At 71.0% G+C, this 56,009-nt stretch carries 58 protein-coding genes, 1 tRNA gene and 1 riboswitch (1 of these 60 running past the window's edge); of the genes, 45 read left to right on the top strand and 14 right to left on the bottom strand.

Annotated elements, in window-relative coordinates; all coding sequences use genetic code 11:
- From ACFYPA_RS03015 to ACFYPA_RS02940, 16 genes are all read left to right on the top strand, one after another.
- A protein-coding gene (locus ACFYPA_RS03015; RefSeq protein ID WP_389129053.1) for an iron-containing alcohol dehydrogenase family protein crosses the window boundary here: on the top strand, positions 1-494 show its end. Its footprint begins 568 nt before the window's first position; the window shows 494 of its 1,062 coding nt (coding positions 569-1,062); its start codon lies beyond the left edge, outside the window; it ends in the stop codon at positions 492-494.
- Positions 472-1,251 carry a CDP-alcohol phosphatidyltransferase family protein gene (locus ACFYPA_RS03010; RefSeq protein ID WP_326740249.1) on the top strand — a complete coding sequence of 260 codons (780 nt, stop codon included), beginning with the start codon at positions 472-474 and terminating at the stop codon, positions 1,249-1,251. Before ACFYPA_RS03015 ends, ACFYPA_RS03010 begins: the two co-directional genes overlap by 23 nt.
- Positions 1,252-1,259: 8 nt before the next feature.
- Entirely contained in the window at positions 1,260-2,132 is an 873-nt protein-coding gene (locus ACFYPA_RS03005) for a glycosyltransferase family 2 protein (RefSeq protein WP_359082275.1), read from the top strand.
- A 108-nt stretch (positions 2,133-2,240) separates the two neighbouring features.
- The gene (locus tag ACFYPA_RS03000; RefSeq protein WP_359082148.1) at positions 2,241-3,170 is read left to right on the top strand and encodes an ABC transporter permease; all 930 of its coding nucleotides are present in this window, start codon (positions 2,241-2,243) and stop codon (positions 3,168-3,170) included.
- Positions 3,163-3,948, top strand: coding sequence for an ABC transporter ATP-binding protein (locus ACFYPA_RS02995; protein ID WP_359082147.1), 786 nt, complete (start codon positions 3,163-3,165; stop codon positions 3,946-3,948). Before ACFYPA_RS03000 ends, ACFYPA_RS02995 begins: the two co-directional genes overlap by 8 nt.
- A gap of 446 nt (positions 3,949-4,394) precedes the next feature.
- The gene (gene hpnC / locus ACFYPA_RS02990; RefSeq protein WP_359082146.1) at positions 4,395-5,315 is read left to right on the top strand and encodes a squalene synthase HpnC; all 921 of its coding nucleotides are present in this window, start codon (positions 4,395-4,397) and stop codon (positions 5,313-5,315) included.
- 29 nt (positions 5,316-5,344) lie between these two features.
- Positions 5,345-6,265, top strand: a complete 921-nt coding sequence (gene hpnD / locus ACFYPA_RS02985) for a presqualene diphosphate synthase HpnD (RefSeq protein WP_359082145.1) — start codon at positions 5,345-5,347, stop codon at positions 6,263-6,265.
- 119 nt (positions 6,266-6,384) lie between these two features.
- Complete coding sequence (gene hpnE / locus ACFYPA_RS02980; protein ID WP_359082144.1) at positions 6,385-7,773, top strand: hydroxysqualene dehydroxylase HpnE; 1,389 nt, start codon at positions 6,385-6,387, stop codon at positions 7,771-7,773.
- On the top strand, positions 7,770-8,873 hold the full coding sequence (locus ACFYPA_RS02975) for a polyprenyl synthetase family protein (RefSeq protein WP_359082143.1): 1,104 nt from the start codon (positions 7,770-7,772) through the stop codon (positions 8,871-8,873). The genes hpnE and ACFYPA_RS02975 overlap by 4 nt, the downstream gene beginning before the upstream one ends.
- 107 nt (positions 8,874-8,980) lie before the next feature.
- Positions 8,981-10,984 carry a squalene--hopene cyclase gene (gene shc / locus ACFYPA_RS02970; protein WP_359311538.1) on the top strand — a complete coding sequence of 668 codons (2,004 nt, stop codon included), beginning with the start codon at positions 8,981-8,983 and terminating at the stop codon, positions 10,982-10,984.
- Positions 10,984-11,643 (top strand): 1-hydroxy-2-methyl-2-butenyl 4-diphosphate reductase, encoded by a 660-nt coding sequence (locus tag ACFYPA_RS02965; protein ID WP_359311542.1) that lies wholly within the window; start codon positions 10,984-10,986, stop codon positions 11,641-11,643. The genes shc and ACFYPA_RS02965 overlap by 1 nt, the downstream gene beginning before the upstream one ends.
- Positions 11,644-11,648: 5 nt before the next feature.
- A complete protein-coding gene (hpnH, locus tag ACFYPA_RS02960) occupies positions 11,649-12,668 on the top strand; it encodes an adenosyl-hopene transferase HpnH (protein WP_359082140.1) in 1,020 nt (339 codons plus the stop codon).
- Between the two features lie 191 nt (positions 12,669-12,859).
- The gene (gene dxs / locus ACFYPA_RS02955) at positions 12,860-14,791 is read left to right on the top strand and encodes a 1-deoxy-D-xylulose-5-phosphate synthase (RefSeq protein WP_359311545.1); all 1,932 of its coding nucleotides are present in this window, start codon (positions 12,860-12,862) and stop codon (positions 14,789-14,791) included.
- On the top strand, positions 14,788-16,185 hold the full coding sequence (locus ACFYPA_RS02950; protein ID WP_359082138.1) for an aspartate aminotransferase family protein: 1,398 nt from the start codon (positions 14,788-14,790) through the stop codon (positions 16,183-16,185). The genes dxs and ACFYPA_RS02950 overlap by 4 nt, the downstream gene beginning before the upstream one ends.
- 72 nt (positions 16,186-16,257) lie before the next feature.
- Positions 16,258-16,866: an XRE family transcriptional regulator gene (locus ACFYPA_RS02945; protein WP_359082137.1), complete on the top strand. Its 609-nt coding sequence runs from the start codon at positions 16,258-16,260 to the stop codon at positions 16,864-16,866.
- A 48-nt stretch (positions 16,867-16,914) separates the two neighbouring features.
- Entirely contained in the window at positions 16,915-17,091 is a 177-nt protein-coding gene (locus ACFYPA_RS02940; protein WP_359082136.1) for a DUF6126 family protein, read from the top strand.
- Between the two features lie 75 nt (positions 17,092-17,166).
- On the opposite strand, the gene ACFYPA_RS02935 is transcribed toward ACFYPA_RS02940, so the two are convergent.
- Positions 17,167-17,973, bottom strand: coding sequence for a tyrosine-protein phosphatase (locus ACFYPA_RS02935; RefSeq protein ID WP_359082135.1), 807 nt, complete (start codon positions 17,971-17,973; stop codon positions 17,167-17,169).
- Between the two features lie 511 nt (positions 17,974-18,484).
- Positions 18,485-18,639, top strand: a riboswitch (cyclic di-AMP (ydaO/yuaA leader).
- Positions 18,640-18,642: 3 nt separating this feature from the next.
- Between ACFYPA_RS02935 and ACFYPA_RS02930 the strand changes: the two genes are divergently transcribed.
- On the top strand, positions 18,643-19,593 hold the full coding sequence (locus ACFYPA_RS02930) for a peptidoglycan DD-metalloendopeptidase family protein (protein ID WP_359082134.1): 951 nt from the start codon (positions 18,643-18,645) through the stop codon (positions 19,591-19,593).
- Positions 19,594-19,785: 192 nt separating this feature from the next.
- A complete protein-coding gene (locus ACFYPA_RS02925; RefSeq protein ID WP_359311548.1) occupies positions 19,786-20,622 on the top strand; it encodes an SGNH/GDSL hydrolase family protein in 837 nt (278 codons plus the stop codon).
- Between the two features lie 14 nt (positions 20,623-20,636).
- Here ACFYPA_RS02925 and ACFYPA_RS02920 read toward each other — a convergent pair whose 3' ends face one another.
- The 5 genes from ACFYPA_RS02920 to ACFYPA_RS02900 are packed head-to-tail and all read right to left on the bottom strand — an operon-like array spanning position 20,637 to position 25,850.
- The gene (locus ACFYPA_RS02920) at positions 20,637-21,515 is read right to left on the bottom strand and encodes an STM4011 family radical SAM protein (RefSeq protein WP_359082132.1); all 879 of its coding nucleotides are present in this window, start codon (positions 21,513-21,515) and stop codon (positions 20,637-20,639) included.
- A gap of 7 nt (positions 21,516-21,522) precedes the next feature.
- Positions 21,523-22,887 (bottom strand): STM4012 family radical SAM protein, encoded by a 1,365-nt coding sequence (locus ACFYPA_RS02915; protein WP_389129040.1) that lies wholly within the window; start codon positions 22,885-22,887, stop codon positions 21,523-21,525.
- Positions 22,884-23,699, bottom strand: a complete 816-nt coding sequence (locus ACFYPA_RS02910; protein WP_389129302.1) for an STM4013/SEN3800 family hydrolase — start codon at positions 23,697-23,699, stop codon at positions 22,884-22,886. Before ACFYPA_RS02910 ends, ACFYPA_RS02915 begins: the two co-directional genes overlap by 4 nt.
- Positions 23,700-23,736: 37 nt before the next feature.
- Positions 23,737-24,879: an STM4014 family protein gene (locus ACFYPA_RS02905; RefSeq protein WP_389129299.1), complete on the bottom strand. Its 1,143-nt coding sequence runs from the start codon at positions 24,877-24,879 to the stop codon at positions 23,737-23,739.
- 17 nt (positions 24,880-24,896) lie between these two features.
- Positions 24,897-25,850, bottom strand: coding sequence for an STM4015 family protein (locus ACFYPA_RS02900; RefSeq protein WP_359349840.1), 954 nt, complete (start codon positions 25,848-25,850; stop codon positions 24,897-24,899).
- 175 nt (positions 25,851-26,025) lie between these two features.
- Here ACFYPA_RS02900 and ACFYPA_RS02895 point away from each other — a divergent pair, with 175 nt between their 5' ends.
- Both ACFYPA_RS02895 and ACFYPA_RS02890 read left to right on the top strand, forming a co-directional pair.
- Positions 26,026-26,352, top strand: coding sequence for a hypothetical protein (locus tag ACFYPA_RS02895; RefSeq protein WP_359082128.1), 327 nt, complete (start codon positions 26,026-26,028; stop codon positions 26,350-26,352).
- Positions 26,353-26,432: 80 nt separating this feature from the next.
- A complete protein-coding gene (locus tag ACFYPA_RS02890; protein ID WP_359082127.1) occupies positions 26,433-27,434 on the top strand; it encodes a DUF6745 domain-containing protein in 1,002 nt (333 codons plus the stop codon).
- A gap of 161 nt (positions 27,435-27,595) precedes the next feature.
- Here the strand turns inward: ACFYPA_RS02890 and ACFYPA_RS02885 are convergent, their stop codons facing one another.
- The gene (locus ACFYPA_RS02885; protein ID WP_359082126.1) at positions 27,596-28,207 is read right to left on the bottom strand and encodes a TetR/AcrR family transcriptional regulator; all 612 of its coding nucleotides are present in this window, start codon (positions 28,205-28,207) and stop codon (positions 27,596-27,598) included.
- An 89-nt stretch (positions 28,208-28,296) separates the two neighbouring features.
- On the bottom strand, positions 28,297-29,505 hold the full coding sequence (locus ACFYPA_RS02880; RefSeq protein ID WP_359082125.1) for a Glu/Leu/Phe/Val dehydrogenase dimerization domain-containing protein: 1,209 nt from the start codon (positions 29,503-29,505) through the stop codon (positions 28,297-28,299).
- Positions 29,506-29,838: 333 nt separating this feature from the next.
- On the opposite strand from ACFYPA_RS02880, the gene ACFYPA_RS02875 reads away from it, so the two are divergent.
- From ACFYPA_RS02875 to ACFYPA_RS02835, 9 genes are all read left to right on the top strand, one after another.
- Entirely contained in the window at positions 29,839-30,279 is a 441-nt protein-coding gene (locus tag ACFYPA_RS02875; RefSeq protein WP_359082124.1) for a PPOX class F420-dependent oxidoreductase, read from the top strand.
- 99 nt (positions 30,280-30,378) lie between these two features.
- The gene (locus tag ACFYPA_RS02870) at positions 30,379-31,644 is read left to right on the top strand and encodes an MBL fold metallo-hydrolase (protein ID WP_359082123.1); all 1,266 of its coding nucleotides are present in this window, start codon (positions 30,379-30,381) and stop codon (positions 31,642-31,644) included.
- Between the two features lie 183 nt (positions 31,645-31,827).
- Positions 31,828-32,847 (top strand): winged helix-turn-helix domain-containing protein, encoded by a 1,020-nt coding sequence (locus tag ACFYPA_RS02865; protein ID WP_359311569.1) that lies wholly within the window; start codon positions 31,828-31,830, stop codon positions 32,845-32,847.
- A 196-nt stretch (positions 32,848-33,043) separates the two neighbouring features.
- The gene (locus ACFYPA_RS02860; protein WP_359082121.1) at positions 33,044-33,757 is read left to right on the top strand and encodes a C39 family peptidase; all 714 of its coding nucleotides are present in this window, start codon (positions 33,044-33,046) and stop codon (positions 33,755-33,757) included.
- Positions 33,758-34,223: 466 nt separating this feature from the next.
- On the top strand, positions 34,224-36,191 hold the full coding sequence (locus ACFYPA_RS02855) for an ATP-binding protein (protein WP_359082120.1): 1,968 nt from the start codon (positions 34,224-34,226) through the stop codon (positions 36,189-36,191).
- Positions 36,192-36,198: 7 nt separating this feature from the next.
- The gene (locus ACFYPA_RS02850) at positions 36,199-36,633 is read left to right on the top strand and encodes a roadblock/LC7 domain-containing protein (protein ID WP_359082119.1); all 435 of its coding nucleotides are present in this window, start codon (positions 36,199-36,201) and stop codon (positions 36,631-36,633) included.
- A 2-nt stretch (positions 36,634-36,635) separates the two neighbouring features.
- Positions 36,636-37,007, top strand: a complete 372-nt coding sequence (locus tag ACFYPA_RS02845) for a DUF742 domain-containing protein (RefSeq protein ID WP_359082118.1) — start codon at positions 36,636-36,638, stop codon at positions 37,005-37,007.
- Between the two features lie 220 nt (positions 37,008-37,227).
- Positions 37,228-37,797, top strand: coding sequence for an ATP/GTP-binding protein (locus ACFYPA_RS02840; protein WP_359082273.1), 570 nt, complete (start codon positions 37,228-37,230; stop codon positions 37,795-37,797).
- The gene (locus ACFYPA_RS02835; RefSeq protein WP_359082117.1) at positions 37,794-38,384 is read left to right on the top strand and encodes a GAF domain-containing protein; all 591 of its coding nucleotides are present in this window, start codon (positions 37,794-37,796) and stop codon (positions 38,382-38,384) included. The genes ACFYPA_RS02840 and ACFYPA_RS02835 overlap by 4 nt, the downstream gene beginning before the upstream one ends.
- A gap of 72 nt (positions 38,385-38,456) precedes the next feature.
- On the opposite strand, the gene ACFYPA_RS02830 is transcribed toward ACFYPA_RS02835, so the two are convergent.
- On the bottom strand, positions 38,457-39,182 hold the full coding sequence (locus ACFYPA_RS02830; protein ID WP_359082116.1) for a TetR/AcrR family transcriptional regulator: 726 nt from the start codon (positions 39,180-39,182) through the stop codon (positions 38,457-38,459).
- Between the two features lie 144 nt (positions 39,183-39,326).
- Here ACFYPA_RS02830 and ACFYPA_RS02825 point away from each other — a divergent pair, with 144 nt between their 5' ends.
- Positions 39,327-40,274, top strand: a complete 948-nt coding sequence (locus ACFYPA_RS02825; protein WP_389129031.1) for an NAD-dependent epimerase/dehydratase family protein — start codon at positions 39,327-39,329, stop codon at positions 40,272-40,274.
- A 22-nt stretch (positions 40,275-40,296) separates the two neighbouring features.
- On the opposite strand, the gene ACFYPA_RS02820 is transcribed toward ACFYPA_RS02825, so the two are convergent.
- The gene (locus ACFYPA_RS02820; RefSeq protein ID WP_389129029.1) at positions 40,297-41,199 is read right to left on the bottom strand and encodes a transketolase family protein; all 903 of its coding nucleotides are present in this window, start codon (positions 41,197-41,199) and stop codon (positions 40,297-40,299) included.
- 54 nt (positions 41,200-41,253) lie between these two features.
- On the bottom strand, positions 41,254-41,955 hold the full coding sequence (locus ACFYPA_RS02815; RefSeq protein ID WP_389129027.1) for a transketolase: 702 nt from the start codon (positions 41,953-41,955) through the stop codon (positions 41,254-41,256).
- Positions 41,956-42,083: 128 nt separating this feature from the next.
- Between ACFYPA_RS02815 and ACFYPA_RS02810 the strand changes: the two genes are divergently transcribed.
- The 12 genes from ACFYPA_RS02810 (at position 42,084) to ACFYPA_RS02755 (ending at position 49,645) form a co-directional block, all read left to right on the top strand.
- A tRNA-Pro gene (locus ACFYPA_RS02810) sits at positions 42,084-42,157 on the top strand.
- A gap of 193 nt (positions 42,158-42,350) precedes the next feature.
- Positions 42,351-42,671: a gas vesicle protein gene (locus ACFYPA_RS02805; protein WP_359082112.1), complete on the top strand. Its 321-nt coding sequence runs from the start codon at positions 42,351-42,353 to the stop codon at positions 42,669-42,671.
- Positions 42,672-42,703: 32 nt separating this feature from the next.
- Complete coding sequence (locus tag ACFYPA_RS02800; protein WP_359082111.1) at positions 42,704-43,156, top strand: gas vesicle structural protein GvpA; 453 nt, start codon at positions 42,704-42,706, stop codon at positions 43,154-43,156.
- 2 nt (positions 43,157-43,158) lie between these two features.
- Positions 43,159-43,908: a GvpL/GvpF family gas vesicle protein gene (locus ACFYPA_RS02795; protein ID WP_359082272.1), complete on the top strand. Its 750-nt coding sequence runs from the start codon at positions 43,159-43,161 to the stop codon at positions 43,906-43,908.
- A 1-nt stretch (position 43,909) separates the two neighbouring features.
- A complete protein-coding gene (locus tag ACFYPA_RS02790) occupies positions 43,910-44,164 on the top strand; it encodes a gas vesicle protein GvpG (RefSeq protein WP_359082110.1) in 255 nt (84 codons plus the stop codon).
- Positions 44,165-44,171: 7 nt separating this feature from the next.
- Complete coding sequence (locus ACFYPA_RS02785; RefSeq protein WP_389129023.1) at positions 44,172-45,137, top strand: histone protein; 966 nt, start codon at positions 44,172-44,174, stop codon at positions 45,135-45,137.
- A gap of 6 nt (positions 45,138-45,143) precedes the next feature.
- A complete protein-coding gene (locus ACFYPA_RS02780) occupies positions 45,144-46,259 on the top strand; it encodes an SRPBCC family protein (protein ID WP_389129020.1) in 1,116 nt (371 codons plus the stop codon).
- Entirely contained in the window at positions 46,256-46,597 is a 342-nt protein-coding gene (gene gvpJ, locus ACFYPA_RS02775; RefSeq protein ID WP_389129017.1) for a gas vesicle protein GvpJ, read from the top strand. Before ACFYPA_RS02780 ends, gvpJ begins: the two co-directional genes overlap by 4 nt.
- Positions 46,598-46,623: 26 nt before the next feature.
- Positions 46,624-47,439 carry a GvpL/GvpF family gas vesicle protein gene (locus ACFYPA_RS02770; RefSeq protein ID WP_359349866.1) on the top strand — a complete coding sequence of 272 codons (816 nt, stop codon included), beginning with the start codon at positions 46,624-46,626 and terminating at the stop codon, positions 47,437-47,439.
- Between the two features lie 3 nt (positions 47,440-47,442).
- A complete protein-coding gene (locus ACFYPA_RS02765) occupies positions 47,443-47,670 on the top strand; it encodes a gas vesicle protein (protein WP_359082105.1) in 228 nt (75 codons plus the stop codon).
- The gene (locus ACFYPA_RS02760) at positions 47,667-47,945 is read left to right on the top strand and encodes a gas vesicle protein K (RefSeq protein ID WP_359082104.1); all 279 of its coding nucleotides are present in this window, start codon (positions 47,667-47,669) and stop codon (positions 47,943-47,945) included. Before ACFYPA_RS02765 ends, ACFYPA_RS02760 begins: the two co-directional genes overlap by 4 nt.
- A 251-nt stretch (positions 47,946-48,196) precedes the next feature.
- On the top strand, positions 48,197-49,645 hold the full coding sequence (locus ACFYPA_RS02755; RefSeq protein ID WP_359082103.1) for a glyceraldehyde-3-phosphate dehydrogenase: 1,449 nt from the start codon (positions 48,197-48,199) through the stop codon (positions 49,643-49,645).
- 64 nt (positions 49,646-49,709) lie between these two features.
- Here the strand turns inward: ACFYPA_RS02755 and fusA are convergent, their stop codons facing one another.
- The 3 genes from fusA to ACFYPA_RS02740 all read right to left on the bottom strand — a co-directional run bounded on the left by fusA (position 49,710) and on the right by ACFYPA_RS02740 (position 53,491).
- Positions 49,710-51,788 (bottom strand): elongation factor G, encoded by a 2,079-nt coding sequence (fusA, locus tag ACFYPA_RS02750; RefSeq protein ID WP_389129013.1) that lies wholly within the window; start codon positions 51,786-51,788, stop codon positions 49,710-49,712.
- Positions 51,789-52,201: 413 nt separating this feature from the next.
- The gene (locus ACFYPA_RS02745) at positions 52,202-52,507 is read right to left on the bottom strand and encodes a hypothetical protein (protein WP_359082101.1); all 306 of its coding nucleotides are present in this window, start codon (positions 52,505-52,507) and stop codon (positions 52,202-52,204) included.
- Between the two features lie 99 nt (positions 52,508-52,606).
- Positions 52,607-53,491, bottom strand: coding sequence for a DUF2510 domain-containing protein (locus ACFYPA_RS02740; RefSeq protein ID WP_359082100.1), 885 nt, complete (start codon positions 53,489-53,491; stop codon positions 52,607-52,609).
- Positions 53,492-53,777: 286 nt separating this feature from the next.
- Between ACFYPA_RS02740 and ACFYPA_RS02735 the strand changes: the two genes are divergently transcribed.
- From ACFYPA_RS02735 to ACFYPA_RS02725, 3 genes are all read left to right on the top strand, one after another.
- On the top strand, positions 53,778-54,518 hold the full coding sequence (locus tag ACFYPA_RS02735) for a class I SAM-dependent methyltransferase (RefSeq protein ID WP_389129010.1): 741 nt from the start codon (positions 53,778-53,780) through the stop codon (positions 54,516-54,518).
- 50 nt (positions 54,519-54,568) lie between these two features.
- Positions 54,569-54,946 carry a DUF4440 domain-containing protein gene (locus tag ACFYPA_RS02730; RefSeq protein WP_389129007.1) on the top strand — a complete coding sequence of 126 codons (378 nt, stop codon included), beginning with the start codon at positions 54,569-54,571 and terminating at the stop codon, positions 54,944-54,946.
- 175 nt (positions 54,947-55,121) lie between these two features.
- Positions 55,122-55,874 carry a GntR family transcriptional regulator gene (locus ACFYPA_RS02725; RefSeq protein WP_359311606.1) on the top strand — a complete coding sequence of 251 codons (753 nt, stop codon included), beginning with the start codon at positions 55,122-55,124 and terminating at the stop codon, positions 55,872-55,874.
- Positions 55,875-56,009 lie beyond the last annotated feature (135 nt).

Raw genomic sequence — 56,009 nt, 5'->3', positions numbered from 1 at the left:
AGCAGATCGACGGACTGGCCGCCGCCATGGCCCGTACCGCGGGCGAATCCGTCCTGCGGCACCCCGGCACGGTCGCCGACGACGAGTTCCTCACCGTCCTGGCCGAGTCGCTGGTGCTCTCCGGCATCGCCATCTCGATCAGCGGGGACACCCGCCCGTCGTCCGGTGCCTGCCACGAGATCAGCCATGCCTTCGACCTCCTCTTCCCCAAGCGCGCCGCCAGCCACGGCGAGCAGGTCGGCCTCGGTGCCGCCTTCGCCATGCACCTGCGCGGCGCCCACGAGGAGTCCGGCCTCTTCGCCGACGTACTCCGGCGGCACGGTCTGCCGGTCGTGCCCGAGGAGATCGGCTTCACCGTCGACGAGTTCGTCCAGGCCGTCGACTACGCCCCGCAGACCCGCCCGGGACGTTTCACGGTCCTGGAGCACCTCAACCTGTCCACCGACCAGATCAGGGACGCGTACGCCGACTATGCCAAGACCATCAGTAGCTGAACTCCGCCCTGTCGTTCACCCCCCGGGCGTCAAGGACCGGCGCAGCGGCGAGCACTGGGCGGGCCGGATATACATGCGCGAGGTCTCGCTGCGTGTGGACCGGTACCTGGTGAACACCAAGGTCACGCCCAACCAGCTGACCTACCTGATGACCATCGCCGGTGTACTCGCCGCACCGGCCCTGCTCGTCCCGGGCATCCCCGGCGCCCTGCTCGGCGTCCTCATGGTCCAGCTCTACCTGCTGCTGGACTGCGTCGACGGCGAGCTCGCCCGCTGGAAGAAGCAGTTCTCCCTGGGCGGGGTCTATCTGGACCGGGTCGGCGCCTACCTCTGCGACGCCGCCGTGCTGGTCGGCTTCGGCCTGCGCGCCGCCGACCTGTGGGGCACCGGGCGCATCGACTGGCTGTGGGCCTTCCTGGGCACGCTCGCCGCGCTGGGCGCCATCCTGATCAAGGCCGAGACCGACCTGGTCGGGGTCGCGCGCCACCAGGGCGGGCTGCCGCCGGTCAAGGAGGCCGCCTCCGAGCCGCGCTCCTCCGGCATGGCGTTCGCCCGCCGGGCCGCCGGCGCGCTCAAGTTCCACCGGCTGATCCTGTGCGTCGAGGCGTCGCTGGTCATCCTGGTCGCGGCCGTCCTGGACGCCGTCCGTGACGACCTCTTCTTCAGCCGCCTCGCGGTCGCGGTGCTGGCCGGCATCGCCCTGCTGCAGACCCTCCTCCACCTCGTGTCGGTCCTGGCATCGAGCAGGCTGAAGTGAGCTCCCCCATGAAACTCGGCGCGGTCATCATCACGATGGGCAACCGCCCGGCCGAGCTGCGCGCCCTGCTCGATTCGGTCGCCGCGCAGGACGGCGACCGGATCGAGGTGGTCGTCGTCGGCAACGGATCCCCCGTTCCCGAGGTCCCCGCAGGCGTGCGGACCGTCGAACTGCCCGAGAACCTGGGCATTCCCGGCGGCCGCAACGTGGGCATCGAGGCCTTCGGCCCCTCCGGCGCCGACGTCGACGCGCTGCTCTTCCTCGACGACGACGGCCACCTCCCGCTCACCGACACCGCCGAGCTGTGCCGGCAGGCGTTCGAGGCCGATCCGAGACTCGGCATCATCAGCTTCCGGATCGCCGACCCGGACACCGGCGAGACCCAGCGCCGGCACGTTCCGCGGCTGCGCGCCGCCGACCCGATGCGCTCCTCGCGGGTCACGACCTTCCTCGGGGGCGCCAACGCCGTACGCACCCGGGTCATCGCCGAGGTCGGCCCGCTGCCCGGCGACTTCTTCTACGCGCACGAGGAGACCGACCTCGCGTGGCGGGCGCTGGACGCCGGCTGGATGATCGACTACCGCGCGGACATGGTCCTCAACCACCCGACGACCGCCCCGTCGCGGCACGCCGTCTACCACCGCATGGTGGCCCGTAACCGGGTCTGGCTGGCCCGGCGCAATCTGCCGGCGCCCCTGGTTCCCGTGTATCTCGGGGTGTGGCTGTTGCTGACCCTGCTCCGCAAGCCCTCGGGCCCGGCGCTGAAGGCGTGGTTCGGCGGCTTCCGCGAGGGCTGGTCGACACCCTGCGGACCGCGCCGTCCGATGAAGTGGCGTACGGTGTGGCGGCTGACCAGACTCGGCCGTCCTCCGGTGATCTGAGACGTTTCGCCTCTGGGAGCATGAGGCGTAAATTTTCTTGTCGGGACCTGTCCGCCCTGAGCCGCGCCCGCGACTGGCTGCGCGTTTTGAATACGAGAGTTTCATCTGGTGAGTGACACAACCCATGACGGTGCTGTTGCGTTGAGCACCCCGCCATCGGCCGACGACGGTCTGAGCCCAGCCGATCTGGCCACGAAGTACGGTCTGACGGTCAGCGGGGCACGGCCCGGACTCTTCGAGTACATGCGCCAGCTCCGCGGACGACGCCACTTCATCCTGGCGTTCTCCCGGGCCAAGCTGACCGCCCAGTACAGCCAGGCCAAGCTGGGGCAGCTGTGGCAGGTGGCCACCCCGCTCCTGAACGCCGCGGTGTACTTCGTCATCTTCGGCCTGATCCTCGGAACGAAGAGGGGGATGTCTTCGGAGGTCTTCATCCCGTTCCTGGTGACCGGCGTGTTCGTCTTCACCTTCACCCAGAGCTCGGTGATGGCGGGGGTCCGCGCGATCTCCGGCAACCTCGGGCTGGTGCGGGCGCTGCACTTCCCGCGTGCCTCGCTGCCCATCTCGTTCTCGCTACAGCAGCTCCAGCAGCTGCTGTACTCGATGATCGTGCTGGTCGCCGTGACCGTGGGATTCGGCAGCTATCCGAAGCTGTCCTGGCTGCTGGTGGTTCCGGCGCTGGCGCTGCAGTTCCTCTTCAACACCGGACTGGCACTGATCATGGCGAGGCTCGGGGCCAAGACGCCCGACCTGGCCCAGCTGATGCCGTTCGTCATACGGACCTGGATGTACGCCTCCGGCGTCATGTTCTCCATCAAGGAGATGCTCGCCGACAAGCCGGCCTGGATCACGGACGTACTGCAGTACAACCCGGCGGCCATCTACATGGACCTGATCCGGTTCGCGATGATCGACGGGTACGGCTCCGAGAACCTGCCGGCGCACGTCTGGGTGGTGGGTCTGGCCTGGGCGCTCGTGGTGGGTGCTGCGGGCTTCGTGTACTTCTGGAAGGCAGAGGAGCGGTACGGCCGTGGCTGAGGACAACACCGCGGGGCGCGTCCCCACCGTGATCGCCGACGATGTGCACATCGTGTACCGCGTCAATGGCGCCGGCGGTGGCAAGGGCAGCGCCACCGCGGCACTGAGCCGGATACTGCGCCGCGGCAAGGGCGAGGAGCGCGGGGTCCGCAAGGTGCACGCCGTACGCGGCGTCTCCTTCACCTCGTACCGGGGCGAGGCCATCGGCCTCATCGGGACGAACGGCTCCGGCAAGTCCACCCTGCTGCGGGCCATCGCCGGACTGCTGCCGACCGAGCAGGGCAAGGTGTACACGGACGGACAGCCCTCGCTGCTCGGGGTGAACGCGGCGCTGATGAGCGACCTGACGGGCGAGCGCAACGTCGTGCTCGGCGGGCTCGCCATGGGGATGAGCCGCGAGGAGATCCGCGAGCGGTACCAGGACATCGTCGACTTCTCCGGCATCAACGAGAAGGGCGACTTCATCACCCTCCCGATGCGGACGTACTCCTCCGGTATGGCCGCCCGGCTGCGCTTCTCCATCGCCGCGGCCAAGAACCACGACGTCCTCATGATCGACGAAGCGCTGGCGACCGGTGACCGCAAGTTCCAGATCCGCTCCGAGGAGCGCATCCGGGAGCTCCGCAAGGAGGCGGGCACCGTCTTCCTGGTCAGTCACAGCAACAAGTCGATCAGGGACACCTGCGACCGGGTGCTGTGGCTGGAAAAGGGCGAACTGCTGATGGACGGACCGACCGACGAGGTCCTCAAGGCGTACGAGCGCGAGACGGGCAAGTAGGGCGTCCTCGACGTCGCGCGCCACAGCGGCCTTTGCCGGAGCATTCCGGCAAAGGCCGCTGTGCTGCTTCCGGATCGCGGACCGTGCCCCGGACGTCCACGGCTCGTCGTACGCCGCCCGGCAAGATCTCCTCCCGCCGGATGACGTCAATTTCCTTGCGCGAGGGGAAAGTTGACAAAGCGAAGCACACAGGTGTCGCGTGCCCCGCACCCCGGCGTATGGATGAGCGTTGTACAACGTAAGCTGTACCGGTGCTGATTCGTTGCAAGTGGGGCGATACCGCCTGGGTGGACGGCTCGTAGTCGTCCTCCGCACTCGGGAGAGCGGGCGGCGTGTCCGGAATGGGATGTTTTGGGTCAGCAGTGTAGAACGGGAGATGTGACGGCTATGACGGACGATCTCCAGCTCCGAGGTACTCACGCCGTCCCCGCGCAGGGCGGTACGCAGTGACCCGTACCCCGCAGGCGCGGCTTGATTCCGCCGTACCCGGAACCCTTGACAAGGCCGCCGACGAGAACTTTCCGGTGGCACCCTTCTTCCTGCCGCGCGCGTGGCGCGACGACCTGATGGCCGTCTACGGATTCGCCCGGCTCGTCGACGACATCGGCGACGGCGACCTCGCCCCCGGTGGCGCCGACGCACGGCACCTCGGTCTCGACCCGGAACAGGGCGAGGACCGGGTCGCGATGCTCGACGCGCTCGAGACGGACCTGCGCCGCATCTTCGCCACCACCGGCGGGACCCCGCACCATCCGCTGCTGCGGGCGCTGCGCCCCACCGTGCGGCGCCGCACGCTCACCCCCGAACCCTTCCTCGGCCTCATCGAGGCCAACCGGCAGGACCAGAAGATCCGCCGCTACGGGACGTACGAGGAGCTCCTCGGCTACTGCGAGCTCTCCGCCAACCCCGTCGGCCGCCTGGTCCTCCAGCTCACCGGAACGGCCAGTCCCGAGCGCGTCCGCCGCTCCGACGCGGTCTGCACCGCGCTGCAGATCGTCGAGCACCTGCAGGACGTCGCCGAGGACCTCGACCGTGACCGGATCTATCTGCCGGCCGACGACATGGCGAGGTTCCATGTCACCGAAGCCGACCTGGCGGCCCCCTCCGGGGGCGCGTCCGTGCGGGCACTGATCGCGTACGAAGCCGAACGCGCCGCGGATCTGCTGAATGAAGGCACCCCCCTGGTGGGTAGCGTCCACGGCAGGCTCAAGCTGCTTCTCGCCGGATTCGTGGGAGGGGGGCGTGCCGCCCTCACCGCGATCGCGGCCGCCGGGTTCGACGTACTGCCCGGACCCCCGAAACCCACCAAGCCCAGCCTGCTGCGCGAGGTGGGAGTTGTTTTGCGAAGAGCGCGTAGAGAGGGGTGAGCCGGACCGTGGAGGGACAGACGACGTACATGTCGGCACCGGTACAGGCCGCATACAGTTACTGCGAGGCGGTCACCGGACAGCAGGCGCGTAATTTCGCGTACGGCATCAGGCTGCTGCCCGTCGACAAGCGGCAGGCCATGTCGGCCCTGTACGCCTTCTCCCGGCGGGTCGACGACATCGGCGACGGCGAACTGGACCCGGAGACCAAGCGCGTCCGCCTGGAGGGCACCCGCGCGGTGCTGGACCGGATCCGCGGAGGAGCGGTCGACGAGGACGACACCGATCCGGTGGCCGTCGCGCTCGCCGACGCCGCCCGCCGGTTCCCGCTGCCGCTCGAAGGGCTCGACGAGCTCATCGACGGCGTGCTGATGGACGTGCGCGGCGCGACCTACGAGACGTGGGACGACCTCAAGACCTACTGCCGGTGCGTCGCGGGCGCCATCGGCCGCCTCAGCCTCGGGGTCTTCGGCACGGAACCCGGCGCCCCGGGCATCGAGCGCGCCGCCGAGTACGCGGACACCCTCGGCCTCGCCCTCCAGCTGACGAACATCCTGCGCGACGTGCGCGAGGACGCGGGCAACGGGCGCACCTACCTGCCCGCCGACGACCTCGCCAAGTTCGGCTGCTCGGCGGGCTTCCACCGGGCCACCCCGCCGCCCGGCTCCGACTTCGCCGGGCTGGTCCACTTCGAGGTCCGGCGCGCCCGGGCCCTGTTCGCCGAGGGCTACCGGCTGCTGCCCATGCTCGACCGGCGCAGCGGGGCCTGCGTGGCGGCCATGGCCGGCATCTACCGCCGGCTCCTCGACCGGATCGAGCGCGACCCCGAGGCGGTGCTGCGCGGCCGGGTCTCGCTCCCGGGCCACGAGAAGGCGTACGTGGCGGTGCGCGGCCTGTCGGGTCTCGACGCGCGCCACATCTCACGCCGCACGACCAGGGGGCGTGTCTGAATGCGCCGCAGGGACATCTCGCGCACCATGTGTCTCATGGATGATCACTCCGTACGACGGGCAACCCCCTGTCGCACGGATGCGTCCCTGACTGAAAAGACCCGGCGAGAGGGGGACGCATGACGGACGACGCCCTGCGTTCCTCGCGCGCGGTCGTGATCGGGGGCGGGCTCGCCGGCATGACGGCGGCCCTGCGCCTGGCCGATGCCGGGCTTGACGTGACCCTGCTCGAAGGGCGGCCCCGGCTCGGCGGCCTGGCCTTCTCCTTCCGGCGCGGGGAACTGACGGTCGACAACGGCCAGCACGTCTACCTGCGTTGCTGCACCGCCTACCGCTGGTTCCTCGACCGGGTCGACGGCGCGCGTCTGGCACCCCTGCAAAACCGTCTTGACGTGCCCGTCCTCGACGTGGGGCGGCTCGCGGGCCCCCGGCTCGGACGGCTGCGCCGCAACGGCCTCCCGGTCCCGTTCCACCTCGCCGCCGGACTCGCCGCCTACCCGCACCTCTCGCTCGCCGAGCGCGCGAGCGTCGGGCGGGCCGCGCTGGCGCTCGGCCGGCTGGACCCGGACGACCCCGCGCTCGACGATGTCGACTTCGGCAGCTGGCTCGCCCGGCACGGACAGTCGCCCCGCACCGTCGAAGCCCTCTGGGACCTCGTCGGCGTGGCCACGCTCAACGCCACCGCGCCGAACTCCTCGCTCGCGCTCGCCGCGAAGGTCTTCAAGACCGGACTCCTCTCCGAACCCGGCGCCGCCGACATCGGCTGGGCCTCCGTGCCGCTCGGGGACGTCCACGACACCCTCAGCCGCAAGGCCCTGGACTCCGCCGGCGTCCGCACCGAACTGCGCACGAAGGCCGGAGCGCTCACCCGTACCGACGACGGACGCTGGGTGGTCGACACCGGCGCCGAACGCATCGAGGCCGACACGGTCGTGCTGGCCGTGCCGCAGCGCGAGGCCCATGACCTGCTGCCCGAGGGTGCGCTCGACGCCCCCGAGCGGCTGCTGGAGATCGGCACCTCGCCCATCCTCAACGTGCACGTGGTCTACGACCGCAAGGTGCTCAGGCAGCCGTTCTTCGCCGCGCTCGGCTCACCGGTCCAGTGGGTCTTCGACCGGACCGAGGCCTCCGGGCTCACCGGCCCCGGCCAGTACCTCGCTGTCTCCCAGTCCGCCGCCGACGAGGAGATCGACCTCCCCGTCGCCGAGCTGCGGGCGCGTTACCTGCCCGAGCTGGAGCGGCTCCTGCCCGCCGCCCGCGGGGCCGGCATCAGGGACTTCTTCGTCACCCGGGAGCGTACGGCGACCTTCGCGCCCGCTCCCGGCGTCGGCCGGCTGCGGCCGGGGACGCGCACCCGTGAGGCCGGCCTCTTCCTGGCCGGCGCATGGACCGCCACCGGCTGGCCCGCCACGATGGAGGGTGCCGTCCGTAGCGGTGCCGGCGCCGCGGACGCCGCGCTCCTGGCGCTCGGCCGCCCCCACGAACATCCGCTGCAGGAGGCGGCATGAGCAGTACCACCGGAACAAGAGGAGAGTCAGTGACCCCGGCGAATCCGGCTTCCGACACCGTGGCGGACACCACGGACGTCACCGCGCTTCTGGAGCGCGGACGGGCCCTTTCCGCGCCGGTGCTCCGGGCCGCCGTTGACCGGCTCGCACCGCCCATGGACACCGTGGCCGCCTATCACTTCGGCTGGATCGATGCCCAGGGCAGGCCCTCCGACGGCGACGGCGGCAAGGCCGTCCGCCCGGCGCTGGCCCTGCTGTCCGCCGAGGCGGCCGGCGCCGCCGCGGAGGCCGGCATCCCCGGCGCCGTGGCGGTCGAACTCGTGCACAACTTCTCGCTGCTGCACGACGACCTGATGGACGGCGACGAGCAGCGGCGCCACCGCGACACGGTGTGGAAGGTGCACGGCCCCGCCCAGGCGATCCTGGTCGGCGACGCGCTGTTCGCCCTGGCCAACGAGATCCTGCTGGAGCTCGGCACCGTCGAGGCGGGCCGCGCGGCCCGGCGGCTGACCACGGCCACCCGCAAGCTCATCGACGGGCAGGCCCAGGACATCTCCTACGAGCACCGCGAGCGGGTCACCGTCGAGGAGTGCCTGGAGATGGAGGGCAACAAGACGGGCGCCCTGCTCGCCTGCGCCTGCTCCATCGGCGCGGTCCTCGGCGGCGCCGACGACCGTACCGCCGACGTCCTGGAGGCGTACGGCTACCACCTCGGCCTCGCCTTCCAGGCGGTCGACGACCTGCTGGGGATCTGGGGCGACCCGGACTCCACCGGCAAGCAGACCTGGAGCGATCTGCGCCAGCGCAAGAAGTCCCTGCCGGTCGTCGCCGCGCTCGCCGCCGGCGGACCGGCCTCGGAGCGCCTGGGCGAACTGCTCGCCGCCGACGCGAAGAGCAGCGACTTCGACAGCTTCTCCGAAGAGGAGTTCGCCGCCCGTGCGGCGCTCATCGAGGAGGCGGGCGGCCGCGAGTGGACCGCCCAGGAGGCCCGTCGTCAGCATGCGGTCGCCATCGAGGCGCTGCATGGTGTGGACATGCCTGAAACCGTGCGGGCGCAGCTCACGGCGCTCGCGGACTTCGTCGTCGTACGAAAGAGATGATGACCATCCCCTCCATATGACTCGCAGTCGCCGGCCGGTGCCCCTCACGGGTGCCGGCCGACGGAGACCCCAGCACAGCAGAGGACCAACTGCACGAAGGGGAAGCCATGACAGCGACGACCGACGGAAGCACCGGGGCTGTGGACCCCCGAGCAGCCTCGGCCAGTAATCCGACAACCGAATCGACGATCGCCGCGGACGACGTACTGGCCGCCGCGCGGCGGGCCGCGGAGCGCTCTGTGGAGCATCTCCTCGGCAGGCAGGACGAGCAGGGCTGGTGGAAGGGCGACCTCGCCACCAACGTCACCATGGACGCCGAGGACCTCCTACTCCGGCAGTTCCTCGGCATCCAGGATCCCGCCACGGTCCGGGCGGCCGGCCGCTTCATCCGCGGCGAACAGCTCGGCGACGGGACCTGGGCCACCTTCCACGGCGGCCCCGGAGACCTCTCGGCCACGATCGAGGCGTACGTGGCACTGCGTCTGGCAGGGGACCGTCCGGACGAACCGCACATGGCCCGCGCCGCGGGCTGGGTCAGGGAGCAGGGCGGGATCGCGGCGAGCCGCGTGTTCACCCGGATCTGGCTGGCGCTCTTCGGCTGGTGGAAATGGGACGACCTGCCGGAGCTCCCGCCCGAGTTGATGTTCTTCCCCAAATGGGTCCCGCTCAACATCTACGACTTCGGCTGCTGGGCCCGCCAGACCATCGTCCCGCTCACCGTCGTCTCCGCGAAGCGGCCCGTACGGCCCGCGCCCTTCGCCCTGGACGAGCTGCACACCGATCCGGACGTACCCAACCCGCCCCGCCGCCCCGCACCGGCCGCCAGCTGGGACGGCGTCTTCCAGCGCCTCGACAAGGCGCTGCACCTCTATCACCGGATCGCCCCGCGCAGACTGCGCCGTCTCGCGATGAACGCGGCCGCCCGCTGGATCATCGAACGCCAGGAGAACGACGGCTGCTGGGGCGGCATCCAGCCGCCCGCCGTGTACTCCGTCATCGCCCTGCACCTGCTCGGCTACGACCTCGACCACCCGGTGATGCGGGCCGGACTCGAGTCGCTCGACCGGTTCGCCATCTGGCGCGAGGACGGCGCCCGCATGATCGAGGCCTGTCAGTCCCCGGTCTGGGACACCTGCCTCGCCACCATCGCACTGGCCGACGCCGGGGTCGGCGCCGACCACCCCGCGCTGGTGAAGGCGGCGGACTGGATGCTCGGCGAGGAGATCGAGCGGCCGGGCGACTGGTCCGTTCGCAGGCCCCAACTGGCCCCTGGCGGCTGGGCGTTCGAGTTCCACAATGACAACTACCCCGACATCGACGACACCGCCGAAGTGGTCCTCGCGCTGCGCCGGGTCCGCCACCCGGACCAGGCACGGGTCGAGGCCGCCATCGAGCGCGGTGTGCGCTGGAACGTCGGCATGCAGTCGCGCAACGGCGCATGGGGCGCCTTCGACGCCGACAACACCAGCGCCTTCCCCAACCGGCTGCCGTTCTGCGACTTCGGCGAGGTCATCGACCCGCCGTCCGCCGATGTCACCGGGCACGTGGTGGAGATGCTGGCCATCGAGGGCCACTCCGGGCACCCCGCGACCCAGCGGGGGATCGAGTGGCTGCTCGCCGAACAGGACGCGGCCGGCGGCTGGTTCGGCCGCTGGGGCGTCAACTACGTCTACGGAACCGGGTCGGTGGTGCCCGCCCTGGTCGCCGCCGGACTGCCCGCCTCGCACCCCTCCATCCGGCGCGCGGTCGGCTGGCTGGAATCCGTCCAGAACGACGACGGCGGATGGGGCGAGGACCTGCGCTCCTACAACGAGGACAAGTGGATCGGCCACGGAGCCTCGACGGCGTCCCAGACCGCCTGGGCCCTGCTCGCACTCCTCGCGGCCGGACGACGGGACACCGTGGCCGTCTCACGCGGCATCGCCTGGCTGGCGCAGACGCAGCAGGCCGACGGCTCCTGGGACGAGCCGTACTTCACCGGGACCGGATTCCCCTGGGACTTCTCCATCAACTACCACCTCTACCGGCAGGTCTTCCCGCTGACCGCACTCGGACGGTACGTGCACGGCGACCCGTTCGCGGGCCGCACGGCGGTCCGCGAGGGGGTCTGATGGGCGATGCCCCGGGGCCGGCCGGCCCCGCCGCCCCGCTGCTCATCGCCTGCGCGCTGGGCATCGAGCACCTGGCCCTGCGCACCGGCAGGGCCAGGGCGGGCACCGCCCCGGGCCCCGTGACCGTACTCCGTACGGGTATGGGGCCGAAGGCGGCCGAAACGGCCGTGGCCAGGGCGCTCGGCGAGGGCCGGGCGCTCGGCGCCGCGGTCATCGCCTCGGGGTTCTGCGCCGGGCTCGCACCCGGCATGCACCCCGGCGACCTGGTGGTGGCCGACGAGACCCGGACAGCCGGGCAGTCGGACGTCTGCACCGGCACGGCACTGCTCGCCGACGCACTCGCCAGGGCCGTACCCGGACGCAATGTCCACACCGGTCCGCTGACCGGCTCCGACCATGTCGTACGCGGACATGAGCGGGCCGAGCTGCGGGCCACCGGAGCCATCGCGGTGGACATGGAGTCCGCCGCGACCCTGCGCACCGCCCTGCGGTCCGGGCCACGCCCGGTTGCCGCCGTACGGGTGGTCGTGGACGCTCCTGAGCATGAGCTCGTCCGCATCGGCACGGTCCGCGGTGGAATATCGGCTTTCCGCGTTCTCCGTGCCGTCCTGCCGGCTTTCTATGAATGGCACCGATCTTTGCTGCTCCCCAGGAGGTGAGCTAGATGGCCATGCCGCTCCGTCAGTCCATCAAGGTTGCGACGTACCTCATTGAACAGAAGCTCCGAAGGCGGGAGAAGTTCCCGCTGATTGTCGAGCTGGAGCCCTTGTTCGCCTGCAACCTCGCCTGCGAGGGCTGCGGGAAGATCCAGCACCCGGCCGGAGTCCTCAAGCAGCGCATGCCGGTGGCCCAGGCCGTCGGCGCCGTGCTCGAATCGGGCGCCCCGATGGTCTCCATCGCCGGCGGCGAGCCGCTGATGCACCCGCAGATCGACGAAATCGTCCGGCAGCTGGTGGCGAAGAAGAAGTACGTCTTCCTCTGCACCAACGCGATGCTGATGCGCAAGAAGCTCGAGAAGTTCACCCCCTCGCCCTACTTCGCGTTCGCCGTCCACATCGACGGTCTGCGCGAGCGTCACGACGAATCGGTCGCCAAGGAAGGGGTGTTCGACGAAGCGGTGGCGGCGATGAAGGAGGCCAAGCGGCGCGGCTTCCGTGTCACGACCAACTCCACCTTCTTCAACACCGACACACCCCAGACCATCATCGAGGTCCTCAACTTCCTCAACGACGACCTCAAGGTCGACGAGATGATGATCTCGCCCGCCTACGCCTACGAGAAGGCACCCGACCAGGAGCACTTCCTGGGCGTCGAGCAGACCCGCGAGCTGTTCAAGAAGACCTTCGCGGGCGGCAACCGTGCCAAGTGGCGACTGAACCACTCGCCGCTCTTCCTGGACTTCCTGGAGGGCAAGGCGGACTTCCCGTGCACGGCGTGGGCCATTCCGAACTACTCCCTGTTCGGCTGGCAGCGGCCCTGTTACCTCATGAGCGACGGGTACGTGCCGACGTACCGGCAGCTCATCGAGGAGACCGACTGGGACAAGTACGGCCGGGGCAAGGACCCGCGCTGCGCCAACTGCATGGCGCACTGCGGCTACGAGCCCACCGCCGTCCTCGCCACCATGGGGTCGCTGAAGGAGTCCTTGCGCGCGGCGCGGGAGACCATCGGCGGGAACCGATGACGTGACGCTCGCGGGAGATCCGGTCGTACCGGCTCTCCCGGGGCGTGTCTCGGCCCGGCGCTCGCGACGCGCCGCCCCTCGCGACGCGCCGCCCCTCGCGGCGTGTCCGGGCCGGGCCGGCGTCGGCCGGTGGGACCGGGGGACCGAGCCGCCGTCGTGAGCCGATAACAGGACCAGAGAGGGGGGCCCGGATGACGCTGCTGCAGTCGATCCGCGGGCCGCACGATCTCAAGGCGCTGAACGAACCACAGCTCGGTGAACTCGCCGAGGACATCAGGAAGTTCCTCGTCCAGGCGGTGGCCAGGACCGGTGGCCATCTCGGCCCCAACCTCGGGGTCGTGGAACTCTCCATCGCCCTGCACCGGGTCTTCGACTCACCCGTGGACCGGATCCTGTGGGACACCGGCCACCAGAGCTACGTGCACAAACTCCTCACCGGGCGGCAGGACTTCTCCAAGCTGCGTGGCAAGGGCGGCCTCTCCGGCTACCCGTCCCGGCAGGAGTCCGAGCACGACGTCATCGAGAACTCGCACGCCTCCACCGTGCTCGGCTGGGCCGACGGCCTCGCGAAGGCCAACGAGCGCCTCGGCCGCCCCGACCACGTCGTGGCGGTCATCGGGGACGGGGCGCTCACCGGCGGCATGGCCTGGGAGGCGCTGAACAACATCGCCTCCGGGGACCGCCCGCTGATCATCGTCGTCAACGACAACGAGCGCTCCTACGCCCCGACCATCGGCGGCCTCGCCGACCACCTCGCCACCCTGCGCACCACCGACGGCTATGAGCGCTTCCTCTCCTGGGGCAAGGGCGTCCTTCGGCAGACACCCGTCATCGGACAGCCGCTGTACGAGTCGCTGCACGGGGCCAAGAAGGGCTTCAAGGACACCTTCGCGCCGCAGGGCATGTTCGAGGACCTCGGCCTGAAGTACGTCGGACCGGTCGACGGCCATGACACCGCTGCCGTCGAGTCCGCCCTCCACCGCGCGAAACGCTTCCACGGCCCCGTGCTCGTGCACTGCATCACCGAGAAGGGGCGCGGCTACCTTCCCGCGCTCCGGGACGAGGCCGACCGCTTCCACACCGTCGGCGCGATGGACCCACTGACCTGCGCCCCGCTCGTCCCCGCGGCCGGCCCGTCCTGGACCTCCGTGTTCGGGGACGAGATCGTGGCGATCGGAGCGGAGCGCCCGGACGTCGTCGCCCTCACGGCGGCGATGCTGCATCCCGTCGGGCTGACGAAGTTCGCCGAGGCGTTCCCCGGCCGGGTCTGGGACGTCGGGATCGCCGAGCAGCACGCGACCGTCTCGGCGGCCGGACTGGCGACCGGGGGGCTGCATCCCGTCGTCGCCGTGTACGCCACCTTCCTCAACCGGGCCTTCGACCAGCTGCTGATGGACGTCGCGCTGCACAGGTGCGGGGCGACGTTCGTGCTCGACCGGGCCGGCGTCACCGGGCCCGACGGGGCCTCCCACAACGGTATGTGGGACATGTCCGTCCTCCAGGTCGTGCCGGGACTCAGGATCGCCGCTCCGCGCGACGCCGAGCGACTGCGCGCCGAACTGCGCGAGGCCCTCGACATCGATGACGCGCCGACGCTGATCCGGTTCCCGAAGGAGTCGGTGGGGGAGTCGCTCCCCGCGATCGGCACCATCGGCGGCATGGACGTCCTGCACCGCGCCGAGGACGCCGACGTGCTGCTGGTCGCGGTCGGCGTCATGGCTCCCGTCTGCCTCCAGGCCGCCGAACTGCTGAAGGGCGCCCACATCCGCTGCACCGTGGTCGACCCCCGCTGGGTCAAGCCGGTCGACGAGCACCTCGCGCCGCTCGCCGCGCAGCACCGCCTCGTCGCCGTCGTGGAGGACAACAGCCGGGCGGGCGGGGTCGGTTCCGCGGTCGGACAAGCACTGCGGGACGCCGGGGTCGACGTACCGCTGCGGACGTTCGGCATTCCCGACCAGTTCCTCGCCCATGGGAAACGGGCCGAGATCCTGGCGGACATCGGACTCACACCGGTCGAGATCGCGGGCCGGATCAGCGCCACGCCGGCCGTCAGGGACGCGGTCGCGGGCAGGGGGCACCACGCCCCGGGCAACGGCAACGGGTACAAGGAGAGCGGGGCATGAACGACGACGGGCCCAAGGGCTTCGACCTGGCACGGCTCCTCGCGGAGCGCGGCGCCGAACGCTACGAGCTGCACACCAAGCACCTCAACCACCAACTCCCGCGCATGCTGCACACCATCGGCTTCGACAAGGTCTACGAGCGGGCCGAGGGCGCGCACTTCTGGGACGCGGAGGGCAACGACTACCTCGACATGCTCGCCGGTTTCGGGGTGATGGGGCTGGGCCGGCACCACCCCGTCGTACGCAAGGCGCTGCACGACGTCCTGGACGCCTCGCTCGCCGACCTCACCCGGTTCGACTGCCAGCCCCTGCCGGGCCTGCTGGCCGAGAAGCTGCTTACGCACAGCCCGCACCTGGACCGGGTCTTCTTCGGCAACAGCGGCACGGAGGCGGTGGAGACCGCCCTCAAGTTCGCCCGGTACGCCACCGGGAAGCCCAGAATCCTGTACTGCGCGCACGCCTTCCACGGGCTGACCACCGGCTCGCTCTCGGTGAACGGGGAGTCCGGCTTCCGGGACGGCTTCGCCCCGCTGCTGCCCGACACCGCCATCGCGCTCGGTGACCTCGACGCCCTGCGCCGTGAGCTGAAGCGCGGCGACGTGGCGGGGCTCGTCGTCGAACCGATCCAGGGCAAGGGAGTGCACGCCTCGCCGCCCGGTTTCCTGCGGGAGGCCCAGGAGCTGCTGCACAAGCACAAGGCCCTGCTCATCGCGGACGAGGTGCAGACCGGCCTGGGCCGGACCGGGGACTTCTACGCGTACCAGCACGAGGAAGGCGTGGAACCCGATCTGGTCTGCGTCGCCAAGGCGCTCTCCGGCGGCTATGTGCCGGTCGGGGCGACCCTCGGCAAGGACTGGATCTTCAAACGGGTCTACTCCTCGATGGACCGGGTTCTCGTCCACTCCGCGAGCTTCGGCTCCAACGCCCAGGCGATGGCTGCCGGACTCGCGGTCCTCGCGGTGATGGAGGACGAGGAGACGGTGGCCCACGCGCGCCGGACCGGCGACCTGCTCCGGGAGCGGCTGGCCGCGCTCGTCGGGGAGTACGAACTGCTGCACGAGGTGCGGGGGCGCGGGCTGATGATCGGCATCGAGTTCGGCCGGCCGAGTTCGCTGAAGCTGCGCAGCCGCTGGACCATGCTGCAGGCGGCCCGCAAGGGGCTCTTCGCGCAGATGGTGGTCGTACCGTTGCTCCAGAAGCACCGGATCCTGACCCAGGTCTCCGGCGACCACCTCGAAGTGATCAAGCTGATTCCGCCACTGGTGATCGACGAGGCGGACGTGGACCGCTTTGTCACCGCGTTCACGGCCGTGATGGACGACGCGCACAGCGGCGGCGGACTGATGTGGGACTTCGGCCGGACCCTGGTGAAGCAGGCCGTCGCCAACCGCTGACCGTCCCGGGAGCAGATTTGCCTCGGAGGCAATAAATTTGCCTCCGAGGAAAGTTCCTGGCCCAATGAGGGTATGAATCCTCCAGAAGGAGGGGTGGCCGACGAGCTGCCCGGGGTCGCGCCACGCCTGCGCGATCTGCGCCGCAGCCGTGGTCTCACCCTGGAGACCGCCGCCCAGCGGGCCGGGCTCTCGCCCGCCCACCTGTCCCGGCTCGAGACGGGACGGCGCCAGCCCTCACTGCCGATGCTGCTCGGACTCGCCAGGATCTACGGTACGACGGTCTCCGAGCTGCTCGGCGAGATCCCCCCGGAACGTGACGCGATCGTCCGCGGCCGCCGGTTCGAGGGTGCCGAGGCCGACGGCTGGATGTACCAGCAGGCCGGCGGTCCGGGGCGGGCGATGCAGGCCCTGCGCGTCCGGGTGCCGCACGGCGCCCAGGGCGACCTGGTGCGCGTCCACCCCGGCGAGGAGTGGCTGTACGTCCTGGCGGGGCACCTCAGGGTGACTCTCGGGGAGACGGTCCACGACCTCGCTCCCGGTGACAGCGCGCACTTCGACTCGCTCACCCCGCACCGGCTCGCGGCCCTGGACCGTGACGGTGCCGAGCTGCTCTTCGTCCACACCCTGCTGCAGAGCCCCGCCGCCGAGCTGTGCCTCGGCAGCGGGATCCACCGTCGCTGAAGCTCCGTCCCCGCCACCGGCCCCGCCGGTCGCCAGAGAGGACCTGTCATGACCGATTCCGAGGACTACGACCCGTTCGGCCCGGGCCGGCCCAAGAACTACGACCCGCAGGAGAAGAAGATGCCCCGCGGGCTCGTCATCAGGCTCTTCGCCTACCTGGTGGCCGGGCACATCATCGCGGGCTTCCTCTATCTGCTGTTCGCCGTCGGGATGCACAACCAGTAGCCGGCGGGTGATGGTCGAGGACGCCTCCCGCGCGATCAGGCCCGGGGGCGGCCCGATCCAGCCAGACGAAAGGCCCTAGTCGAGCAGGCGCTCGCGCAGCCGCTCCCGTGTCTCCGGGGTGATCCTGAGGCCCTCGGAGAGGTAGCGGTCGGTCGTGCCCCAGGTCTCGTCGATGGTGGTGAAGGCGGCCGCCAGGTAGTCGGGGTGGGCGCCGAAGAGCGGATTGAGCAGTTCCATCACCTCGGGCGACATTCCGGCGGCGGAGGTGTCGCTGCGGCGGATCCTGTAGCGGCGGTGCGCGTCGTTCGACTTGAGGTAGTCGGCCTCGATGGCCTCGCGCTCGACGCCGACGGCGAGCAGGGACACCGCGATCGAGAGACCCGCGCGGTCCTTTCCCGCGGCGCAGTGCATCAGCGCCGGCATGCTGTCCTCGGCCAGAGCGTGCAGGACCCGGCTGTGCTCGGCCGTGCGGTCCAGGATGGTCCGGCGATAGGAAGCGATCATGCGGCGGGACCCCTTGCCGTCGGCCAGGATCGACCGCAGCTCGTCCATGTCGCCGTCGCGCACCATCCGCCAGAACTCGGCACCGTCCGCCGGGTCACTGAGTGGGATGCTCACATTGCGCACGCCCGGCAGCTCCACGTCCAGGCCGTCCAGCTTGTGGTCGGCCACGTTGCGGAAGTCGAAGACGGTGTGCAGGCCGAGACCGGTGAGGAACGCGGCGTCCTCGGCGGTGGCGTGCGCCAGGTGGCCACTGCGGTAGAGCCGCCCGTACCGCACGCGGCGCCCGTCCGAGGTGGGCAGGCCGCCCACATCACGGAAATTGCGGACACCTGCCAGCTGGGGCTCCGTCGGCGGGGTCTGCGGCAGCTGCTGCGTCACGGTCACTCCTGGAGGCTCTGCCGGGGGCGCGTGTCGCCCGCGGGTCCACTCTCGTGACGATACGACATTGATTCCTCGGGCAACCATCTTGGTCATGCCCGTACTTCGGGTCCGCACTTCGGGCCCGCGCGCATGCCCGCCCTTCGGGCCCGTCCGACAGGTCGGCGCGCCGGAAGCGTGAGCCGGCCGTCCCGGATGTCTCGTCGCGATGGGGCGATGGGCATGACATGTCCGTATTGGGGCCTTTGGCTGAACATGCCCCGGTTGTGCGGGAGATGATCGACCGCTCGTGAGCGGGATCATATCCGTGACGGTGTGTGGCGGCGGGGCGTGGGGGTATTCCGTGCACGGTGCGGAAAGCCAAGATCAGTAATCCACGGAGTGTGACCGGAATTCCTCGCCGATTTTCCGAAGCGGAATCCCGCACGGAACCCGTGGCTTGTTTCCGCCGTCCCGGCTCGCTTACGTTCGCTGCAATCCGGACGGACCGCCTAATCCTGCCGCCGCCCGGAATTCGCACTCACTCACCGCGTGGCAGGAGCGGGGGAACCAGGTAAGCCGCCGACCGGGAATCCGGCCGGCTCGGGGTGAAGTCGCGCCAGTCGCGACCGGACATCTCCAGTCCGAACCCGACAGCTCACCTCGCAGGCGCCGGAGAGGGAAACCTTCATGCCCATATCGGGTAAGCACCGCCGTCCCAAGTCCAGCACCATCGCCCGTGGCGTCGTCGTCGCGAGTGCCGGTGGAGCCGTCATCGCGCTGCCGCTGCTCGGCGCCACCGGTGCCAACGCCGCGGAGCAGGCCGCTCCCGCCACCTCGCAGTCGGCCGCCGCCACGCACGCCACCCCGGCCAAGCCGGTGGCGCAGAAGCAGGCCGGTTCCAAGACGTACTCCGTGGTCTCCGGCGACTACCTGTCGAAGATCGCTGCCGAGCACAAGCTCAAGGGCGGCTGGGAGAAGCTGTACCAGGACAACCGCAAGGTCGTCGGCGACGACCCGAGCCTGATCTTCCCGGGCATGAAGCTGACCCTCGGCGGCAAGGCCTGGGGCCACGCCTCGACCACCTCCACGGGCTCCACCACCCCGTCGAAGGCCCCGTCCAAGGCCCCGGCCACGACCGGGACGAAGGCGTCCACGACGTCGGACTCGTCGTCGTCCTCCTCCGACGCCTCGTCGTCCGAGGAGACCTCGGCGCCGGCCGCCCAGAGCAGCGACTCCGGTTACGTCCACCCGGTCCCGGGCAACCACACCACCGCCTACCGCGCCTCCGGTTCCAACTGGTCCAGCGGCAGCCACACCGGCATCGACTTCCCCGTGTCCACCGGCACGAGCGTGAAGGCGATCACCTCCGGCACCGTCGTCACCGCCGGCTGGGGCGGCGCGTACGGCAACGAGGTCGTCATCAAGCACGCCGACGGCCACTACTCGCAGTACGGCCACATGTCCTCGCTCTCCGTCTCGGCCGGCCAGACCGTGACCGCGGGCCAGCAGGTCGGCCTGTCCGGCTCCACCGGCAACGCCACCGGCCCGCACCTCCACTTCGAGGTCCGCACGGGTCCGGCGTACGGCTCGGACATCGACCCCATCGCCTACCTGGCGTCGCACGGGATCAACGTCTGATCCGGGCAGCAGGGGCAACACCGGTCCGGTGAACCGGACCTGAGCAATGCATAGAGGGACGGTGCGCGGCGGCGCACCGTCCCTCTGCTTATTCCCCCTTTACCAAAAACTGACTGGGTGGTCTATCTCACCACCCGTCAACCCCGTATTACGGTCGCGTAGGTCACATTCGGCGGTGCAGGATATGCCCTTGTGGCAGACGATTCGAACAACATCCATCAGGGCGTCAACAACCAACGGGGCGCCATCGGGTCGTACGCGGCGATCGGCGACAGTTTCACCGAGGGAGTCGGTGACCCCGGTCCGGACGGAACCTTCGTCGGCTGGGCGGACCGGTTCGCGGTACTCCTCGCGGACCAGCTCCCGGACCTCGGCGCGGCGACAGGCACCGCTCACGGGAACTTCCGGTACGCCAATCTCGCCGTACGAGGACGCCTCCTCGACCAGATCGTCGAGGAGCAGGTACCGCGCGCCAAGGAACTCGCCCCGGACCTGGTGAGCTTCTGCGCCGGCGGCAACGACATCATCCGGCCGGGCTCCGATCCCGACGCCGTGGCCGAGCGCTTCGAGCGCGCCGTGGCCGATCTGACCCGGTCGGTGGGCACCGTCATGGTCACCACCGGCTTCGACACCCGCAACGTTCCCGTGCTGCGGCATCTGCGCGGCAAGATCGCCACCTACACGGCCCATGTGCGGTCCATCGCCGACCGCTACGACTGCCCGGTCCTCGACCTGTGGTCCCTGCGCTCGGTCCAGGACCGGCGGGCCTGGGACAACGACCGGCTGCACCTCTCGCCCGAGGGGCACACCAGGGTCGCGCTGCGCGCCGCCCAGGTCCTCGGCCTCGGCGTGCCCGCGGACCCGGACCAGGAGTGGCCGCCGCAGGTGCAGCGCGGAACCCTCGAAGTGCGGCGCGACGACATCCACTGGGCGCGCGAGTACCTCGTTCCGTGGATCGGCCGGCGGCTGCGCGGCGAGTCCTCGGGCGACCACGTGGGGGCCAAGCGGCCCGACCTGCTGCCGCTCTGACGGATTCGCTGTCCTCAGCCGCGCCGGGCGGCCGAGGGCAGCGGCAGCACCGGTATGCGCTCCAGCACCCCGCCGGCGAAGACGTCGTACAGCGGCAGCGTCTCCAGGTGCACATAGCCGATGTGGCAGTCGCAGACGGCGAGCGGGCAGGCGCGGGGCCCCAGCGCCGCGCGGTAGCTGCCGTCGTAGAGGTTGCCGAGCTCGGCGCGGACGAAGTGGCAGCGGCGTACCGTTCCGTCACCGTCCACGGAGATGACCGACTCACCCGTCCGGCAGGGCAGGCCCGCCGAGCGGTGTGGGTGGCGGCTGTACGGGAACAGCGGGTCGATCTCCGTCCAGCGGCCGGCCTCCTCGTCCGTGTACGTGTGCCCTTCGGCGGCGTTGACCCACAGGTAGACCTCCTTCGGCAGGGCAGCCCGCAGCCGCCGCGCCTCGTCGAGATGACCGGCGAGCCCGACGACCCCCACGCTGTGGCGGATCCCCAGCGACACCAGCTCCCCGCACCGGCCGAGGAACCGCTCGTACGGTGTCTGGCCCGGATGGTACGTGCACCAGAGCGCGATCTTGTCGCGGTCCGCGGCGCCCGCCGAGGCCAGCCACCGCGTACGGCCGCTGAGGTTCGTCTGGATCGCCACCCGCCGGACGTGCGGCAGCCGGGCCAGCTCGACCACCGCCCGGCGGTACCAGGAGCGGACCAGCCCCTCGCCCCACGGGGTGAACAGCACCGAGATCCGGTCATCGGTCCGCGCCGCCGCCCACGCCGTGAAGCGCTCCAGCGCGGCACGGTCGGCCAGCAGCTGCTCCCGGCTGTCGCGCCGCTTGGCGAACGGACAGTACGGGCAGTCGTAGTCGCACGACGCGAGCGGCCCGCGGTAGAGGATCGTCAGGTCCATGCGGGGCTCACTTCAGCTCGTACGCGGCCATCGCGGCCCGTACGGCGGGGGAGAAGAGGTCGGGACCCAGGGCGTCCGAGTGGGCGAGCCCCTCGGGCGACAGACGCAGCAGGCCGGCGGCCGTCACGTCCCGGTCGAGCCAGCCCCGGTCGTCGAACCGGGCGAGCTCCTCGGGGAAGTCCTCGCCCGGGTCCGTGCCGAAGCGCTCGCGGTACTCGGACACACGCAGCCCCTCGGCCTGCAGGACGGACTGAAGGAGGTGGCGGCGGCGCGACTCGTCGCCGTCGGTGAACCGGCCCACCTCGGCGTGCGAGAAGTCCTCGGTGGCCGTGTAGCCGTCGATGATCGCGCGCACCTCGCGCATCTCCACCGCGTAGTCGAAGGAGTAGTGCAACCGCGAGGTGTACGAGCGGGCGCCGCAGCCCAGGCCGATCATGCCGTCCGTCTGACAGGCGTGGTCGTCCGGGCCCTCGGGGCGCGGGGCGTCGGCGCGGCGGAACATCCGCATCGATACCTGCTCGTAGCCGTGGGCGAGGAGATGATTGCGGCCGGCCCGGTACAGCCGCAGCCGCTGCTCGTCCCAGGCCGCGTCCACCGCGGCCTCGTCAGCGGCCCCGAGCCTGCCCAGACCGGTCAGCGGACGGACGTAGAGCGGGTAGAGGTACAGCTCCTCCGGCCGCCACTGGAGCGCCGCGTCCAGCGAGGTGCGCCAGCTCCGCTCGGTCTGGCCGTCGATGCCGTAGATCAGGTCGATGTTGAGGACCGGGATGCGGCTGTCCCTGATCGTCCCGAGCGCCGCCTCGACGTCGGCACGCCGCTGCGGACGGACCGCCGCCCGGGCCTCGGCCTCGACGAAGCTCTGCACACCGATGCTGATCCTGGTCGTCCCCCGGTCGGCGAGGACGGCCAGCCGGTCGGCGGTCGCGGTCGACGGCGAGGTCTCGACGGACAGCGGTACGGACCGCAGCTCGGCGCCCATGCGCTTCTCCGCGATGTCGCACAGTCGCTCCAGCTCGCCCGCGGTCAGGAACGTGGGCGTCCCCCCGCCGAACGCCGCCGCGGCGAACCGGACCGGTTCGGCGTCGCCCAGCGCGTCCCGCACGGCGGTCGCCTGCCGGTCCAGCGCGTCGAGATAGCGGGTGGTGAGCTCGTCGGGGGCGCCGATCCGCGTGAAGAGATTGCAGAACCCGCAACGGACCTCGCAGAAGGGTATGTGGAGGTAGAGGGAGAGCGCGTCCCTGTTCTCACCCGCCCACAGATCACGCAGCGCGGGCCGACCGCCGGGGTGTTCGGCGAGCCTGCCGTACGCCGTCTTGTGCGGATAGGCGTAGACGTAGCTCCGGTACGGGCGGATGGTGTGCCGACTGGTCATCGTGCGGAGGCCCCCGGTTGCAGGAAGAAATGCGCGTAAGGAACGGTCCAGACGGACTCGTGGCCGAGCCGGTGACCGGTGTAGCCGTCGTCCCCGTACGCCGTGCCGTGATCGGAGCAGACGATGGCGAACGCGCGGCGGCGGCTGCTCACGGCAGCGAAGAGGCGGCCGATGTGGGCGTCCACGTACTCCAGCGCGGCCGCATGGGTCGCCCGGCTGTCGCCCGCCTCCCGGGTCGCGCCCGGCCGGTGGAACCAGTTCGGCTGGTGCAGCGCCGACACGTTGACGAAGAGGAACAGCCGCTGACCGGCCGGGAGCCCCCGGACGACCTGCTCGGCACGCTCCACCTGCGCCTCGAACGAGGTGGGCGAGGCGACACCGAACTCCGGCTCCCAGTGCGCCTCCTGGAACAGGCCGGGCAGCACCGAGCCCAGCGGGGCCTGCCGGTTGAAGAACCCCACCCCGCCGATGCACACCGTGCGGTATCCCACCTCGGCGAGGCCGGATACCAGGTCGGGCGCATCGAAGACGAAGGTGCGTTCCGCCGTGGTCTCACTGCCGGCGAACCGGGCGGCGAACAGCCGGGGGTGCGGTCCCGGGGAGGCGGGCGTCGGCAGGAAACCCGCGAAGATCGCCTGGTGAGAGGCGTAGGTGAAACTGCCGGGGGCATGCCGCCTCTCCCAGGCCCCGCCCGGCAGATGCCGCGCCAGATTCGGGATGCGCCCGGCGGCGGCGAGCTCCGCCGCGACGTCGTGACGCAGGGTGTCCAAGGTGACGAGGAGGAGATCGTGGCTGCCCACGACCTGGCTCATGTCCGGATCGATGGCGTCGGTGACGCCCGACGGTGATTCAGGGGGTTGTGCGGGCACAGTGGGTCCTTGCTCGGTTCAGTACGGCGGCGATCTGCGCCGCGTAGGTGTCCAGGCCTTCCGCGCCACTGCCCGGCAGACCGGTCAGTCTCGGCAGCAGATCGCCGAAGGCGTTGACCTCGCCGACGGCGAAGCGCCGCCAACCGGTGGCCGGCAGGAGGTCCACGCCCACGCACAGCGTGTCCGGGAAAGCGGCAGCCGCTCTCTCGCACACGGCCAGCGCGTCGCGCCAGCTGCCACCCGCCGCTTCGACGGCGGACCTCACCTCGTCGAGATCGCCGCGCGCACCGCCGAGGTGCAGATTGGTCATGGGGGACCGGCTGGTGCGCACGACGGCATGGGTCGCGCGGCCGTCGACCACCACGACCCGCAGATCCGCGACCCGTCCCCGCTGCGAGGCCTTGGGCAGCCAGCGTTCGATGTGCAGTCCGTCCGGCGCGAGCGCGTCGACGATCGACGCCACCTCCCGCTCCGTCGTCAGGCGGCGTACCCGCAGCGAGTTGTGGAGCCGTCCGGCAGGATCCCGCTCGACCGAGGTGGTCGCCCGGATCCGGCCGGGACCGGCCGTCTCCACGGCCATCACCCCGGAGGCGGAGGACCCGTGCGCGGGCTTCACGAACACCCGCGGCATCCGGTGGTCCGCCATCAGCGCACGCACCTCGGCCCAGTCCCGTACCGGAGCCGTGCCCGGCCCCGACGTCGGCGAGGAGGGCACGGGGACGCCCGCGGCGTCCAGCACGCCGTGACAGAGACGTTTGTCGAAGAGCACCGCGATGTCGCCCGGGCTGTCCAGCAGGTGCGCGCCCGCCGTCGTCGCGACCCGTGCCACGTCCCGTACCGCCGAGGTGAAGCGCGCGTACCAGAGCGCCGAGCCCTCCACCCGCGTCGGATCGTCGACCCCGCGCAGCAGGTGGTCGACCGCGCGATCCTCGCCGGGCGAGTCGATGCGCACGATCTCCCCCGGCAGGAAGTACGCCTCGCCGTTCAGCACATCGAGCCAGGACACCGCGCGGGCCCGCGGCAGTCCGGCGGCACGCACGGCATCCTGGAAGAGGCTGATCCGGCGGCTGCCGGGGTTGCCGACGACCGCCAGACGCGGCGCGCTACTCGCTGACCGCGCCACAGCGTGGCTCGTCGTCCTCACTCCGCCACCGTGACGTACCGGCCCTCGGCCCCGCGGCCGCCCCACGGCTCGCAGCGCTCCGACAGATCCACCCGCACCCCGTGCGGTTCCAGCACCTCCGTGACCCGGCGCTCCATCGGCTCGGTGAGGAAGTGATGGTGCAGGTCGAGGGCGTCGAGGTGGGTGAGCGGCTGCCCCTCCAGCAGGGCCGCGGCTCCCTCGTCGCCGAGGGTGCCGCAGGACAGATCGAGAGTGCGCAGCCGGGCCACGAGCGGCGCCGACGCGACGGCGGACGCGATCTCGTTCTCCACCTCGCTGTTGCGCAGACCGAGGTGACGCAGGGCCGGGAAACGCGTCCCCGACAGGAGCGGTGCCAGATCCGCCACGTCGGCGTCACCCCCGTACGCGGAGACACCCAGCCAGAGATCGAGCCGCTCCAGCGCGGGCAGTTCGCTGTCCAGCACCCCGCGCACCACCTCCACCGGCAGTCCGCCCGTCTCGATGGTGAGCGAACGCAGCTTCTCGTGCCGGGTGGCCGGGAAGACGAGCTCGGAACCGCCGCGCACCCCGAGCTCCACCAGCGCGGGGAAGGCGGTGAGCAGCGCGGTGACATCGCTCTGCTCGATCCAGGAGATCTCCGCCTCCTCTCCCGTCAGATCGCCTACGAACACCGCTTCCAGCGAGGTCAGCCGCTCGGCTGCGGCGATGACGAGACCGATCGGATACGACGACTTCTCCTCGTACGACTCGCCCCACTGCCCGATGATCAGCGCGCGGACACCGGCCGGGTCCACCTCGTCCAGGAACGCGGTGAACTCCTGCTCCCAGGTGCGGTCCTCGTCCTCGTACGGCTCGATCGAGACACGCCAGGCCGCCGCGTCGGCGGCCGGGCGGGGGCTGTCGTTCGTCCCGGACTGGAAATCGATGGCCGGAAGGCCGAGCAACTCGTGCAGGTGGTCCGCATCGGACATGGCCCTGAGCTCCTGATGACGGCGACGGATTGATGTCCGCAAGGTGTATCAAGGCCCACTGACAACGGGCCGGCCGGGCCCGTCCGCCGGCATTCACCGGCTCGTTGTCAGACCCCCGCCGTAGCGTTTTCCACGTGGCCGGCACAGCGGGTGCCGTCGCGGAGGGGAGACGTCTGTGTACCGGCAGGGCGATGTACTGATCATGGCGCTGGAGGAGTCCGCGGTGCCCGCGAACCTCCTGGAGGCACAGGGCGAACTGCGTGACGGGCGCGGCCGGCTGGTCCTCGCGCTCGGTGAGGTCACCGGACACGCGCACGCCGTGCCGGGGCCGGGGCGGCTGATCCGGGAGGCCGGGGTGTTCGGCCCGATGCTGCTCCACCTTCCGGACGGCGGACGGGTGGTGCACGAGGAACATGCGGTGATCTCGCTGCCGAAGGGCTGGTTCCGGGTGGTTCGCCAGCGCGAGTACGCGCCGGGGGCGGTGCGCGTCGTCGCGGACTGAGAGTCCCGCTCGGTTCAGAAGCGCACGGGCATCAGTGACACAGGAACACACGAACACAGGAACAGGGGACGGGGAAACCGATGCAGCACGTGGACTCATGGCGGGCCGTCGCGGCGGCGACCGGCGCGGCGGACCGGGCGGCGGCCGAGGACGGGGTGCGGCTCGCCTACCGCAGCGCGGGACTGGCCGAGCCGGCGGAGTTCGTCTGGGCCGAATCACCGAGGGCCGCCGTCGAGATGCTGGAGAAGCTGAACGACGCGGGGCGGTCGGTCCGCGACGAGGTACGGACCCGGCCCTGGGCGGAGGAACGGCGCCGGACGTACGACGAGTTGGGCCCGGCCGGCTGGTCGGCACTGTGGTCCGCCACCGGCGCCCAGCTCTGGGAGACCACGTCCGCACTCGCCGACCGCATACGGGCGGGGGTCGTGGCCGACCTCGCCGCGAAGCCCGAGGACGAGCCGGGCGTCCGGCTGCTGCTGCTCGACGCAGTCCTGGGCCAGCACGACGCGGCCTGGCTCGCCGCCTTCGACGGCAGGGGCGACCGGCTCGCCGGTCTCGCGGCCGTCGCGAGGAACGCGGGCTGGTGGTGGCCCTACGAGCGCACCGTGGTGCTGAGCGAACGTCCCGATGCGCTGCACCGGGACGAGGCGGGCCGGCTGGACAGCGGCGACGGCCCGGCACTCGCCTACCGCGACGGCTTCGCCCTGTACGCCTGGCGCGGCATGCCCGTCCCCGCCGAATTCCTCGCGGGGCTGGGCGCCCTGACTCCCGGGCGGATCCGTGCCGAGGACAACGCGGAACTGCGCCGCGTGATGCTGGAGTTCTACGGGTACGACCGCTACCTCACCGAGTCCGCGGCCGAACCGGTGCACCGGGACGAGACAGGTGTCCTCTGGCGGATCCCGCTCGACGGCGATGAGGACGTGGTCATGGTGGAGGTGGTCAACTCCACGCCCGAGCCGGACGGTACGTACCGCACGTACTGGCTACGGGTGCCGCCGCGCACCAGGACGGCGAAAGAAGGCGTGGCGTGGACGTTCGGGCTGCAGGGAGAGTCCTACGCCCCTGTGCGTCAGACCTGACCGGCGCCGGGGGAGCAGGCGCCGGTGGGTGCGGTGGTGAGGCGGCTCGCCAGGCGGCTCACGCCATCGGCTCAAGTCGACGCCACGCGCTTGTCGGGGAGTCGGGCAGTCAGGTTGTCAGGCAGCAGGCAGCAGGCAGCAGGCAGCAGGCAGCCCGGCTGTCAGGCCTTCAGGGTCGCGTGGTCGATGCCCAGTTCGCGGGCGAGGGCCTCCTCGGTCCACTCCAGCATCGTGGCCCGGGACAGCGGGCCCGCGTACGACGTCATCTGCACCGCCAGGCCGTCCAGCAGCGCGGTCAGCCGCCAGGCCACGGACATGGGGTCGTCACACTGGAACTCGCCCGCGGCGGCGCCCTCTTCGATGACCTCGGCCAGCTCCGCCTTCCACTGCTGGTCGAGATCGCCCGCGACATTACGCAGTGCCGGGTCGCGGAGGGAGACCGCCCAGCCCTCGATCCACAGCCGCCAGCCCTTGGCCTGGCCCGTCGGCGCGTACCAGCGCACGGCGGCACGCAGTCTGCGGACCGCGCTGGTGCGCCGGCTCAGCAGCTTGCGCAGATGCGCGAGATCCGCCTCGGCGGCGTGCGCGAAGGCTGCGGCGACCAGCTTCTCCTTGGTGGAGAAGTGGTAGAGCACAAGGGCGTTGCTCACACCGAGCACGGACGCGACATCGGCGATCCTCACCGCCGCGGCGCCCCGTACCTCGATCTGCTCGACGGCAGCGCGCAGCAGCTCCTCGCGTCGCTCCGCCACACCCAACCGCACTCTGGCCACGCCGTCACCCTAACCAATGCCCGCTCCGGAACGGTCCGGGGGCGGGGCCGGTGACGGTACGCGGCCCCTGAATTGCTCCGTGCCGACGGTCAGCGGTACCAGCCGAAACGGTCGGCGATCACCGGCAGCCGGTCGGCGACGACGGCGTGCGCCGCAGCACGCGGCGTGCAGTTGTCCCTTACGGCGCGGGCCAGTACCAGTTCGATGAGGGCGCGCATGGAGCGCCGGATGTGTGCGAAGGCCTCGTCCGCGTCGGCGCCGATGTCACCGAACAGGGTCCACCACCACCAGGCGTTGGTGCCGGAGTTGACGACCACGTCGGGCAGTACCGTGATCCCGCGTGCGGTGAGCAGCGCCTCGGCCTCGGGCAGGACGGGCATGTTGGCCGCTTCGATGACCCAACGGGCGGTGATGCGGGCCTGGTTCGTCAGGTCGACGGCGTAGGAGACGGCCGCGGGGACGAGCACGTCCGCGTCCTGGGTCAGCCAGGCGTCGGCGGACAGCTCCTGATCGGCGGAGCGCAGCACGTCGCGGTCCACCGTGCCGTAGGCGTCGCGGGCACCCAGGAGTGCCTCGACGTCGAGACCGGCCGGATTGGCGATGGTGCCCTTGACGTCGGCGACGGCCACCACCCTGAGGCCGGCCCGGGACAGGAACCGGGCGGTCGCCCCGCCCATGGTGCCGAGGCCCTGGAGGGAGACCCGGGCCTCGCTGTGGGCGACCCCTGCCCCGTCCAGCGCGGCGAGCGCGGCCTCGGCGACTCCGCAGCCGCCGGCCAGCTCGTCCAGGCCGATGCCGTCCACGTCGACGGCGAAGGCGTCGGCCAGCCGTCGGCGTGCCCCCGCCTCGTCGTCGAGCAGCGGGTAGACCGCCTGGACGGTGGAGACGAGCCCGGCCTCCGTTGCCGCCCGGTCGATGAGGTCCTGGGTGAGCCCCAGATCCTCGCCGGTCGTCCAGACGCTCTCCACATAGGGACGCACCGCCCTCAGGAAGCGCACCAGGAGGCCGTACGCCGCCGGGTCGCGGGGGTCGCAGTCGATGCCGCCCTTGGCGCCGCCCAGCGGTATGTAGCGCGCCCCGGGCCGGTCCGCGTCGAAGTGGAGCGCTTCCTTCATGGTCATGCCGCGCGCCAGCCCGGCCACCTCCTCCAGAGTGCAGCCCGCCCGCATGCGCAGTCCGCCGCTGGACACCCCGCGGACCAGGCGGTCGACGACGAGGTGCCCCTGGCGGCCCGTGACGTGGTCCGTCCAGGTCAGCGAGATCAGCGGGGCGGGCGGGGACACCGGAGGTGTCGTCATCGGGGGCACTCCTCGGTCGTGGCGGTATGGAAGGGACCGGGCGGTGCCGGGGGAATCCGGGAGCCTGCGCGATTCCGGGCGTTTGCCGGGACTCCGGGGGAGCGGGCCCGCAGCCCCTGGCGCCGGCCGACGGTCATTTACTGAATCGCCAGTCAGTATTGGGAGCCTGGGCCGCGCTGTCAACGAGACCTGCGCCGCCTCGCCGGTCCGTGGCCGGAGCGCGCCGGTGGGGCAGGTGCCGGCCACCCCCGAAGGTGGCTGGATCCGGCCGTACGAGGAACGAGCGCCCCCCGGATGCGGAATCCTGCGGGCGGACCGGACGTTGGATTCGGCATGACGGGATTCGATGCACAGCAGCAGGCGCTGCTACGGCTGGTCGCCGAGGAGGACGGCGGTGTGCTGGTCACGCTCCGGCGCGACGGCAGGCCGCAGCTTTCCAATGTCAATCACTTCTACTACCCCGACGAGCGCATCGTCCGCGTCTCGATCACCGAGGGCCGAGCCAAGACCCGTAACCTGTCGCGGGACCCGCGGGCGAGCTACCACGTGACCAGTCGGGACCGGTGGGCCTGGACGGTGGTGGACGGCACGGCCGAGCTCACCCCGGTGGCGGCCGATCCGGACGACGCCACCGTCGAGGAACTGATCACGCTGTACCGCGACGTCCAGGGCGAGCACCCCGACTGGGACGACTACCGCAAGGCCATGGTCAGGGACCGGCGCATCGTCCTGCGCCTCCACGTCGAGCACGTGTACGGGCAGCAGCGTGGCTGAACGGATCCGTCCGCAGCGCCATCCCGTTGGGTGCTCCGCTCTCGCGCAGCCGTCCCCCCTGTCCATAATGAGACGATACCGACTCCCTCAGGAGATCTTGTGACCGGCGCTGACTCCAAGCTTCCGCTTCGCACCAGGCTGCGTGCGCTGCGTCCCGCGGCCTTCGGGGCCGACTCGGTGGGCGCCCGGATGGAGCGCATCCGCCGTTCCCCCAACTTCGCCGACGGGACCTTTCAGAACCCGGTGGGGGCGAAGATCAGACCCTCGGGGTCGGCCCTGGAGTTCGCGAAGGTCTACTTCCGCAAGGAGGAGCGCGTCCTGAGGACGCCGAGCGGGACCGTGCCCGTGCACGCCACGACCCTCGCCGACCTCGCCGAGCCCCCCGCCTCCGGTCTGCGGCTCACCTGGATGGGGCATTCCAGTGTGCTCGCCGAGATCGACGGACGCCGCGTGCTCTTCGACCCGGTCTGGGGCGAGCGCTGCTCCCCCTTCGCCTTCGCCGGGCCCAAGCGTGTGCACCCCGCGCCGGTGCCGCTCGGTGCCCTCGGCCCGGTCGACGTGGTGGTCATCTCGCACGACCACTACGACCACCTCGACCTGCCGACGATCCGCCTCCTCGCGGGCACCGCCACGGTCTTCGCGGTACCGCTCGGCGTCGGCGCGCACCTGGAGCGCTGGGGTGTGCCGGTGGACCGGATCCACGAGCTCGACTGGAACGAGTCCACGACCGTCGCCGGAATCAGCCTGACCGCCACGCCCGCCCGGCACTTCTGCGGCCGCGGGCTGCGCAATCAGCAGCACACACTCTGGGCGTCCTGGGCCGTGGCAGGCCCCGAGCACCGGATCTACCACAGCGGTGACACCGGTTATTTCCCCGGGTTCAAGGAGATCGGCGCCGCGCACGGCCCCTTCGACGCCACCATGATCCAGATCGGCGCGTACAGCCAGTACTGGCCGAAGGGCCAGACGGACAGCAAGCCGGAACCCGGCGCCTGGCCCGACATCCACATGAGCCCCGACGAGGGGGTCCGGGCCCATCTCGACCTCCAGGGCGACGACCCCTCGGCGGGCGTCATGCTGCCGATCCACTGGGGCACGTTCAACCTCGCCCTGCATCCGTGGGCCGAGCCCGCCGAATGGTCCATGCGCGCCACGCAGTTCGCCGGCGTGACGATGGCGGCCCCCCGACCGGGCCAGCCGTTCGAACCCGCCGCCACACCGGCTGTCGAGCCGTGGTGGCGTGCCGCGGCCGCCGAACCGGCACCGGGATGGGGCAACTGGCCCCCCGTGCACGTTCCGCTCCCCGGCGGGGCCAAGGCCGTAGCCGCCCCCGACCGAGACCGGGACCCGGCCGCCCAGGCATGAGACGTCAGCGCCGGCCGCCCTGGCGACCGCCCCCGGGCGGCGCGGCGGGGAGGCCGGCGCGGTGACGTGCGCACGGGGTGGGGGTCCGCGTGCGGCCGGCGCGGTGACGTGCGCACGGGGTGGGGCGCCGCTCGAACGGCGGTACGCTGCGCGCGGAGGAGCTCACTTCCCGGGGGAGCGGCCATGCTGCGGGTCCACTTCACGTCCGAGGACCTGGCGAGGGTCAGGGTGGCCGCCGGCCCGGATTTCCTCTGGGAGATCAGCAACAGCGTGCAGACCCTCCAGAGACGTGACGGGGAAGGGGTCTTCGGCGACTGGCGGCACTGGGTACGGCCGCGGCTCTCCGGCAGCCCCCGCCTGCTGTCCTCCCTGCTGCGCCCGCGTGGCTACTCACCCGACTTCCTCACCCCCACGTCCGGCGACCGCGCCACACTGCAGGCGGCCCTCGACACCTTGATGAGTACCCCGCGCCCCAGGCTGCGGACCGACCTGAACCATCTGGCGGCATCCTCCCAACTCCCCGCATGGGTCGGCGCACTGGCCGGGGGCGACACCGCTGCGCTCCGGCGGCTCGGCGGAGCCCTGGGTGCGTACCAGCGTGAGGCGCTTGCCCCGTACTGGCAGCGTGTGCACGCCCACATCGACGCCGACCGTGCCCTCCGGCTGCACAGCCTGCTCGACGGGGGGACCGAAGGGCTGCTGGCCGGGCTCGGGCCGCAGTTCCGCTGGCGTCCCCCCGTCCTGGAAGTGACGTATCCCGTCGATCAGCATCTGCGCCTGCGCGGCAGGGGACTCGTCCTCCAGCCGTCGTTCTTCTGCTGGCCCACGCCGATCACGCTGGCCGACGGGGACCTGCCGCCCGTTCTCGTCTATCCGATCCACCATGCCGCGGACTGGGCCGCACCGGTGCCTGCCACCCCTTCCGGCGCCCGTTCCGCAGAAGGCCCCGCGCCCCTGGGGCCCCTGCTCGGGAACACCCGCGCGGGCATCCTGCGCGCCACCCGCACCGGCTGCTCCACCGTCGAGGCGGCCCGGCTCCTGGGCGTCACCCACCCCGCCGTCAGCCAGCACCTGAACGTGCTGCGGGCGGCGGGGCTCGTCGTCACGGTGCGCGAGGGCGGGCGCTCCCTGCACATGGCGACCGCCGAAGGCAGGGCCCTGCTGGCCGTCGAGGAGCGGACCCGCCGGTCGCCCGAGTGCTGAGCATCAGCTCCGGGTCGTGATGGTCAGGGCATGACGAGTCCTCAAGCCACGGCGTAAGCCTGTGCTTTCGGCGCTTGCGCCCTTCGAGCGGCAGCGGCGACGCTTCTTCCCGTCGTTCCGCCGACCCGTACGGCTGAGCGGTTTCCCGAACGCGTTTCTGCCCGCGAGGCCACCCCCACCCTCCTCAGGAGCCTGCATGCGCAAGAGACTTGTGTCCACCGCGATCACCGTCGCCGCCGTCGGGGCCCTCCTCCAGCCCACGCTGGCCCAGGCGTCGCCCGTACCGCAGGCCCCGTCCGTCTCCGTGCTCGCGCACGGCTCGAAGGCCGGCACGGCCGTAGTCAGCGGACACGGCGAGCCGGGCACCCGGCTGGAGGTCGCCGCCGGACGTACGCAGAGCGCCCACTGGCTGCAGATCGACTACCAGGTCCAGGAGACCGGCTACTGGTGCGGTCCGGCCGCCACCCGCATCGCCCTCTCCGCCCGGATGGCACCGCCCAGCCAGGGAGACCTGGCATGGCAGCTCGGCACCACCCAGAACGGCACCGACCACATCGGCCAGGTCACCAGGGTGCTCAACTCGAATCTCGGCGGGGGCTGGTACGAGACCAAGGAGATGCCGAACGACCCGCCCACCCAGGCCCAGCGGGATCTGCTCTGGTACGACATCGTCTTCGACATCGACCGCAACTACCCGTTGGTGGCCAACATCGTGGCCCCGCCCGGCAACCAGCCTCCTGGGTATCCCTCCAACCAGACGATCTACCACTACTTCACCGTCTTCGGCTACGACGAGGTGGACCGCACCGTTCTCATAGCCGACCCCGCCTCCTTCAGTGGCAACCAGATCTACTGGATCTCCTTCGACCAGCTCGCCACGCTGATTCCGCCGAAGGGCTACTCGGCGTAGGCGTGTCCTGGAAGTCCCGCCCGCCCCGCGCCCATTCGCGTGCCTCGCGATCGCACGCACCGGCTGCGGGGCCCGCTCTCCGGGCGGCGGTTGCACGTTCTCCACGCGCCCTTGCTGCCTACACCCGGCAAGCCCCCTCGACGGCGGTCGAGGGGGCTTGCCGCATCTGCGGGTGGTACCGCCTCCAGGCGTCGCGGTACCGCCGATCGGGTGCCGGTCGGCCGGGCATTCGTCCGGCGAAATCGGTCGCTCGTGCGAGAGGTCATACCAGAGCGGGACGGATGGCGGGCAAGTTCCACAACTGCCCGTCGCACCCTCGCCCAGGGCGACTACCGTGTGTGCTCGGTGATCAACGGTGGGCTCATATTCTCCGAGCCTGCCCGGCCGATGACCCGAGAACGACCGACCACCGTAGGTGCCACCACATGGATGCCGATTCCTGGGGCCCCACGTACCGAGGACGCTGATGTCTCAACTTCGCGCACCCGACGCGCGACCGGAACGACGAGAGGGCGGGCGGCACGGCCGACCGGGTCCCCGTTCCCACTCGGCCGCGGCCAGGCCGCGCGCTGCCCGGCCGTCTCCCGAGGCGCGCATACGCCCCCAACTCCTGCGCACCGCGGTGCTGCCGGCCGTCGCCGTCGCGCTGGCCGGCACCGCGGCCGTCATCTTCACCGCCCGCTCCGGCGGAGCCCGGCCCTCCAGGGAGCTCTGGACGGCGCTCGGCGCCGCGGGCGCCCTGGCGGTCGCCGCGATGGTCGCCGCCTTCCTGGCCGCCAACCGGGTCGCCACCACCGTCCTCGGCCGCTGCCTGGCGCTGCGCCGGGTCAGCGCGCAGGGCCAGGCCGATCTGCACCGGGTGGTGGAACAGCTCCGCAACGGTGAACCCGTGCCCGCCAGGCGCCCCCCGCAGCCGGCCGTTCCGGGCAGTGACGCCTTCGAGCTGCTCGCGCAGGAGCTCGGACGTCAGCAGGAAGGTGCCGTGACCGCCGTGGTCCAGGCGTTCCGGCTGTCCGAGCACACCGGCGAGGACCAGAAGGTCGAGGTGTTCGTCAATCTCGCCCGCCGCCTGCAGTCGCTCGTGCACCGCGAGATCCAACTGCTCGACGAGCTCGAGCACCAGGTCGAGGACCCCGATCTGCTTAAGGGGCTCTTCCACGTGGACCACCTGGCCACGCGCATCCGCCGGCACGCCGAGAACCTCGCCGTCCTCGGCGGCGCCGTCTCCCGGCGGCAGTGGAGCAACCCGGTCACCATGACGGAGGTGCTGCGCTCGGCGATCGCCGAGGTCGAGCAGTACCCGCGGGTCAAACTCGTCCCGCCGATCGACGGGACGCTCCGCGGGCACGCCGTGGCCGACGTGATCCACCTGCTGGCCGAACTCGTGGAGAACGCCACCGTGTTCTCCGCCCCGCAGACCCAGGTCCTGCTCCGCGCCCAGCGCGTCACCGCGGGCCTCGCCCTGGAGGTGGAGGACCGCGGTCTCGGCATGCCGGGCGACGAGCAGAGGCGGATGAACGCCCTGCTGGCCGACCCCGACCAGGTCAATGTCGCCCGGCTGCTCCAGGACGGCCGGATCGGGCTGTTCGTCGTGGCGTCGCTGGCCCGCAGGCACGGCATCGCGGTACGACTCCAGAGCAACATCTACGGCGGCACCCAGGCCGTGCTCGTCCTCCCTCAGTCCCTGCTCGGTGCCGACGAGGACGTGTCCGGCGAGACCACCGGCGCGCCGGCCCCACCTCTCGGTCCCGTGCACCGCCCGCCGCCCCCGGCCGACACCGCGGCACGTCACAGTCCGGCCCCCGAACCGGCGACCGCTCCCGAGCCGGAGCGACGCCCCTATGTACCGCAGCAGCAGCAACAGCAGTTGCGGATGCACCAGGGACCGCAGCAGACGCCGCGTCGGGGCGAGGGGCCCCCGCTCCCGCTGCGCGCCGAACGGCTCGACCGGCCCGCGCCTGCCGACGCCGTCCCCGGCATCCGGTCCGCGGGCGACGCGATCCCCGCGCTCCCTCAGGAGACCGGGACCGGTACCGGGGCCGGGGCCGTGCGCGGCACGATGGGCCGGCCCCAACTCCCCAAGCGGGCCAACCAGGAAAGCCTGGTCCCGCAGCTCAGGGAGGCTCCCGCACCGCGCGCCGAGGAGGAGCTCACCCTGCACGACCCGGGCCTGGTGGCGGCCTTCCGGCGGGGCATCGATCTCGCCGAGGCACGTGAGGAGTCCGAGGCCGAGACCTCGTCGGAGGCCGAGGCCGCAACGGACCCCGACGGGCCGAAGGACATGAGGAACGGCCGGGACGCGCCCGCGCCGGGCCGGGCGCCGCTGGAGCCGCTGCCGGTCCGCGGGGCCGCTCCCGTGGAACTGCTCGGAGCCGGCTCGTACCACGGCGACCAAGACCCACTCGAAGCGAACACGAACACCACCAAGGAGTAGATGCACCATGGCGACCGACATGCCATCCGGTCAGGTCTCGGACCTCGACTGGCTGCTGAGCGGGCTGGTCCAGCGCGTGCCGTACACGCGCAGCGCGGTCCTGCTCTCCGCCGACGGGCTGGTGAAATCCCTCCACGGCATGGACGCCGACAGCGCCGACCACATGGCCGCGCTGGCCGCCGGCCTGTACTCGCTCGGCCGGAGCGCGGGGGCCCGGTTCGGGGACAACGGAGAGGTCCGCCAGGTGGTGGTGGAGCTCGACTCGACGCTCCTCTTCGTCGCCACCGCCGGCTCCGGCACCTGCCTGGCCGTACTCGCCGGGCGGAACGCCGACGCCGCCGTGCTGGGTTATGAGATGACGATGCTGGTCAAGAGCGTCCGGCCCTACCTGATGACGCCGACGAGACAAACGGCCGGGGTGCCGGGCGCCTCGGGGCTGTGATCATGCCGGCCACGCAGGACGGGCCGTTGCTCGACGATGCGGCAGGCCGCCTCATCCGCCCCTACACCGTGAGCAACGGCCGTACCCGTCCCACGACCGTGCTCGATCTGCTCTCCCTGGTGATGGCCACCGGTGCCGTCCCGCAGACGCACCTGGGCCCCGAGCACTCCGTGGCGCTCGGGCTGTGCGGCGGACCCACCTCGGTGGCCGAGATCGCCGCACACCTGCGGCTGCCCGCGGTCGTCACCAAGGTCCTGCTCTCGGACCTGGTCGACTGCGGCGCCGTCACCGCGCACCCGCCCGCCTTCCATGACATGCCCACCGACCGATCCCTGCTGGAGGCAGTGCTCGATGGCTTACGACGACAGCTCTGACGGCTTCGACGGCTCCGCCCCCTACGCGGGGACCGCAGGCCCCGGACACGTCGGCTACGCGGATGCCCCGGGCGGCGGGTACCCGGACCACGCGGACAGCGGCGGGTACGCGGACCCGCCGGGCCACGCCGGGTACGGGAGCGGCTACGGGGACGACACCGGCACGTCCGGCTACGGGGACGACCCCGGCCCTTCCGAGGGTTTCCCCGTCGCGCTCAAGGTGCTGGTGGCGGGCGGTTTCGGCGTCGGCAAGACGACATTCGTCGGCGCGGTCAGCGAGATCGCGCCCCTGAGTACGGAGGAGCTGCTCACCCAGGTCAGCGCGGCCACGGACAGCCTCGAAGGCATCGAGTCCAAGACCTCCACCACCGTGGCCATGGACTTCGGCCGCATCACGCTGGACGAGCAGCACGTGCTCTATCTGTTCGGCACGCCCGGACAGGAGCGCTTCTGGTTCATGTGGGACGAACTCTCCCAGGGCGCGCTCGGAGCGGTCGTGATCGCCGACACCCGGAGACTGGAGGAGTGCTTCGCGGCCGTCGACTTCTTCGAACGGCGCGGCATCGGATTCATCGTCGCGGTCAACGAGTTCGACGGCGCGTTCCGTTACGGCCCCGAGGAGGTGCGGACAGCCCTCGACCTGGCCCCGGCGGTTCCGGTCGTCCTGTGCGACGCACGCATCGCGAGTTCCGGCACCGGCGCGCTGGTCACCCTCGTCCAGCACCTCATCAACGCCACCGCCGAACCGGTCCCGTTGACCGGCCACGGAAGCTACGGAGTCCATCCGTGACCACCCCGCACGCTCTCGGACGCCTGCTGCTGACGCCCGTCGACAGCGACGCCCGGGTCCGGACCCAGCGGCTGCGCAGCCTCGGCCTGGGGGAGCGGGACGACGCCTCGTTCGACAACTTCGACGCCTTCGCCGACCGGGTGGCCGAAGTGACCGGGGTGCCGTTCTCGATGGTCAATTTCATCGACGGGAACCGCCAGTTCTTCGCCGGGCTGCACACCCCGGCGGGCACCTGGAAAGGCTCCGACCTGGGGGCCGTGGCGGCGGGCAGCGGCCGCAGAGGCCGCTATGTGGCCCTCGATCACGGCTTCTGCCCGCATGTCGTCGTCCGGCGCAAGGCGCTGGTCCTGGAGGACGTGTGCGACTACCCGCGCTTCGCCGGGAATCCGGTCGTCGACGACATAGGCATCCGCTCCTACCTCGGGGCGCCGCTCATCGACCGCACGGGCATCGCCCTGGGGGCCGTCTGCGCCGTCGACATCGTGCCCCGCCCGTGGGGGCGGGCGGGACTCGACACGATCAAGGCCCTGGCGCAGGAGCTCGTCGGGCACATCCACCAGCGGGAGGAGAACATCCTCGGAACCTGAGCGCCGGACGCCGGGCCTCGACCCCGTCCGGCGCCCCCGTCTCCCTATGGCCCTCCCGCCAGCGCGAGGCCCTCACGCCAGCGCGAACGCGTCCGCCAGCATGTCGGTCTGGGCGGCGAGGAGGGTGTCGCCCTCGTGGCCCATCCCCGCGAACTGACCCGCCACTTCCAGGCCCACCGATCCGTGCAGCTGCGACCACGCGAGCACCGCGCCGGCCAGCGCGCGGGCCTTGGCCGCCGGGTCACCGGCGGTGTCCGTCGCGTATGCGGTGACCCAGTCGCCCACGCCGGCGTCCGACCCCAGCCAGGCGGCCATCTGCGCCACCACCGGGGCCACGCCCGCGCCCGGCACCCCGCCCGCGAACACCGGCAGGAACGGCCCGAGCACGGCGCGGGCGCGCTCCAGCGTGTCGGCGGGTGCCACGTACCCCGGCACCGGTGAGCCCTGGATCAGCAGATAGCGGTGCGGTTCGCCGACCGCCCAGCTCCGGTACGCCGCGGCCAGCGCGCGCAGTCGCTCGCGCGGGCCGTGAGCGGCGGCCTCCGAACGCGCCGCCGCCACGCCCATCGCGGTCGCCGCGTCGTCGTACGCGTCCCTGATCAGGGCATTCAGCAGATCGTCGCGACTGGCGAAATAGCGGTAGAGCGCCGGTCCTGACAGGCCCATGTCCTTGGCGATCCGGGTGAGGGCGAGGGCCGCCACACCGCCGTCGGCGAGCTGCCGCAGCGCCGCGTCCTTGATCTCGGCCCGGGTCTGCTCCCGGTACCGGGCCCGCGGCCCCTGCTGTGCCTCGGCCATCCCGGTCCCCTTTCGCTAGGCAAGCTCACTTCAGTTACGGAGTCTAACAGTCAGGGTTGCGATGCATCGTAGCGAGAGTTACTGTCTCTAACAGAAGTGAGGGGCGGTAGCGCTCCTCCGGGATCAGGACTCAGGAGCACCCCCATGACCGCAACGCATGACCTCCACGTGGTTCTCGGCGCCGGCCCCGCCGGTACCGCACTCGCCGCGGAACTGGCCCGCCGCGGCCACCCCGTGCGGCTCGTCGACCGCTCGGGCCGGGGAGCGGCCCCGGCGGGTGTCGACCGGTTCGCCGCCGACGTGGCGACCGCCGGGGGTGCCCGGGCGGCTGTCGAAGGGGCGGCCGTCGTGTACCACTGCGTGAACGTCGCCTATCACCTCCAGGTCGAGGTCATGCCGCGCATCCAGCAAGCCGTCATGGCTGCCGCCGAAGCGGCGGGTGCCCGCCTCGTCGTCCTCGACACGCTCTATCCGTACGGCGAGACGCACGGTGTGGTGATGACCGAGGACACCCCCTGGAACGCGACCACGCGCAAGGGCAGGATGCGTGCCGAGCTGGACACCCGATACCTCGCCGCCCACGCGGACGGCCGGCTGCCCGTCGTGCTGGGCCGGTCGGCCGACTTCGTCGGGCCGGGGGTCCTCAACTCCACCCTGGGCGCGGCGGTGTTCCCGGCCGCGCTGACCGGGGGAGAGGTCCCGGCGTTCGGTGACATCGACCTGCCGCACAGCTACACGTACATCGGCGATGTCGCCGCCGGGCTCGCGACGCTGGGCGAGAACCCGGACGGGGACGGCAGGGTCTGGCACCTGCCCACGGCCCCGGCGCTCACCACCCGGCAGATCCTGACCATGGTGGAGGAGCGCGTGGGACGCGCCCTGAAACTGACCGTCGTGGCGCAGCCGCGCCCGTTCGGCCCGTTCGACGACGTGTTCATGGCCGAGTACGCGGAGATGTTCTACCAGCACACGGAAGCCCAGATCGTCGACTCCACGGCCATCGAGAAGGCGTACGGGCTGATCCCCAGCCCCCTTGCGACCACGGTCGACGAGACGCTCGCGTGGTACGGGGAACTCCTCGCGGCGTCGTGACGTGTCTGCCGACCCGGCCGGCTCACCCGCCCAGGAAACCGCCGATCCGGTCCCGCAGGCCGTGCGGATCCAGGCCGTGCGCCGCGAGGTGCTCCTCCATCCGCCCGTAACGTCGCAGCTCCTGGCGGGCCACGCCGAGCCCCAGGACGCGATGGGGGACCGCGGTGAGTGCGTCGTTGGCGGCCGCCGTCGAGGTGCCCGCCAGATACGGCTCCACGATCACGACATCGGCGGTGGCCCGGTCACCGACCGCCCGGCGGAGTCCGGCGCCATCGAACGGCCGCACGGTGGTCGCGTACAACACCGTCAGATCGAGTCCTTCCGTCGCGGCCAGGACGTTGTCGAGCATCGGTCCGACGGCGATCACCACCCCGCCCGTTCCCTCGCGCACCGGTGTGAACCCGCGCGCCCCGCCGGCGGGGCGGGCCCGCTCGTTCGACTGCAGCGACAGGCGTACGTAGACCCTGTCGTCCCCGGCGGCGGCCTCCCGCAGGAGCGTCTCGGCCTCGTCGGGATGGCCGGGCACGTGCACGGTCCAGCCGTCCAGGGTGTCCATGAGAGCCACGTCCCCGGGTGCCGTGTGGGTGAACCCGCCGGCGGGCCAGTCGTACGAGGCTCCGGCGCTCACCAGCACCCCTCCGACCCCCTGGTGGCCGAAGTCCAGCTTTACCTGCTCGAACGGCCGCTCCACCAGGAAGCTCGCGAAGGTGTGCACGATCGGCCGCATTCCGGTGAGCGCCATACCGGCCCCTGCCCCGACGAGCAGCTGTTCGCGGATACCGACGTTCACGACCCGGTCGGGATGGTCCCGCTCGGCCCGGCCGAATCCGTCACGGCTGATCTCGGCGAGTACGAGCGCCAGTCGGGGATGCTCGTCCAGCAGCCGCGTGGTGGTGGCGATGAAACGGTCACGCATCGTGTCCATGGGTTCCTCTTCTTCGGTTGTGGGATTCGCCGGTTCTCGGCGAGGCGACAGGGCTCAGCGCTTGGGAGCGACCCGGGCGACGACGGCCCGCGGCTGCCCGGGGTGCGGTGCGGTGAAGGCCGCGTAGAGCGCCTCGTGGTCCCGCCCGTCCACGGACGCGACCGACCAGCCCGCGGTCGCGAACCGCTCCGCGATCCCTCCGGGGCGTCCGTACGTCGCCGAGGCGTTGTCGATCACCACGGTGTGCAGCTGCTCCAAGCCGGCCGGGCCGGCGTAGGCGATCGCCTCGTGGTTGCTGCCCTCGTCCAGTTCGGCATCGCCGGTCAGGACCCACACCCGCGGTCCGGTCAGCCCTTGGGCCCGCAACCCCAGCACGCTCCCCACGGCGAGCGGCAGCCCGTGCCCCAGTGACCCGCTGCCGATCTCGGCGCCGGGCACCAGCAGCCGGTCGGGGTGGTGGCCGAGGGGCGAGTCGTACGTCCCGAAGCCAGCCAGCAACTCCTCGTCGAAGAACCCGTGTGCGGCGAGGACCGCGTAGTACGCCATCGGCCCGTGCCCCTTCGACAGGAGGAAGCGGTCCCGGTCCGGCGCGTCGGCGGTATGCGGCGTCACCCGCAGTACCCGGTCGTACAGCACCCACAGGGCGTCCAGGGTCGAGGTGGCGGCGGGGCCGTGCTTCTCGTCGCCGGTCATCAGGCTCATCAGCCGGGGCAGGCCGAGGTAGGCGGACGGCGGTGCGGCAGTCGTGTTCGTCATGCCGCTCAGCGTTCAACATCAAGCACGGTTGAGGTCAAGCGACGAAAGGTGTTCGTGACCACCGGTTGAAGTGCGGTATTGTTCTCATGCGCGTTCAGCCAGGGGGAAACCCCAGGTCAGACGGGCAGCGGGACGTGGCGCAGCTTGGTAGCGCACTTGACTGGGGGTCAAGGGGTCGCAGGTTCAAATCCTGTCGTCCCGACTGGAGACAGTCGCAGATCAGGGCCGGTGTCGGAGGAATCCGACACCGGCCCTCGGTCATTCCCGGGCCCCTGATCCAGCGGGTGCGCGTCCGCGCCTCGCTCCGACATCTCCAGGCTCTGCCGGACGTCCGCCACACGCTCCGATGGCATCGCTCAAGATGCGCAGCCGACAGGGCTGGCGAAACTGGCTTCATGGCAGAACAACGTCGCACTCATGCCGGAAGCTCGAAGACGGCGACCGCACACCGTGCCCGATCCGCGCGGGGGCCCGAGCACGCGGCCCGTGCTGCCTGCGAAAGCCTTGAAGGGCTGATCGGACACCCGACAGAAGGCGTGTCCGCTGTCCGGCGCGAGGACGACGGCTGGTGCGTGGTGGTGGACGTCCTCGAAGTGCCGCGGATTCCGGACACCACCAGCCTCCTCGCCTCCTACGAGGTGCAGCTTGACCAAGCCGGTGAACTCCTGGAGTACCGCAGGGTCCGGCGCTACCGCCGCGGCGCAGCCGACGAGTGAGCCGAGCTTCCGCTCTGCTGGAAGGACGTTTCATGACCGCCACCACCTACTCGGACGAAGTAGTGGCCTGCCCGCCCCGCGCCGGCACGTTGTACGACGTGCTGGAGCTCATCCTCGACCGCGGCATGGTCATCGACGTGTTCATCAGGGTCTCGCTGGTCGGGATCGAAATCCTCAAGATCGATGCGCGCATCGTCGTCGCCAGCGTGGATACGTATCTGCGGTTCGCGGAGGCGTGCAACCGGCTCGACCTGGAGCGTGACTCCGGCAGCACCACCATTCCCGAGCTGCTCGGTGGCGGTGTGGCCAAGAGCGTGGGCAAGCGCAAGGTGCGCAACGCGGCCGAGACGGTGGGGGACACCGTCCGCAAGGCGGTGGGCAGTGGCGGCGACACGTCCGATGACGAGGACGAGCAGCCCGAACGGCCGAAGAAGCGACGCGCTCCCGCGCGCAGCGAGAACCGACGACGGCGCGCGGAGGCATGAGCGTGGCAGCCGACGGCATCTACGTCTACGCGATCGTGCGGGCGGGAACTCCGCTTCCGGGGGATCTCGGCGGCGTGGGATCACCTCCCGCGGTCCTCAGGACCATCAGCCAGGGCCGGCTCGACGTGGTCATCAGTGACGCGCCGCCCCAGCTCCGCGCGCGCCGACGCGATCTGCTGGCGCACCAGGAGCTGTTGATGCGCCTGGCCGACGGAGGACCCGTAGTTCCGATGAGGTTCGGCATGGTCGCCCCGGACGAGCAGACGGTCCTCGCGCAACTGGCCGCCGACGAATCCGGGCATGCCGCCACCCTGGACAGGCTTGCGGGCCGCGTCGAGATCAACGTCAAGGCTCTGCCGGCGCAGAACGCGCTGGCGGCCCTTGTCGCCGAGGAGAAGAAGGTGCGGCAACTCCGTGAAGCCGCGAGGCGAAACCCGGGCTACGAAGCCAGTCTGCGGCTGGGCGAAGCCATCGCCGGCGCTCTCACCCGGCGGGCGGCCGCAGCAGGGCAGCACATCCAGCGCGAACTCGCGCCCCGGGCCCGCGCGGTGGCCTCGGGCCCCACGGTTTCCGGATGCGCGCTGAACCTGTCGTTCCTCGTCGACCGCACCGAGAGCGACGCCTTCCTTTCCCGGGCCCAGAACTTTGCCCGGGAACACCGGGAGCACGCGGAGATCCGGCTCGCCGGCCCGCTCCCCTGCTACAGCTTCGTCTCGTCCGATGCCCGGCCCGTACCCGTGGGCGGGGGCTGACGTGGGACTGATCACCGGCTTGCTCACCCTTCCGATCGCGCCTGTGCGCGGGGTGGTCTGGGTGGCGGAGAAGCTCAACGACGCTGCCGAGCGCGAACTGCACGATCCCGCCGTGCTGCGCGCGCAGTTGGCCGTGCTCAACCAGGAGCTCGAATCCGGAGACATCACTCCGGAGGAGTTCGAACGTGAAGAGGAGCGGCTGCTGGAGCGGCTGCACGCCGCGCGGATCAGCCCGGCGCAGATCGATCGAAGGTGACGTGCTCATGGAAGACCAGACGAAGGTGACCCTCGCGGTAGCAGTAGTGGGGGGCTATGTACTGGGCCGGACCAAGAAGGGGCGCGTGGCTCTCAGCGTCGCCACCTATCTGGCCGGCCGCCGATTCGGCCTCGAGCCGCGTCAGCTCGCCGCGGAAGGCATGCGCCGTCTTGGCGAGGTCCCCCAGGTCGCCGATCTGCAGGAACAGCTCCGCGGTGAGGTGCTTGACGCGGGCCGCAAGGCCCTGACCGCCGCCGCCAACCGCAGCATGAGCACGCTGGCCGGTTCGATCAGCGAGCGCACGGCCCGCCTTCTCGAGTCGCCGGACGACGAGGACGAGGACGAGGGCGAGGGCGAGGAAGGCGACGCGAACGAGGACGAAGCGCCGCTGGACGAGGAAGGCGAGGAGTACGAGGACGAGGACGAGGGCGAAGAGGAACCCGAGGACGAGGGCGACTACGAGGACGAGGAACCCGAGGACGAGGGCGAGTACGAGGGCGAGGACGAAGAGGAGCCTGAAGAGGAGCCTGAAGAAGAGCCTGAAGAAGAGCCCGAAGAGCCCGAAGAAGAGCCCGAAGAGCGTCAGCCCAAGAAGCGTTCCTCCCGACGGACGGCGTCGGGCAGCGCCAAGAGTGACAGGGGCAGCAAGCCGTCCGGCGGCGACGGTGGCGCGAAGAAGTCCGCGCCGGCCAAGAAGGCTGCGGCGAAGAAGTCCGGCTCGGCGAAGAAGACCGCAGCCAAGAAGGCCCCACCGGCGAAGAAGGCGGCTGCCAAGAAGTCCGCGCCGGCCAAGAAGGCCGCGGCGAAGAAGTCCGGCTCGGCGAAGAAGACCGCAGCCAAGAAGTCCGCGCCGGCGAAGAAAACCGCATCCAAGAAGACCGCGCCGGCCAAGAAGGCGGCTGCCAAGAAGACGGCAACAGGCAAGTCGGCGTCGAAGCGGACCGCATCCAAGCGCAGCAGCGGTCGGAGGTAGCGAATCATGACCAGGAATGAAGAGGCAGATTCCGGAGCGGACGAGTCACAGGAGACGGAAGAGTCCGGAATGGACAAGCTCCGTGGTGAGGTGTCCAGCTTCCTCAGCGCGCAGGTGGAGAAGCTGGCTGAGAAGGCCGGGGACAAACTGACCGGCGTCACCGACCAGTTGAACGACGCGGCGGAGAACGGCGGCTCCTTGCCTGCCATCGGCTCTCGCATCCTCCAAGGTGACTCGCCGGTGAAGGCATTCGTTTCGGAGAAGGCCAAGGGCGTCAAGGACAACGTCGTGGACAAGGCCAAGGAGGCCTTCGGAGGCGGCGGCAAGGGCAAGGGCAAGGCAGGCGGCGGCAAGCTCATGAACATCATCGAGGTACTCGATGTGGGAGTGCCGCTGCGCGACGCCTACGACTACTGGACCCAGTACGACAAGTTCAGCAGTTTCGCCAAGGGTGTGCAGGACGTCTCGATGGACGAAGAGATGTCCAGCAACTGGAAGGTCAAGGTGGGTCCGTCCGCCCGCAGCTTCAAGGCGACGGTCCAGGAGCAGATCCCGGACGAACGCATCGTCTGGACGTCCGAGGGTGCCAAGGGAACGACGCGCGGCGCGGTGAGCTTCCATGAACTCGCGCCCTCGCTCACGCGCATCGTCCTGGTCATGGAGTACTACCCGTCCGGCTTCTTCGAGAAGACGGGCAACCTCTGGCGTGCGCAAGGCCGCCGGGTCCGGCTCGACTTCAAGCACTTCCAGCGGTACGTCACGCTCACCGAGGAAGAGCCGGAAGGGTGGCGTGGCGAAATCCGCGACGGAGAAGTCGTCGTGTCCCACGAAGACGCCATGGAAGACGAAGAAGCCGAGAACGAGGAAGGCCAGGAGGGGGACGAAGGCGAGGACGAGGACCAGGACGAGTGGGACGACGAGGACGAAGAGGACGGTGAGGAAGGAGACGACGAGGACGCGGAAGAGGAAGAGTACGACGAGGACGACGGGGACGAGGACGACGGGGACGAGGGCGACGAGGACGAGGACGAATACGAGGACGACGAGGAAGAAGAGGACGAGCCGCCGCGCAAAGGGCGGGCCGCGCCCGCAAAGCGGCGTTCGCGGAGAGGCGCTCAGTGACTGATCTCGATTTCCGGCAGGATGCCGCGTACCCCGTCGCCGGGCCGCAGAACACCAACCTCGCGGACATCCTCGAGCGCGTCCTCGACAAGGGCATCGTGATCGCCGGGGACATCAAGATCGATCTCCTCGACATCGAGCTCCTCACCATCCGTCTGCGGCTCTTCGTCGCCTCGGTGGACACCGCCAAGAAGGCCGGAATCGACTGGTGGGAGACCGACCCGGCGCTCAGTTCCCACGCCGCGAGGAACGCGCTCAAGGACGAGAACCGTGAGCTGCGGGCACGGTTGGAAGAACTCGAGTCCCGTTCCGAAGAGACGTCGTCGGACTCGGGATGATCCAGGAAGAGGAGCGTCAGTCACTGATGACGGAGCAGAGCGGAGCGGGTTCGGGCACGAACGCCGTCTACGTGTACGCGGTCTGCCACGCGGACGGGGAACCGTCGCTGGACGGCCTGACGGGAGTCACCGGGGACGAGCCCGTTCGCTCGCTCCCCATCGGCTCGCTCACGGTGATCGTTCAGACCGTTCGGGCGGCAGACTTCACCGACGAGGTCTGGCAGGAGAGGCTGACCGACGCGCGCGAACTCGAACGCTACGCGCGTGCCCACCACGAGGTCGTCTCGGCAGTCGCCGCCCGCTTCCCCACGGTGCCGCTGCCGCTGGCCACGTTGTACAACGACGAGGAGCGGGCCCGACTCGCGCTGGCCAACGAGTCGACGCGTTTCCGAACGGCGCTGCGGCGCATCGCGCACCACGCCGAATGGGGCGTCAAGGTCTACGCGCCCGTCGCGCAGAGCCCGGTCCGGCGCGCTGAGCAGGAGCCGGCGGAGGCTCCGGGATCCCGGACGCGCCCGGCTCCCGGAGCGGGTCGGGCGTATCTGGAACGCAAGCGGGACCTGCAGGCGCGGCGGGAGCAGCGGCAGGCGGACTCCGTGCGCGTCGCGGACGCCGTCGACGCGGACGTGAGCCGCATCGCCGCGGCCTCGCGCCGGCTCCGCCCGCACGACAACGGAGCCGCCGGCGACCACCGGGTTCAGGTACTGAACGCGACCTATCTGGTCGCTGAGCACCGTGCCGCCGAACTGACCCTGCTGGCAGCCGGTTTGCGGGAACGCACCGGCGCGGAGATCGAGGTGTCCGGCCCCTGGGTGCCCTACTCCTTCGTGGGCGAGGTGTAGGCCGTGACACACGAAGCGGTTCCGTGGGACAGCCCCGGTGCCCTGAGTGGCCCGATCGGAGTGCCGCTGGTCGATCTGCTGGACCGGGTCCTGGCGACCGGCGTCGTCGTGAGTGGTGACCTGGTCATCGCGATCGCCGACGTTCCGCTCGTCCGCGTCTCGCTGCACGCGCTGCTGTCGTCGGTCAACGAGCGCGTTCCCGCACCCTGGGCGGACAGTGGGCCGCTGTGACCACCTCACGCGTGGACCTCGACTCCGAGCAGATGGGCCGAGACCTGGTCACCTTGGTACTCACGGTGGTCGAGCTCCTCCGGCAGTTGATGGAGCGACAAGCCCTGCGCCGCATCGACGTGGGCGATCTGACCGATGACCAGACGGATGAGATCGGCACGACCCTGATGATGCTCGATCAGCGCATGCAGGAACTCTGCGAGCAGCACGGGGTACGCCCGGAGGACCTCAACCTCGACCTGGGCCCCCTGGGCTCCCTGCTGCCCCGGGACTGAGTGAAGGGGCCGAAGGGCCCGGCGGCGCTCCGGCCCCGCGGCAGCGGCACGGCGACCCGCGCTCGCCGCGATGGCGAGCGCCGCTGTGCCGGAGCCGCCGGATGCGGGCCCGTCCACTCTTCGGGATCGGGTGAGCCGTCGCGTGTCGCTGCCGCGCGTGCACCCCGCTCTTCCGTCGCCGGACACCCTTTGAATGATCAGAAGAGCGACGGGTTACCATATGAGCGCCGCCTAGCTCGAAAGATAAACCTGTGACTGTCAATGACGACTCGTTCACCAACTGGATGCACCGCGAGGAGATCGCGGAGTCGATGATCCCGATCATCGGGAAGCTGCACCGCGAGAGGGACGTCACCGTCCTTCTGCACAGCCGCTCCCTGGTGAACAAGTCGGTGGTGAGCATCCTGAAGACCCACCGATTCGCCCGGCAGATCGACGGTGAGGAGCTCTCGGTCACCGAGACCCTGCCGTTCCTCCAGGCTCTCACCACGCTCGATCTCGGCCCCTCCCAGATCGACATCGGCATGCTCGCCGCGACGTACAAGGCCGATGACCGCGGTCTTTCCGAGGCGGAGTTCACCGCCGGCGCCGTCGCCGGTGCCACGGGCGCCAACAAGATCGAGCGCCGTGAGTCACGCGACGTCGTGCTGTACGGCTTCGGCCGCATCGGCCGCCTGCTGGCCCGGCTGCTCATCGAGAAGGCCGGGTCCGGCAACGGCCTGCGGCTGCGCGCCATCGTCGTCCGCAAGGGTGCCGGCCAGGACATCGTGAAGCGCGCCTCGCTGCTGCGCCGTGACTCCATCCACGGCCAGTTCCAGGGCACGATCACCGTCGACGAGGCGAACAACAAGATCATCGCCAACGGCAACGAGATCCAGGTGATCTACTCCGACGACCCCACGTCGGTCGACTACACGGCGTACGGCATCAACGACGCCATCCTGATCGACAACACCGGCAGGTGGCGCGACCGCGAGGGCCTCTCGAACCACCTGCGTCCGGGCATCGACAAGGTCGTCCTGACCGCGCCGGGCAAGGGGGACGTCCTCAACGTCGTGCACGGGGTCAACCACGACATGATCAAGCCGGACGAGCAGATCATCTCCTGCGCCTCCTGCACCACCAACGCGATCGTCCCGCCGCTCAAGGCGATGGCGGACGAGTACGGCGTCCTGCGTGGGCACGTGGAGACCATCCACTCGTTCACCAACGACCAGAACCTGCTGGACAATTACCACAACTCCGACCGCCGCGGCCGCTCCGCGCCGCTCAACATGGTGATCACCGAGACCGGTGCGGCCTCCGCCGTCGCCAAGGCGCTCCCCGATCTCGAAGCGACGATCACGGGCAGCTCCATCCGGGTGCCGGTCCCGGATGTCTCGATCGCCATCCTCAGCCTGAAGCTCGGCCGCGAGACCACGCGCGACGAGGTCCTCGAGTACCTGCGCGACGTGTCGCTGACCTCGCCCCTCAAGCGCCAGATCGACTTCACGACCGCCCCCGACGCGGTGTCGAGCGACTTCATCGGTTCACGGCACGCCTCCATCGTCGACGCGGGTCCCACCCAGGTCGACGGTGACAACGCGATCCTCTACCTCTGGTACGACAACGAGTTCGGCTACTCCTGCCAGGTCATCCGGGTCGTACAGCACGTCTCCGGGGTGGAGTACCCGACCTACCCCGAGCCGGTGCACTCATAACGGCAGTTGCCCGACGACGTCAGGGCCGGTGCCACCCGCTGACGGGTGGCACCGGCCCCTGGCGCTAACCGGACACCGATGCCGGTGCCGGCGCGTAGCCGGTGGCCCGGGTGGTGAACGTGCCCCGGCCCTGCGTCCGGCTGCGCAGCCGCGTCGCGTAACCGAACAGCTCGGCCAGCGGCACGGTCGCCGTGATCACCGCCGCACCGGCCCGCGCGGTGGAGCCGGACACCCGGCCGCGTCGCGCGGCCAGGTCGCCGAGCACCCCGCCCACGGCCTCGCCGGGCACCGTCGCCGTGAGCTCCACCACCGGCTCCAGCAGCACCATCTCACTGGAGCGCAGCGCCTCACGCAGCGCGAACCGTCCGGCCGTACGGAACGCCATCTCCGAGGAGTCCTTCGGATGGGTGGCGCCATCGGTCAGCGTCACCCGCACCCCGGTCACCGGATGCCCGCCGATCGGACCCTCCACCAGGGCGTCCCGGCAGCCGGCCTCGACCGCCCGGACGTACTCCGGCGGAACCCGTCCGCCGCCGACGACCGAGCGGAACACGAACTCCACCGCTCCGGGGCCCTCGTCCTCGCCCTCCCACGGCTCGACGTCGATGACCACATGGGCGAACTGCCCGGCCCCGCCGTCCTGTTTCACGTGGCGGTACACCAGACCCGACACCCCGCGGGCGACGGTCTCCCGGTAGGCGACCTGCGGCCGGCCGACCCGGACCTCCAGCCCGTGCGCGCGGCGGATCTTCTCCGCGGCCACTTCCAGGTGCAGTTCGCCCATGCCCGAGAGCAGCGTCTGACCCGTTTCGGAGTCCGTCCGTACCGCGAGCGAGGGGTCCTCCTCGACCAGCCGTACGAGCGCCGCCATCAGCCGTTCCGTGTCAGTGCTCCGACGGGCCTCGACCGACACGGACACGACCGGATCGGCCACCGTCGGCGGCTCCAGGACCAGCGGGGCGTCCGGTGCGCACAGGGTGGCCCCGGCGCGGACGGCCTTGGGGCCGATGACCGCGACGATGTCCCCGGCCACCGCCGCGTCGACGTCGACATGGCGGTCCGCCTGGACCCGCAGGATGCGGCCGATGCGTTCGCCGCGCCGCGCGCCGACGTCCAGCACCGTCTCCCCCTTCCCGATCGTTCCCGAGTACACCCGCAGATAGGTCAGCCGGCCTGTAGCGGTCGCGTTGACCTTGAACGCGAGCGCGGCGAACGGCGCAGCCGGATCGGCGGCCCGCTCCTGCACCGCGTCGCCGAGCATGCCCCGTACCGGCGGCACGTCCGACGGCGAGGGCAGATACGCCACGACGGCCTCCAGCAGCGGCTCGACACCGCGGTTGCGGTAGGCCGAACCGCACAGCACCACGACACCCTCACCGGTACGGGTCAGATCACGCAGGGCCCCGGACAGGGTCGGCCCGGAGAGCTCCGCCCGTGCGCAGAACTCCTCCAGCGCGGCCGGGTGGAGCTCGGCCACCGTCTCCTCCAGCAGGCGTCGGCGCCGTCGCGCCTCGTCCCGCAGCTCAGCGGGAACATCACCTTCCTCGTACGTGTCGCAGCCGTCGGCCCAGACGAGCGCGCGCATGCGGAGCAGGTCCACCACCCCGCGGAACCCTTCCTCACGGCCGATCGGCAGCTGGACCACCAGCGGGACCGTGTGCAAGCGCTCCCGGATCGACGTGACCGCCGTGTCGAGGTCGGCTCCGGTCCGGTCGAGCTTGTTGACGAACGCGATGCGCGGCACGGCGTGCCGGTCGGCCTGGCGCCATACCGACTCGCTCTGCGGCTCCACACCGGCGACGGCGTCGAACACGGCGATCGCGCCGTCCAGCACCCGCAGCGAACGCTCGACCTCGTCGGCGAAGTCGACGTGCCCCGGAGTGTCGATCAGGTTGATCCGGTGGCCCGCCCAGGTGCAGCTCACGGCCGCGGCGAAGATGGTGATGCCCCGGTCGCGTTCCTGGGAGTCGAAGTCGGTGATGGTCGTCCCGTCGTGCACCTCGCCGCGCTTGTGGGTGGTGCCGGTGGCGTAGAGGATCCGCTCGGTGACGGTGGTCTTGCCCGCGTCGACGTGGGCGAGGATGCCCAGGTTGCGAACGGCGTCGAGTGCGCTGGTGAGTTGACGGTGCTGTTCGGTACGCACGGTCCGTGGCCTTTCGGGTGATCCGGAAGAAGACGGCGCGATGCCCGGACGAAGCGGCTGTCTGGGACAGCCGCGGAGCCCTCGTCGTCCACGGAGCCGCGCGCAGCGGCGCCATGCGTGGACGGTCCGTCAGAGGACGGGCAGGGCTCAGGAGTTCGTCGCGGGGGTCCGGGGCCGGCCGCGCAGCCGGCGCCGGGCGGAGGTAGACACCAGGATCACCTCGTACCGCGACAGGGGAACGACGACAGCGGTGCGGTAGCGCACGGCAGGTCTCCCCTCGAAGGTCACGGTGCGCGCGCCGCGGCGGATTGCCGGCGCGCGATTGCGTGTCGAGTCTAGGGAACGGCGCACCGGCGGGGGAACCGGTTTTTCCGCCCCCGGCGGCGCGAAGGCCTCACGGGCGGCCGCCGGTGCTACCGGGCCGGCCGGGTGACACCGCGGACCGCGCTCGTGGCGCGGTGGGCCCCGAGCCGGGCCCGGGGCGTCAACGTCCTGCACCGACGCAGCGCGCTCCTGCCACAGCCGCGCCACTCGGCGGGCGAGACGCCCGGACCGTGACCGGTACGGGTGATCAGCGCGTTCACCTGCGTCAGCGGGTCCACGGCCATGGTGGTGCGGGCCAGCAGGACTCCGATCACCAGCGGGGCCAGGGTGACGGCCAGGGTGGTGCCGGTGCTGGTCATCCGCTGCATGCGGCGGCGTGGTGCGTCAGGAGCCATGCCCCCATTCCAGCAACGGCGGACCGGCGGGGGATCGGGCGGCGTACTCAGTCCGGGCGGCCCGGGTACTCATCCGGCCGCCCGGGTACGGCACACGGCCTACGCGTTGGTGCCCGGGCCGGAACCCATGCCCGAGGCCGCCTTGATTCCCTTGGTGATGTCGTCCAGCACGGACAGACCCGGTGCCTTGGGGTTGATGTCGAAGCCGGAGCGCACGACGATCAGCATGTCCTCGGCATGCGGCGAGGGGAACGCCAGCGACTCGACGTACCCGTCGTCACCGTTCTTCGTGACCACCTTCCAGCGCACCCGGTAGCCCTGTTGGCCGGCCACCGTGACCGCTTCGGACTTCAGTTGCTCGTGCGAGGTGATGCCGCCGTAGATCTTCTCGCCGTACGACCCCTCGGCATTGGCCGCGATGTCCTTCTCGGCCGTCGCCTTCGCCGTCCTGGTGCTCAGCTTCAGTGCCTCGGCCGGTGCGGAGAACACCCCGCCGCGCACGCACTTCTCCCCGCTGTCCCCGGGGCACGCGTACGTGCCCGTGGTCACGCCGGCACCCATGCCCGACTCGCCGGTCCAGCCCTCGGGGACCGGGATGCTGATGCCGCTGGCCATGTCCGTCGCGTAGCCGTCCTCGGCCTGGGGCTGCTGCTGCCCGGGCGACTCGTCGCCGCCCCCGCTGCCGCCCGGGGCGCCGGGCTGACGGCTGGGGGCCGGGGACGGCGAGGCCGAGGGGGCCGTCGCGGAGTTCCCGGTCGGGCCGGAATCGTCCGTCAGCAGGTACACGCCGCCACCGATGGCAGCGAGGACCACGACGGCCGCGGTGATACCGGCGCCGACGCGTATGCGGCGGCTGCGGAGCGCGGCCGGCGGGACCCGGAGCTGATCGGTCCACTGCGTGCCGTCCCACCAGCGTTCCTGGATGGGGCCAAATCCTGTGTACCCGGGGTCTGGATGCCAGCCGGGCGGGCTCGTCTGCGTCACGGCAGCCACCGTAGCCGGGCTGCGTGAGAATCCTATGAACCGAAGAGGTCCCGGCCGTCCGACATGTGGGGCATGGGCGGGCTTGGGAGGCTTCCCGCGATCAATATCTTCAGCATTTCGCTCAGTCCTCTTCGCGGGAGGAGCGCGGCGGTCACGCCGCCCACCGCCGACCCGGGCCGCCAAGCGGCCACTTGGTCTAGACAACTGGTGGGCGGCTCGCTAGCATCCGCCGCGGGCGGGCAGTGCGACGTGCACCCGCCGGCCGGCCGCGGCAGGAAGAGAACCCATGGAAGAGACTGCCGCCGAGCGCCGGTTCGCCGAGGAGTACCGCCTCGCCCGGGAGGTACCGCGCGACGGACTCACCGCGTGGCGGGCCGCGGTGGCGGCCGAGGTCGCCCTGGCGCCGGGGGCGAGTGTGGTGGACGTCGGGGCGGGCACCGGAGCCTTCGCCGCCGCGTTCGCCGAGTGGTTCGGTGTGCGGGTACTGGCGGTGGAGCCGGCCGCGGCGATGCGGGCGCTGATCCCGCGGACCGCGGACATCGAGCCGCTGGACGGTCGCGCCGAGGCGCTGCCGTTGCCGGACCACTGCGCGGACGCGGCCTGGCTGGGCTCGGTCGTCCATCACATCGGTGATCTTCCCGCAGCGGCGCGGGAACTGCGCAGGGTCCTCAAGCCGGGCGCCCCGGTGCTCATCCGCAACTCTTTCCCCGGCCGGTGCGCGCGCGACCTCCGGGTGCGGTTCTTCCCCGGTGTCGAGCGCATCGTCGACCGCTACCCGAGCGTGGAGGAGACCTGCGCCGCGTTCGCCGGCGCGGGCTTCTCGCGCGTCGCGCTGCACGCGGTGCCGCAGGAGAGCGCGCCGAGCCTGGCCGTCTTCGCCGATCGGATACGGCGGGACACCGACGCGAAACTCCGGGGCATCGATGACGAGGAGTTCGAGCGCGGACTGGGACGGCTGCGGCAGGCCGCCTCCCAGGAGCCCGACCGGCCGGCCGTCAGCTGGATGGACCTGCTGGTTCTGTCCTGACGCACGGAAACGGCCGTGCGCGCGCGGTGGTCGCGTTCTAGGGTCTGCGCATGAGTGGAACCGACGAAGAGGAACGGGCCGTGCGGGCCGCCGTCGAGGGGGAGCTGCGGCTGCTCGATCCGGGTGTACGGGCCTCACCCGAGGCGGTGACCGCACTCCTCGACCCGGATTTCGTCGAGTTCGGCGCTTCGGGGCGGCGCTACGACAGGACGTCGATCCTGGCCGTCACCTCCGCCGTCGACGCGAACGCTCCCGCCCCGAGTGTCGCCACCGGGATGTCGGGAGTGCTGCTGGCTCCGGACCTCGTCCACCTGACCTTTGTCTCCGAGGGCAACGGGCGCCGGGTCCGACGCAGTTCGATCTGGCGGCGGTCGGAATCGCGCTGGCGCATGTACTTCCACCAGGGCACGCCCGTCGACGCCACGTGAGCCGGCGCACCAGCCGCTGCTTCCCGCCCATGGCTGGACCTGGCACGAGGGCGGAAGCGGCGCCCTGTTCCCGGCCCCACTCTTCTGGTCCGACCACATGACGTGTGTGACATAGTCGGGGATTCGATACGAGCGGTCGGCGCGGAACGGGTCCGACCGGGGCAGGGGGTGGCGGATGCCCGTCGAATGGCAGCCCGTACGGCAGGCGCGGACGCATGAACTGGTGCTCCAGAGCATCGAGGAGCAGGTCTTCGCCGGGAAGCTGAGGGCGGGGGACCGGCTGCCGCCCGAGCGGGAGCTCGCCCCGGTCTTCGGCGTGAGCCGTTCCGCCCTGCGGGAAGCGCTCCGGGTGCTGGAGACGATCGGTGTGCTGGTCGCACAGCCCGGCCGGGGGCCCGACTCGGGAGCCCGCATCGTGCGCAACCCGGACGACGCCCTCGGGCGGCTGCTGCGCCTGCACTTCGCCCTGGGCAGCTACAGCCTGCACGACGTCATGGAGGCCAGGGTCGCCCTGGAGCGTGCCAGCTTCGCCGCCGCCGCGACGTACGCCTCCGAGGAGGATCTGGACGAGGCGGGCGCGGTGGTCCACCGAATGTCGCAGCAGGGCATCCTGGCGCAGGAGTTCAACGAGCTCGACACCCGGTTCCACGTCAAGGTGGCCAGCAGTTCGGGCAACGCGCTCACCTCGACGCTGACCGCGGCGGTGCGGGAGTCGGTGCGGCCCCTCATCCTGCGGGCCCTCGAAGAGGTGGATGACTGGCCGGCCACCCAGGCGCAGCTCAACAGTCAGCATGCCGAGATGCTGAGGCTGGTGCGCATCGGCAGGGGCGACGAGGCCGCGGACCTGGTCGAGGTCCACATCCGCGGTTTCCACGGCACGCTGGTCGACGAGGACCGGACTGCCGCCGACGGCGACGGCGGCGCTTAGCGGCAGTGCCGCGACAGCGAGGGGCCGGGGGGGGGGCCGGGGGGCCCCCGCCGCCCCCCCCCCCCCCCCCGGGGCGGTGGGCCCCCCCCCGGGCGGCCGCTCCCCCGATCCGCCGGAGGCGAGTATGGTGAGGCC

Origin of the sequence: Streptomyces sp. NPDC005775 (assembly GCF_042871565.1) — a bacterium.
In the GTDB taxonomy this organism is placed as follows: domain Bacteria; phylum Actinomycetota; class Actinomycetes; order Streptomycetales; family Streptomycetaceae; genus Streptomyces.
Note: the sequence above shows the minus strand (reverse complement) of the source record. Positions and strands in the feature narration are given on the sequence as shown.

Bases quoted from the DNA above. Each gene is read 5' to 3' on its own strand.
- ACFYPA_RS02880 (WP_359082125.1), bottom strand. From the start codon at position 29,505: ATGACGACACCTCCGGTGTCCCCGCCCGCCCCGCTGATCTCGCTGACC.
- hpnE (WP_359082144.1), top strand. From the start codon at position 6,385: ATGACGGACGACGCCCTGCGTTCCTCGCGCGCGGTCGTGATCGGGGGC.
- ACFYPA_RS02855 (WP_359082120.1), top strand. From the start codon at position 34,224: ATGTCTCAACTTCGCGCACCCGACGCGCGACCGGAACGACGAGAGGGC.
- ACFYPA_RS02780 (WP_389129020.1), top strand. From the start codon at position 45,144: ATGACCAGGAATGAAGAGGCAGATTCCGGAGCGGACGAGTCACAGGAG.
- ACFYPA_RS02730 (WP_389129007.1), top strand. From the start codon at position 54,569: ATGAGTGGAACCGACGAAGAGGAACGGGCCGTGCGGGCCGCCGTCGAG.
- ACFYPA_RS02920 (WP_359082132.1), bottom strand. From the start codon at position 21,515: ATGGACCTGACGATCCTCTACCGCGGGCCGCTCGCGTCGTGCGACTAC.
- ACFYPA_RS02875 (WP_359082124.1), top strand. From the start codon at position 29,839: ATGACGGGATTCGATGCACAGCAGCAGGCGCTGCTACGGCTGGTCGCC.
- ACFYPA_RS02825 (WP_389129031.1), top strand. From the start codon at position 39,327: ATGACCGCAACGCATGACCTCCACGTGGTTCTCGGCGCCGGCCCCGCC.
- hpnH (WP_359082140.1), top strand. From the start codon at position 11,649: ATGGCCATGCCGCTCCGTCAGTCCATCAAGGTTGCGACGTACCTCATT.
- shc (WP_359311538.1), top strand. From the start codon at position 8,981: ATGACAGCGACGACCGACGGAAGCACCGGGGCTGTGGACCCCCGAGCA.
- ACFYPA_RS02800 (WP_359082111.1), top strand. From the start codon at position 42,704: ATGACCGCCACCACCTACTCGGACGAAGTAGTGGCCTGCCCGCCCCGC.
- ACFYPA_RS02950 (WP_359082138.1), top strand. From the start codon at position 14,788: ATGAACGACGACGGGCCCAAGGGCTTCGACCTGGCACGGCTCCTCGCG.
- ACFYPA_RS02770 (WP_359349866.1), top strand. From the start codon at position 46,624: ATGACGGAGCAGAGCGGAGCGGGTTCGGGCACGAACGCCGTCTACGTG.
- ACFYPA_RS02820 (WP_389129029.1), bottom strand. From the start codon at position 41,199: ATGGACACGATGCGTGACCGTTTCATCGCCACCACCACGCGGCTGCTG.
- ACFYPA_RS02890 (WP_359082127.1), top strand. From the start codon at position 26,433: ATGCAGCACGTGGACTCATGGCGGGCCGTCGCGGCGGCGACCGGCGCG.
- hpnD (WP_359082145.1), top strand. From the start codon at position 5,345: ATGTCGGCACCGGTACAGGCCGCATACAGTTACTGCGAGGCGGTCACC.
- ACFYPA_RS02745 (WP_359082101.1), bottom strand. From the start codon at position 52,507: ATGGCTCCTGACGCACCACGCCGCCGCATGCAGCGGATGACCAGCACC.
- ACFYPA_RS02900 (WP_359349840.1), bottom strand. From the start codon at position 25,850: ATGTCCGATGCGGACCACCTGCACGAGTTGCTCGGCCTTCCGGCCATC.
- ACFYPA_RS02805 (WP_359082112.1), top strand. From the start codon at position 42,351: ATGGCAGAACAACGTCGCACTCATGCCGGAAGCTCGAAGACGGCGACC.
- ACFYPA_RS03005 (WP_359082275.1), top strand. From the start codon at position 1,260: ATGAAACTCGGCGCGGTCATCATCACGATGGGCAACCGCCCGGCCGAG.
- ACFYPA_RS02860 (WP_359082121.1), top strand. From the start codon at position 33,044: ATGCGCAAGAGACTTGTGTCCACCGCGATCACCGTCGCCGCCGTCGGG.
- ACFYPA_RS02725 (WP_359311606.1), top strand. From the start codon at position 55,122: ATGCCCGTCGAATGGCAGCCCGTACGGCAGGCGCGGACGCATGAACTG.
- ACFYPA_RS02915 (WP_389129040.1), bottom strand. From the start codon at position 22,887: ATGACCAGTCGGCACACCATCCGCCCGTACCGGAGCTACGTCTACGCC.
- ACFYPA_RS02815 (WP_389129027.1), bottom strand. From the start codon at position 41,955: ATGACGAACACGACTGCCGCACCGCCGTCCGCCTACCTCGGCCTGCCC.
- ACFYPA_RS02975 (WP_359082143.1), top strand. From the start codon at position 7,770: ATGAGCAGTACCACCGGAACAAGAGGAGAGTCAGTGACCCCGGCGAAT.
- ACFYPA_RS02930 (WP_359082134.1), top strand. From the start codon at position 18,643: ATGCCCATATCGGGTAAGCACCGCCGTCCCAAGTCCAGCACCATCGCC.
- ACFYPA_RS02845 (WP_359082118.1), top strand. From the start codon at position 36,636: ATGCCGGCCACGCAGGACGGGCCGTTGCTCGACGATGCGGCAGGCCGC.
- dxs (WP_359311545.1), top strand. From the start codon at position 12,860: ATGACGCTGCTGCAGTCGATCCGCGGGCCGCACGATCTCAAGGCGCTG.
- ACFYPA_RS02850 (WP_359082119.1), top strand. From the start codon at position 36,199: ATGGCGACCGACATGCCATCCGGTCAGGTCTCGGACCTCGACTGGCTG.
- ACFYPA_RS02910 (WP_389129302.1), bottom strand. From the start codon at position 23,699: ATGAGCCAGGTCGTGGGCAGCCACGATCTCCTCCTCGTCACCTTGGAC.
- ACFYPA_RS02735 (WP_389129010.1), top strand. From the start codon at position 53,778: ATGGAAGAGACTGCCGCCGAGCGCCGGTTCGCCGAGGAGTACCGCCTC.
- ACFYPA_RS02945 (WP_359082137.1), top strand. From the start codon at position 16,258: ATGAATCCTCCAGAAGGAGGGGTGGCCGACGAGCTGCCCGGGGTCGCG.
- ACFYPA_RS02830 (WP_359082116.1), bottom strand. From the start codon at position 39,182: ATGGCCGAGGCACAGCAGGGGCCGCGGGCCCGGTACCGGGAGCAGACC.
- ACFYPA_RS02940 (WP_359082136.1), top strand. From the start codon at position 16,915: ATGACCGATTCCGAGGACTACGACCCGTTCGGCCCGGGCCGGCCCAAG.
- ACFYPA_RS02785 (WP_389129023.1), top strand. From the start codon at position 44,172: ATGGAAGACCAGACGAAGGTGACCCTCGCGGTAGCAGTAGTGGGGGGC.
- ACFYPA_RS02865 (WP_359311569.1), top strand. From the start codon at position 31,828: ATGCTGCGGGTCCACTTCACGTCCGAGGACCTGGCGAGGGTCAGGGTG.
- ACFYPA_RS03010 (WP_326740249.1), top strand. From the start codon at position 472: ATGCCAAGACCATCAGTAGCTGAACTCCGCCCTGTCGTTCACCCCCCG.
- ACFYPA_RS02965 (WP_359311542.1), top strand. From the start codon at position 10,984: ATGGGCGATGCCCCGGGGCCGGCCGGCCCCGCCGCCCCGCTGCTCATC.